This is a genomic window from Pseudovibrio exalbescens DSM 16456 (assembly GCF_000422785.1).
Taxonomy (GTDB): domain Bacteria; phylum Pseudomonadota; class Alphaproteobacteria; order Rhizobiales; family Stappiaceae; genus Pseudovibrio; species Pseudovibrio exalbescens.
Genome location: NZ_AUGS01000014.1, coordinates 57672 through 113486, shown reverse-complemented (window position 1 = coordinate 113486; position 55815 = coordinate 57672). Strand labels below are relative to the sequence as shown.

The window sequence follows — 55815 nt, the reverse complement described above, 5'->3', positions numbered from 1 at the left end:
CTATGGGCAGCCTGCCTAACCGCACGCAGCCCGAACCGAATTGGCAATAGCAGTCGATGATGCGTAACGATCGAGCCAATGGAGAGGCAAACCCGTCTGATTCAATGCGCCATTAAAGCGCGTCATCTTGATCAGGGACCTCACCGGCGGATTTCCATCAGGGCCAGCGGCAAACGCACGCCGCAAAAACAGGCCGGACATATGAAAGCAACCGATCACCGCAACAAGACAAAAACAGCTCTTGCCATAAGGGGCGTCCACATATGAATCACAGTTCAGCTGATTTGGGAACCCACTTTGTCAACAGGCCCTAGCAGGCGCAGCAATTATTCTCTCATCCGCAGTTTTTATGTGGCGCCGGGCATCCACCTAGACGCGTCGTGCGAAGGGACCCAATTTGCTCAAGTTGATTCTCGATTAATCGATTAATTTGCATAAGTGAAATAAAAGGTGCGTTTTTTGACTCTAATACTCTACCTTTAATTGAGTTAGCATGATTAATCATCAAATATATTATTGATATCGATAATCTGAAAAATGTTAAATCTTACTGCGGCTGAGATATTTATCATTTTATATCCAATAGAAAATCAATTGCCTTACGCTGAGTTATTTTAAATAAATTTAGAACAATTGACGATATAATACTATTGTAGAAAGTTGATAAACATTCATATTGCTGATATCCCGACACTCGATCTAGTAGAGGAAGTCCATCTCACACAATCGATGGACTCTTGGCTATCAAGGAGTGTGTTATGTCAAACATTGAAAATAGCACTTCAAATACTACAGAAGAAGTCCGGGAAGACGTATCTAACCCGACCGATGAAGTAAAATCTGTCGATGCGACTGTTCAACATGAAGAAAACCACGATGATCTGGACGACCTAGATGATCTGGATTTCGATCTTGAAGATGTTGAAGACAAGATCGCTCCCCTCGCTCTTTAGCCGGTTTCGAGCAGATTGAAAGCTGGGCAGTTCCTGGCTTCAAAACATAGTGTGGAGCAATCTCATGAAGTTGATGATTATCTCTGGTAGCCCACGCATGGGCTCCCAGTCGGGTAAGCTCGCCCATTTAATTGCAAAACGGCTATCCAAGCGGCGTAAAGAAGTGACTTGCGCTGTGTTAGACCTTGCAGAGCCAATCCTGCCAGAGCTGACGGACGATGTTTTCAAGTCGCCCCCAACGCCGGGGTCACCTTGGTACAGCACTCTGGGCGACCTTTCTGATGCGGACGGCTTTGTGGTCATCACACCCGAATTCCACGGCATGGTACCACCTGGTTTGAAAACACTGTTCATGCTGTCTGGAGAGGGGCCGTTTTGTGACAAACCAGCCTTGCCGGTGGGAGTTTCGGATGGCATGGGCGGCGTCTGGCCCATCGCGGAATTGCGCGTCTCCAGCTTCAGGGGAAATCGGGTCTGCTGGATCCCTGATGACGTGGTGGTGCGGCGCGTGAGCGACGTCAACGCCGCAACGGAACGGGCTTTCACCGAGCCGTCGCAGAAGTTTCCCGCCATCTGGGCGCGTTTGGATGCTTCCTGTGATCTTCTCATTGGTTATACCCGGGCGCTTTCAGAAGCGCGCAAGGGTGGGGCCATTCAGAGAAAACACAAGGAAGCGGCATAGCGCTGCTGTTCCGCTTGTCCATTTGATTTTGAGGTACGCATGAAAACGGCGCCCGACTGGCTGCGACTTGCCCGAAACCACGATTATCGTTTGCTGTGGCTGGGACAAACCATCTCCACCTTTGGCGAATCCATCTACCAGGTCGCGTTTTACTGGCTCGCCTACGAGATGACAGAAAGCGCGTGGCTGGCGGGTCTCGTGGTGTTTTGCGCCAGCGCCCCTTACCTACTCTTCGGATTGATCGGCGGCGTTTACGCGGACAAATGGAACCGCAAGTCATTAATGCTGTTTTGTGATCTGATCCGCGCGGTTGCCGTGGCGGTTGTGCCTGCGTTGGCGCTGGCAGGCATGTTGACGGTCTGGCACTTGGCATTGATTGCATTTGTCTTGACAAGCGCCCGCTGTTTCTTTCATCCGTCGTTGAATGCAGCGGTTGCAGGTGTCTTGGATGATGACACCCGGGCCCTTGGGGTGTCCCTTGTGGAGGGCGGCTTTCGGGCTGCGCGCCTGATTGGTCTGGCACTTGGCGGCATTCTCATCGAGCTTTGGGGCGCAGATCAGCTCTACACCATTGCTATTGTAACCTTTTTTGTTTCCATTGGTTTTGTAGTGCCGCTGCGCAATGTCGGCCATGCCGAAGGTGAGGAGTCCGAGGATAACCTGCTCGGTGCTCTTGGTGGAACGCTGCGCTTTCTGCAGGGTCATAGAGATCTGTTTTGGGGCATCATCTTGTTCGGTGTCGGCCTGATGTTTGTCACTGGCCTGGAGCGTGTCGCGCTGCCGCACGTGGCAGACCAGAACTGGGGCGCAGGAGCCAGTGGCTTTGGTTGGGTTCTAGCCATGATCACCATCGGCTACGTTTTTGCGTCCCTCGTGATCGGCCGTTTGCAAATCAAAAATCCATCGCTCTACATTTTCGGCGGATGGGCCCTGTGGGGCGTCTTTTTTGCCGCGCTTGGACTCTCTGAAAACATCTGGATAGCACTGAGCTTCGCCCTGCTGGTAGGCGCTGTAGAAGCGGTCGTGGATATTCCGCTTGTCGTGCTGATACAAACAAAAACGCCCGGCAACCGAATGGGCAAGGTGTTCAGCATGTGGTCAACTATCGCTTTTATCGGCGAGAGCTTGAGCGCGCTCATGATTGGTGCGTTGATCTCCCAGTCTACCGCCCCAGCTGCATTCATCATGTGCGCTGCCGGGACTGTGGCCATGGCAATCTTCGGCCTGATTGCAAGCCGTTCGCGCGCTTCAGACGAACCGCAGGCCCTTGAAGGGGGCAAGTCATGACGATGACAGCCTCCCTCGCAACACAGGCGCCGGAGCCGTTCAGTTCGGGTGACGAGAGTGCTCGCGAGCAAGTACGGTGGAAAATGACAGATCCCCTGTGGGATCCGGCTTCTGCAGAGTTCGCAGCTGCCCTGAGTAACGTCTGGGCGGGAGTAAAGCGGAGCCGAGAAGAGTTTGCTCGTTTCGCCAAGCAAGTGCCGGCTGGGGCGCTGTCTGCCACCGCGCTGGAGCGACTTGATGCGGACTGGACAGAACAGCGAGAGAGCATTCAGGAACTCTATGTGTTTTTGGAGTGCAAGCGCTCTCTTGGCGAAACTACCAAACACTTGACGAAGAATGCGGAACGTATTCGGCGCATTGCTACTGCGCATAAAAGTGCCCCTACGGAGTTTGTAGGGGTGATGCTCAAAGCAGGTCGAAACGCCTCAGATTTATTCCCGGAAGGCGCGCCTGAAGAGGTTTTGAAGCGCTGGCAGAGTTGGGAAAGGGACGAGGAAAAAAGCAAGCGCAATGAACAGACAGACCGGCTTGGTGGACCCGGCTACAGACAGTGGTGGCAGGCCTACCGTGACACTCGAGCGCAGCTTTATTTCCATCTGCCTGAGGACGGGATAGCCGATAACCAAGTCTCTGTGGTGGAGGCGACCCGCTTGTTGGCGCACCCAGTTCGAAGCACTCGAGAAAGGATCTTCACAAGCGTGGAAACAGCTTGGCAGCCGCATCGAACCATGGCAGCACACGCTTTGACCGGCCGCATTGCATGGCGATGTCGAGCGGCTGAGATCAAGGGCGAAGATCGCTGGCAGGAGGCCCTTGCTGAAACGTCCCTCTCGCGCGGCGCAGTTGAGCGTTGTCTTGAAGCTGCAAACGCCCTTCGAGTTGACGCTCAAGCAGCGCTGACGGCTCAAGCGCACATGGCAGGCTACGAGAGGCTTGCACCTTGGGATCTGGATGCTTCCAGCAACTGGGTTGGTCCGGTTCCACTAAACGAGGCGCTGCGGGATACCGAGCGGGCGTTCAATGCGGTTGATCCGGAAATGGCTGGGTTTTTCCGTCTGATGATGCAAGAGGGCTGGCTCGATGCCAGTCCTCATCAGGCCGGACGCAGAACAGCGGACTTTCAAACCTCGATTGCCCGACGCGGCGTGCCACTCGTGCTCGTGAGCTATGATGGCCATGCTCTGAACGCGATCCGCATCGCCCATGAAACCTCGCACGCACATCATTTCTGGTGCATAAAAGATCTGCCCATGGAGCGGCACTATGTGCCAACGGCCTCCGCAGAAACAGTGGCATCGTTTGCCGAACTTCTGCTGCGAAGCCAATGGCAGCGCAGCGGGGAGAACAGTTCTCAGCACCCATGTGCCCAGTTCCGCCGCTACGCGTGGATGGAAGCGCAGGCCTTTATCGCCTTTGCGCTGATGCTGCCTGCCAACTTTACTTTTGAGAGGCAACTGACCGATGCGCCTTTCCCTCATACACCAGAAGAACTGGATCAGCGTTTCACGAAAGTCTGGTTGCATTGGTTCGGAGAGAACAAAGTTAGCCCAGATGTGAGTGCTTGGTATCGCAAACCGGTATTCATTGCCTCTCAGTTTCATGGCTTGCCCTACATTGCCGGCTTTTTTCTTGCACACTTTCTTGAGGCGCAAAGACAGGCTTTAGGACCTCAGTTTGCTGGCGCCTACACCAGTCTTTTGCGCAGCATGGCTCAAAACGACATCAATACCGCTTTCAAAACAACTTTTGGTGCTGATCTGGAAGAGGAGGCCGTGTGGGAAACGTGCCTGAGCGTGATGCGGGGCCGATTGAACCAACTGATGACACTTGTCCTGAATGTTCCCGGGGAGGCTGCATCATATGCTTGATCAGCAATCCGCTCCTCACCAACAAAAAGCCCATGTCCGAGCTAGATGGCAATTTGGCCCTGAATTTGTTCTACGTTCTCCGGGCTTTCCGATGGAGGTGCTTGAACTTTTTCGCATGCAGGACACCTTGGCAATCCTGCTGGAAATGGGTGCTGAAAACGCGAAGACGCAACAGGTTTATAGCGAAGAAAATCAACGCATTTTGGACAGCATTGGGCGTCTTTTGCAAAGGCAGGATATTCGCCAAGCGCTGTTTGTCTCAAGCCCGGATGTTTATCGCAACGCGGTACCGAAAGTTGAGCGAGCGCTTGCGAAATCCCATTTCAACTCTGATGCGCGGCGGGCGTTACGTACCGTGTTTGCCTACCTCCAGCGCTTCGCAGCAAAGAATGAGACCACAAGCTTTTTTGGTACACTGAACTATGGCCGGGTAGATGACGGTTGGGATGGCTGGGCAAGGCTTGAAACCACCGTAGATCGGAAAGAGGGGCCGGGGCTCGCCATGGGCGAGGATCTTGTTACTGAACGCCGCGTCTTTTTAACGTTTTGGGCCCTGTCGGCGCTTGCCGAAAAAATCGCTGAAGAACCTGAGTTCAGGAGCGCGTTGCCATTGCACCTGAATCCCATGGTCATCCTGAATGCGGATGGGTTGACTATGCCGGATCAATCCCATCGCCCGTTGCCACCTTGGGCGGTTGCAGTAATGGAGGCCATTGAAAACGGCCAGACCCGCAGCCAAATCCAGAAAACGCATGGCCCGCGCTCTCAGATTCTTATCGACAAGTTGGTTGATTCCAGCATTTTGCGGCACGGCCCTATTGTTAGCTCCTCGCGCCTTGACGCCTTGGAAGAGTTGCTTGCCATGGTCAGTGATTTGCCAGAAGGGTCTGCACGCGACAGGTGGGTTGAGCGACTGACAACGTGGCAACAGTGGCGCGCACAGATGAGCGCAGCGTCCTTCGAGGAGCGGCAAAAGCTGCTCGAAGAGGCTGCCTTGCAGTTTGAAACGCAGACTGGCTTGTCAGCATGGCGTGGAACCGGCGCGATGTATGAGGACCGCACCATCTACTATGAAGAAGCACGTGGCAGCATCCGTGAGCTGACCTTTGGCCGCCGTCTTCATGAGGATCTTGTTTACCGGGCGGAGCCCTCTTTGCAACTCTCGGCGGCCATAGGGAAGGCGCAATGGGAAGCCTTGCAACGCTCTGCCCGCGCCGTCTTCATGCGTCTTTCGCCGAATGGCACACCAGTGCCAGCCCCTCGGTTTATCGATGCTATGAAGGGTGAGGTGCCAACAATGCCCGCGGTGGGCACAAACGAGGCGCAACGCCGTCTGGAAGAGCTGGTCTCTAATCAATCTGCAGATGCGGACGGGTGCGTGCGCATTGCCCCTGAACAGTTGATGCTGAAGGAGATTGAAGGGCCGCGCTACTCGCTACTTGATGTCTTCATCGGAGCTAAGGACATGGACGCCTTGGCTTCTGGGAACTATGAACTCTTTGTCGGCAAAATGAACCATCATCTATTGCTGAACTCGTGGCTGACCACCTTTTTGCCAAGCCGGGATGAGTACTCATGCCAGCTCAACAACAGGCTGAATGAAACGGGTCTGAGCGAACTTACCGCCCTTCAAGTACGGCGGCGCAATAAAGGTTTCTATAGTTTCCCCGGTGAGCGCCTTGTTTATTCAGATCCTATTGGCCGTTTCGACAAGGCTTACGGTGTCAGGGCGACATCTCTTGCGCGCGCTGAAGTCGGCCTTGATGATGATGGTGTGGTGCGGTTGATGGTTGGCGGCAAGCCAATACCGCTCTACCTGACGTTGTCAGACCATCAAAAATACCCACCGTTCGCCGCGCTAGCCCTGCCTTGGCTGGCCGCGCCAGAGATCGATCTTGGACAGCACACGCCACGCATTTACTTCGGCGACTGCGTGATACAACGGCAACGTTGGTCCTTTGCTGCGGAAGCTCTCAACGACCTTACTGAGATGTCAGGCGTTGCTTTGCTCAAGGCAGCGCAAACCTTCCGGCAAACATATGCACTGCCCGAACGGGTTTTTGCAAAGGCAGACGCAGAACGCAAACCCATCTACGTGGATTTCGCCGTTGAGCATTGTTTGGTGATGCTCGCCAATCTGCTCAAACGCAGCACCGCAGTACGTTTTGAGGAAATGTACCCTGATGCGGAGAGCCTTTGGTTGACGCAGGGAGGTGGGCGCTACCCGTGTGAGCTGCGAATTCATGCGATTTACCCCGGTCCAGTAGCGAAAGTACCAGAGACGACCAGAGCAATTGCAGGCGCCAAGCTCGCTGCTGGCGCGGAAATCGCTTAGAGGAGGAAGACCGTGAGCGCAGAACTCCAGGAAACAGATTTGCCCGCCACCACAACCATAGGTGGAAAGTGGTTTGAAACTCTCAGTTCTGCGGTTGCAGCGGGGCACCGACAACTGTTCATCAACCCGCACGCACGTGGCGGACCAGAGGCATTTGATGAAGCAATTGAGCAGTTGAAGCGCGAAGGTGAACTGGTCGATGTTTGGAGCTTTGCACCAAATCACACTGCACCCTTTCAAGGACTTGCTGGACTGGTAGCCAGGTTCCTGCCCAGCTTGTCTAAGGAATGCGAAGGGCTTGTATCGGGCAAAGCTGCAGAGCTTACCGCTGTGAACTTGCATGTGACGCCGGAGGACCTGACGTTCATCACAATGGACGCGCTAGCGCTTCCAGCTTCCGAACGCCGCCTTTCCCGTGAGAGTGAATACACGTTTCGCATAACCAACGGCCTTGCGCGACTGGTCGTGGAAGGCTTGGAGAAGACAGCTGCCTTTGTGGGCCAGAGACTTTGGATCTTTGTCCCTGATGTGGCGCAAATCGACAGGGTGAGCCTGCTGTCACTCAATCAGTTGCTCCAGTTCGCCAGTCAGAAGATAATAGTGGTTTATGGCGGTCCCTCCTCATTGAACGAACTGACGCGTTGGGGGACACAAGAGGTCTTGACAACTGAGCCAGCGTCAACCGACGAACGACGCAAGTTCCTCAAGTCATTCCTGTGCCACCATGAGCCAACGCCACTTGGCACCATGGAGCCCGAAGAAAGCCGGCCCAGCCCGCTTGCCCCACTCCTTCTTGATGTTGATAGGTTCAGCGAAGACAGTTTGTTCGAGGCCATCCAAGTTGGTCAGTATGATCTGGCGCTTTCTGTCTTGGAACATCCCGACTTTGAGCTCGAGGCAGAGACAAGGGCGCGGCTCTTGGGTCTGGCGCATGCCTACATTGGCAACTTTCAATTTGCTCAAGAGATCTATCACCGGGCCATGGGCCAGGCCAAAGACCCGGTCATGAAAGCCCGCTTTTGTGTGTACACTTCGTTGCTCTCGGCAAAACGCCTCTCTGAATATGACAGGACGATTGCCCTGATCGATGAAGGTCTTGCGGCCTTAAAGGGTCATGGTGAGGCGGCGGCGTTGCTCGAAACTGGATGGTTGTTGAATGTTCGTGCGCTGGTAATGTTCCGTACCAAGCGGATCGAAGAAGCGGCCGCCATTTGCAGGGAAGCCATTGCAACCATCAAGCCTCTACAGGGCAGTGATGCACTTCACCTCAAAATCAACCTCATTTCCAACATGAGCATCCTGTTTGAGGCAGATGGCAACCTCCGTAAATCTCTGGCGGTGTGGGAACGATTTGAAGCCTTTAACACGGGACCAGCTCGTGCGTTGTTTGCCAAGATCTACCACTTTCGGAAAGCTGGCCTGTTGTTCGGACTTGGGCAAATCGACATGGCAATGGACCAGTACCTGGCATCCTGGCACGAGGCGCAGAGTATTCATGACACCTTCCACTCAGTTGTCATTGCTCAAACCCTCGGCAAGGCGGAGTTCCAGAGGCGGCGGTTCGAAGCTGCTGCAATCTGGTTTGAGCGGGCTGAGACAGAAGCCAAACGATGCGCCGACCATGCAGCAGCGAACAAATCGGCCGCCGCACGCTCCTTAGCGCTCAAAATGGCGGAAAGATCGCGTGACGATCCCTCTGAGGTCGCGATCTCCGACTGCGAGGAATGGCTCCACCGTGCCCCGGAAACCAAGCTGGGGCGCCCTTTCTACCTTTATCATATTGCTGCTTAACGTCATGAAATCACAAGATTCCCATTGGCAGATCATACCCGACATGGTGGTGCGTCACGCAGGTTTCGCTTTCGACCGCCTGACAGCTCTTCGCATGAACAAGACAGCTAATGAGCTGGACGTTCTTGTTGCGCTTGAACTTGAGAGGGAGCAACTGAAAGCCAAATTGCTGGCCACGGGTTTTGTCTCCGCTGTTGATCGGGTGAAAAACGACAAGGCAGAGTTAAAACGGCTCTCGCGCGCCAGAACAAAGGTGGGACGAGGTACATTTGATCGGATGGCATTGGCTGCGTGGGGCGATAGCCAGTCAGATGAAGAATTTGCTGAACAACTATCGGCGTTTGCACAGCTGACGGAACAAATTCGTGATGCTCAAAGGATAGCGCAGGATGCGTTCGAAAGTGAAAGGCCACTGACCACACAAACAATTCGTCAGCTCTATGCAGAAGATCCTTGGTTGGCAGAAGCAATCTACATATCCAACCCGGACCTCTACGAGAAATCGTTCAAGCGGCTTGTTGAAGGGCGGGAACGCCGAAAGGCACAAGAGCGACGCCTTGCTCTTTATCTCCATCGCTTTTGCGCGAAAAACGAAACGGCAAGCTTTTTTGGCCCGATGAACTATGGCGTCTTCAACGCGGACCATAAAGAGCCTGTCCGTATACGGAAAAACGGCAAAAAACTGAGTGAACGCCGCGTTTACTATTCGTTCTGGATGGTGGAGGCGCTGGCTAAAACCATTGCAGCCGATCCAAAGGTATCGGCAGGCTTGCCTGTGCGGCTTCACCCCTTGCTGGTTCTACAGACCGAGGGAGATGCTCCAAGCGCCTCGTTCGCCGGAACACCGTTAAAGTTGCCAGCCAGGGTGCTTGAGGCTTTTCAGCAAGTCGAGACTTGTTCCAGCTTAGAGGAGCTGCGCAAGGCCATTGGCGATGAACGGCTCTTGGACAAGATACTCGGTCGATTTGTGCTGGCTGAGATATCGCTGCCCTCAACTGTGTTCAATCCAATGGCAACGCTCGAACAAATGCTGCGCGAAATGCCATTGGAGAGCGGTGCACGGGAAACATGGCTCCCTGTGCTCAGCCATTTGAACGTTGAGTTGGAACGCCTCGCTGGCGCTGATGTGGACACCCGCGCGCACATCACGCGAGAGATTGAACAATTTTTTACAAAAGTGACCGGTGTGGAGGCACGGCGAAAGGGTGGAGAAACCTATGCCGACCGCACATTGATGTATGAAGAATGCAGCGGTACGCTCGATGAGTTCTCATTCAACACGTCGTTCACAGAACAGATGATGGAACGCTTGCAGCCCGTGCTCAAGCTGCTCACGATCTACGGACATGTAGGACACCGGTCAAATTTGGAGCGCGCGCGGCTGGCGTTCGATCAGATTGCGGAAGGGCGCACTCGCATTCCGTATCTGGAGTTCATTTCAGGCATTGATGCACTGGAGAACAGTGGTGCCTTGCCCGATGCCGGTGCCGATGTGCGGGGTTTCTTGGCCCAACTGAGCGCGCTGGTAAAAGAGCGGCAGCAGGACGGCGTTTCGCGGCTGAGGGCTGAAGACTTTACCCAGTTTGCGCATCTGGATACGGGGTTGGCAGTTCACACTTCTCCGGATCTCATGCTGTGCGCCCCAACGCAACAGGACCTGAGCGATGGCCGCTATCAGATCGTTATGGGTGAAGTGCACCAGTTCCTCGCAATGTGGGGGTCGCAATTCCTGTTTCATCATGATGCCAAAAGCGTGCGCCGCAGGGTCGAAGATCACATTGGTCAACTGGATGGGTATGGCAATCTTGCTACGGTTCTTAACGCGCGTCGGCATAAAGGCCTGATCAACGATGGTTTCCCCGGTACCTTCATTGAACTGACCGGACTAGCAGGAGAGGGCACGGATCGAGTGGCGATCCGCGACCTGGATGTGGTACGCATAGCTGAAACAACGGACCCAGTATTGCACTTGGTCAGCCGTAAAGATGGACGACAGTTCAACCTTTATCACGCTGGCGATGACAAACTTCACCTGTGGGCGTTCTCAGTGCCACCGCTTGCTGCACCGCCCGTTCGTTTTGAAGGGTATACGCCGCGCATCCTGGTTGGAGATGTCGTTTTTCAGCGAGCCCGCTGGGAGGTAACCCGCAAGGAGTTGCTCGACAATCTGCACGAGCCCAACGAGTTGCAGATCATGCTCGCATTGCGGCGCGTTTGCCGACGGAATGGCATCCCTAATCTAAGTTTTGTTCGCGTGCCATCCGAGAAAAAGCCCTTGTTCCTTGATCTTGATAATGTGAACGCATGCGCCAGCGTAATTCAGGCGCTTGGGGAAGATGAACGCCTTACATTTGTTGAAATGCTCCCCAACGACAAGGAGCTGTGGCTTTCAGACGCCGAGGGGAGCTACAGCGTAGAGATCCGCGGCACATGCGTCCGCCCTCGTGTTGAGACGGGGCTTGCCTCATGAGTGTGATCCTTGACACCTCATCAGCCGATGGAGAGACGGCCCATCGACATACCACCTCTGCGCCTGAGCTTGTGCATCTCAGCCCGCACTGTGAGATTTGGCGGCATTTCGTTCTGCGTTCAGCAGGTTTTCCGTTCGATCTCTTGAACCGTATTTCGCTTGATGAAGATACGATAGAGCAAATTGATCTTCTGGATCGCCATGAAATGGAGCTTACTGAGGCGCAGCAGGACCTCAAGGTCCGCTTGTTACCCGAGTTGTTGGATGTTCTGAAGTCCGGATCAGCCGATAGGGCTCGTCCCTTGCGCAAAGACCTCAATCGTCTGAACAAGCAGGCACAACGTGGCGAACCGCTGCAAGGAGTTGAGGGGCTCATCGAAGCATTGGCCGCAGAGTACGGCACGGATGCAGGATTGCGCGACTGGGCCAAAAACTATGGGGCACTGCAAAATGCCCTGCGGCCGCTCCAACGCAGCACGACTTCAGCTTTCGAGAGTGCGTTTGCCGAAAGCCGTCGTGCGCTATGGGATCAGGCTGTTCAATCAGATTTCAAGCAAGCCGTCTTTCTCTCGAATGCAACTCTGGCTGACTTGTTTACTCGGCTGGAATGCCCAGAAGGCAAGGAAAGAAACACCAAAGTGCGTCAGCGTGAGAACACGCTTTGGATGTATCTGCAGCGCTTTGCTTCAAAGAATGAGACCAACAGCTTCTTTGGCCCAATCAACTACGGCCGTATCGACCAAAATGCAGACGACGCGCCTGCACTCGACTTGAGCTATCAGGCCAAATGCCGGGTCGCCTATGCCGCAGAATGGTTGGTCGCAGAGATTCTTGACAAGATCTCGAAGGAGCCGGATCTGAAGGCAATCCTGCCTGTTGTGTTACAGGGCCCAAGGCGACGCCACCGGGAAACCGATTGGATCCACGAAGGCTTGTCGCAGCGAAAACTGGCGCAAGTACTCGGCACGAACGAGGCATTTGTCGAACAGCGCCTTGCGCCGCTTGTTGAGCAAGGCTTCGCCGCGCGAAGATTGACCGTTCCCTCGGCAAGGGTCGACCAGCTGAGCGCGCTTATCGAAGCGCTCTTGGCTTTAGAGCCTGCGACTACGGCTGAAACCAGAGTGAGGGCGGATTGGCTGGCTTTCGCGTACCAGATCAACGATGCCCGTTTGGCCTTTGCTGAGGCGGACGAAGGGCAAAAACGGGATCTGATGGAGCGCGCAGAGCAGCTTTTTTCTCACAAGCTAGGGGGCGCAGCACGGCGCAATGAAGGGCGCATGTTCCGCACCCGCCAACTATTCTATGAAGAGGGATTTGGCGGCGCAAACTTGCACCTTGCGCGAAGCGCCTTGGATCCCATCACCGAAGACCTGGAAGCACTGGCGCTGGCCTGCAGGGTCAACACACACTGGTTGCACAAGATCCACATGGCACGGTCCATGGCACAATATGACCGCTGGTTTCCGGGCCGTGAACAGGTGCGTTTTGATCAGTTTGTCAAGAGGATGATGCGTGTTGATGCCGGGGAGGCAGAGGCCGCGCTGATCAGTGACGAGACACGCGCCCTCGTGAGGGCACATGACGGTTTCAGGGCAAACTGGTTTGAAATTCTGGAACGGGTAAGTGCCACAGAAGAGTGGCCGCAAGATCTGCAGCAACAGCTAGCAAGCGATCTTGAGCTTGATCCTGTGTGGTTCATGTCACCGGACCTTCTTATTGCCGAAAGTCACGCAGGTGGCGAGCGACAACTTCAATGGGTTCTGGGTGAAGTACACCATGGCATCACCATGGATGGTTGGATGTTAGCTCTTCATCAATCCCATGATGAACTGCGTGGCCAGCTTGACGCCATTGTTCAAGAGCGAACGGGGCTAGATGAAAGGCTGGCGGCCAATCTTGTATTGGCGCGGCACATGAAGACTTCGCCGCAAGTCTACCCCGCATTGAATGTTGAGTTGACTGGAACCGCGCCCAATCGAACATCCGCCAAGTCCTTGGGGTTGGCAGATCTTCACGTAAAACGGGAGCGAGAACGTCTGGTATTGCTCGATCCCCAAAGCCAGCGAGAGGTCAGTTTCCTGTCGCCAGCATTCGGTTTCGATCCAATGGCATACAGGCCGTTCGAGCTGTTTTCCTACCCAATTTTGCGTCTGCCTGAGCCACTGCCTTCTGAGAGGGATTTCTCGCCACGACTGGGACGTCACGCTTTTATCTTCAAGCGGGCCGAATGGACGATCGCCGCCCATGATTTGGCGCAGGTCAAGGCACACAAGGCTTTGATGGAGCGCTTTCGTGCCATGCGCCAGTTGGCGTCAGAGCGTTTCATTTCGCAGTTCAGTTTTGTCAAAATTGAAAGCGAACCCAAACCAATTCTGATGGACCTTGAGAACCCATTGTCTGTGGAGGCTGTGCTCGGTGCGGCCCGTGGTGACGGTGCATTGCGCCTGAGCGAAATGCTGCCAGATGGTGACCGCCTTTGGTTCAGCGGCACGGATGGCAGGTTCTACACCAGCGAACTGCGGATGCTGATGGTGGGAGGAGCCAGCTCATGAGAAAATGGAAGCTTGCACCGCATTTCCTGATCCGCTCCGCCGGGTTTCCGCTCGAACTTCTTCAAGGTCTGAACTGCTGCCAGACCGCACAGATGGTCGATCGATTGCTGAAGGAAGAACAGCGCCTGGAGCAGCTTGCACAAGAGATGGCTTCAAGGTGGATGGAGCTTCCCAAATTGCCCGGCCTCAAGCGAAAGAGTTTGTTCAAGTCACTTGCGGGCAAGGCCGCCTTCTCCCAAGAACGACTTGAGCTGGCAGCGGCCGAGCCTACGCTCAATGCAGATATGGATGCTTGGAATGAAGCCCTCTCAGCGCTGCCCCCACTTCAACAGGAAGTAGAGCAGACATTGCGGCGGGAATTGCTGGCCGCACGCCAGCACTTGACGAACGCGTTTGACGATCCCCTGCTTCAGGAGGCTGTGTTCCTCTCAAGTCCCAGCATGTACAAGAACGGGCTTGAAAACCTGTCAGCACCGGCGGCAGAACGCACCAGCGCTGTCCGCCGACAGGAGCGGCAACTTGCATTGTACCTGCAACGGTTTACCGCAAAAAACGAGACGACCAGCTTTTTCGGGCCAATCAACTACGGCAAGGTACTTCATCACGCCAGCCCCGAGGAGGCAGAGACTTGGCCAATCCGCTACTCACTCTCCGCTGAAGGGGTGAAACGCAAGGCCTTTATGGCTTTTTGGGCCGTCAAGGCATTGGCGACAACGATTGCCACCCATCCAAGGGTACGCACTGAGTTGAAGCCTGTGTTGGTGCCGGAATGCAAGGTGCGAGAGGATGGTACGCTCTGGATAGCGGCAGCAAACCGGAGCGTAAAGCTCTCCAGGCAACAACGTGAGATACTGCGTTGTCTCAACAAGGGCCGCTCACTTCGTGACCTCGCACAGGAAACTGGCCTCTGTCCAGAGGCTCTGGAGGACGTGTTTCGGCCCTTTATGGAAAAACGTCTGGTTGAGATCGGCATCCATGTGCCAATGCAGGAAGCGGATGCTCTGCAATGGCTGAAAGACTGGCTAGACGCACTTAACATTGACGATGAACAGATCAGCATCTGGCGAGACTTGTTGGGTTTGCTTTGCCGAAAAAAGGCACTCTATCCCCTTGCCGATGCGCCACAAAAACAGGCTCTCTTGAAAGAAGCAAACGAGCTGTTCACCAAGTTCACGGGGCAGGAGTCGAGCCGAAATCAAGGTTCCATCTACGCAGATAGGTTTCTGCTCTATGAAGAGGGTGTGGGGCCTCTTGAACATGGCGAAATGGCCTCGGCGTTTGCAGAAAAAATGACGGCAAACCTAGCTCCCTTACTCGATATCTGGGCTTTGGCTGGCCAGCAGCGCTCAGCGTTTTTGAAAACGCTTGGCAAACAGATTTATCAATCGCTCTACGGTGAAAGCACGGCCCAGGTTCCTTTTGCCAAATTCATGCGGGATGTGCTGGGCCACGAAAAGCTCAAAGAGTGGGAGAGTGAGGCCGCATCCTTTCAGTCAGCTGTTGCGCAACACCTCACAAATGAGGAGCTCCTTGAGCGCCTTGGGGATCGATACAAAGAAGACGGTATCGAAGTGCTGAAAGTGCCGGGATCCAGTTTGGTGGCGGCAGCTAAGCAGCTCGCTGACCAGCAGCATGATCAAACGCCTCTGATCTGTTCACCGGACATAATGATCGCCAAAACACCAGCGGGTGCTCCGCGCATGGTTTTGGGGGAGGTGCATGATACAGCCATGGTGTGGGGATGGGCCCTCGGCCTGCATCCTCACCACCCCAAACCGCAAGAGGAAATGTGGGCTTTTCTGGCGCCAATAAGCGACCCGAATTGCGCAAACATTGCCGGATCTACACGGCTGAAAATCACACCATTTCGGTATCCCGGAGTGACTATTCCTGTATCTGCCGGAGCCGATACAGATGGCGTTGAAACTATCGACCTTTCCGAGGTTTGGGTGAGGGTACAGCATAACGGCCTTGCATTGATGCACGACGCGAGTGAGGTCCCGCTCGCCCTCTTTAATGGGGAGTTGTCTTCTTTATTGCATCAAATCTTTGCGCTGCCACGCGTGGTACCTTTCACCATTTCGTTCGGCGCGTTTACGCCTCGCATTGAAGTGGATGAGATCGTTCTGCAGCGGGCGCGCTGGATCCTTGATCGCACTGAGTTGGGGCTGGATAGCGGCAGTGGAGGCGATACCAGTGCTTTGATGACAGGTGTGCGCCGCGCGCAGCTGAAAGCCGCGCTGCCAGAACAAGTCTTTGCGAAAATTCCCGGTCAGCCCAAACCGGTCATGGTCGATTTCCGCAGCCCTTTAAGTCTGGAGTATCTGGAGGCGCTAATGCCGTCAGAAGGACACGCGGTGCTCACCGAGATGATGCCGGATGACAACGGACTCTGGCTTGATGTGGGAACAGGCAAGCCCCATACCGCCGAAATTCGCTGCACCTATGCCGCTGTTGCAGAGCACGAAGCCTCTTGACAAAATTGGAGCCAAGCATGTTGCAATCAATCCAGAACTCGCAAGTCTTGACCTCACCTCAGGCTTACTTTGTGCCCGTTGCCCTTGAGCCTGATCGAGCAGAGGCTAGGCTCCTTGAACAGGTTCCGACCGCAAAGCCCTTGGTGCTGCGCGTTCGGCCTGTGGTTGGCGACGCAACACTTGGATTCGGCAGCATTGCCCCCTTGGTCGCCCGGGCTTTGTCCTGGGCGGAAGCAGATCCCGAGAACAAAGAGTTCTTGCAAAGCATTGCGGCCGAACTGACTTGGCTCTTCCCTGAGCTGAGAAGTAAGGAGTTCTTCAAAGCAGCGCCTGAGCTGACCGAGATTGCAATCGCGCCATCCCGGCGACGCTTGCACAAGGAGTCCGAACAAATTTTGCGCGTGACCGTGGCGCTGGGGCGGTTGCTGCGCAAATGGCTATGCTCAGACGAATGCGAGATCGGCATCGTGCATGCAGTGCATGTTGACGGAATAGACGAGCAGTCTGTGAGGGTCATGCGCCGCGTCGCGGACATCATGCCAGAAGGTGGCCCGCTCATCCTCTTTTCCCGTGGTGGGGAGTTCAAAGAACCCGTTGTAGAGGGGCTGACCCCTTGGCTCGGCCAAAAAGAACGACGCGCTGCAATGCTTGAAGGCGTCATGCAAAATCTCAAGCATGTTGTGTTGGATCAAGACGCGAGATCACCAGTTTCAGCTCTTGAGATTGTTGAGATAGACGGCATTGCCAACCTTGGCACACGCGAGAAAGCACTGGTTGAGGCCCTCAACACGTCCATTGAGGAGAATGATCAACCCGAAACGCTTGCCGCTCATGCAATCTCGGCGATTGAAGAGGCAGTGTTCACACTGAACTTCCCCCAGGCAAGGGCCATTCTGGGGCAAATAGGTGGGCGCCTTGTCGAGTTTTCTCCCAAGCAACAGCATGAGCTCGTGCTGCATCTGGCTTTCGCTGAAGCGTTTGCCTGCCGTTTCGAAAGCGCGGCAGAGGCGTTGCAATATGCCATGTCTTTGGCTGATAGGGCTGATGAAAAGGCGATGAGCCATTTCTTCCTTGCACTGTTAAAGATCAAACGCCTAGGTCAGCCACTGCAAGGCCGCGAGCACCTTGATCATGCCATAGCGATGTTAAAGGATCGAACCGATGATGCCGCGCTGAATGACTTGGCCTGGCTCTACAACTTGCGGGCCCTGTCTTTTGTCGAGCTGCGCGACGTAGCGAATGCTCGCAAACAGGTCCTTATGGGCATCAAATACAACAAAGCCTGCAAACGGACGCCCGATTCAATACACCTCAAGATCAATCTGTTGTCTAACATGACGAACTTGGAGGAGTTCACGCGTCAGGTACCAAAAGCAATTGAGCGGTGGTCTGTGTTTGAACCCATGCTGAAGTCTGCCGCCGGAAGCTTTGCGAAGCACTATCACTATCGGATGGGCGGACTGCTCACAAAGGTTGATCGGTTTGATGAAGCCTCAGACCATTTCATGAAAGCATATGCGGAAGCTCGCAAGTCCCATGATCTCTTCTATGCGGTGTTGATTGCACGCGATCTGGGCGGAGTTCTCTATCGGGCGGGGCAGGTTGAAGAAGCCGCAAGATGGTTTGAAGCGTGCGTACGTCTTCAGGATGAGATGGGCGCGGATGATGCAATCAGTGCTGACTGGGTCGCGTTGTGGTACTGCCGATGGTGCGTAACCTCCAAAACCGCCGGCGCCAACGCGGTGAAGCAACCACTCTACAAGTCCATCTCTTCTGGCAGTATGGGGCATGAAGGCGAAGATCAGTCTGGTGCCAATGCTTTTGCGCCAGTCGAGTTCCAATTCTTGCCGCGCCCCGGCACCAAGCTGAACCGTCCGTTTGACATCACAAACTTGTACTGGGAGTCAGCTTCGTAATGGAAGAGCGGTTTCGAAATCCATCCCCTACGCAATCACCAAACACCACTGACGCCCTTATTATTGGCGGGGGCGTGGTTGGCGTTGTAATCGCCCTGCGTTTACTGCAGGCCGGGAAGAAGGTGGTGCTGGTAGAGGCGCGAGACGCCCTCGGACTTGAGGCGAGCGCTGCCCGGGCAGGTCTGTTAACGACTGTGGCTGAGGGGGAGGCAGGAACACCATACTCACGGTTGTCCATTGCCGGTCTGCAGCGGTTTCGCCAACTGGTGGCGGAGGTCGGCGGCGAGCAGCACCACGCACGACATAGTGTGGTCGAAAGCCCGCATTTGCGCGTGGCACAAGACTCCAAAGAGCTTCAGTTGCTCTCAGCATATCTCGCCGATCCCGGCCTTGCTGATCCCCATGAGCGTCAACTGGATGCAGCTGCACTGCGGGCGCGTCACCCCTACATTGCCGAGGGCATTGCAGGTGGCATTGTTGGCGCTCATGCGCATCACACATACCCACCCGCACTGGTGTCTGCCTTGGCACAGTGCGCGCTGGACTTGGGGCTGACACTCCTGACCCAAACCCGCGTTGAAGCATTGGTGCACACAACTTCGCGCGTTATTGGTGGGCGTCTCTCTACGGGCGTTGAGATAGAAGCTGCCGAAACAATTGTCGCGACTGGTTACCAAACCGGGAGCCTGCTGGAAGGCATGGGGCTACAGGTGCCCATAAGCCCGGTTCGTGGGCAAATGATCGTCGTTGGTTTGCCTACCCGTCACCGTTTCGACCCCGTGATTACTACGGGCCGCGGCTATATCGTGCCGAAGGCTGGTGGGCGCGTTGTGATTGGGGCTACTCATGAAGCACGCAAGAGCACTCCAAATCATACCCTTGGAGGGCTCTCCAGTCTTGCCGAGATCGCGCGGGTCGTGCCGATACTCCTGCAAGCGCCTGTGCTTGATCAATTTGTGGGTATTCGCCCCATGACACCCGACGGCTATCCGTTGATTGGACGTTTTGCCGGGCTGGATGGGCTGACCATGGCTACCGGCCATGGCAGCCATGGTGTCTTGCTGAGCGCCATCACCGCAGATGTTGTCTGTGGTCTTGCCTTGGGCGAACCAGCTCACAAAGACTTTGAGGCGTTCAGACCCGACCGTTTTTCGGTTGCCGCATAGTTTAGGAGAAATTGTTCATGTCACTTCGCCTGATTTACCCGCCGCAAACGGATCCCACCGCGCCTGATGTTGAGTTGATAGATCTGGCGGCGCGTGTTTGCGCTATGGGTGGACACCTTCTTGACGCCAACCAATTGGCATTTCGACGCTTTCTCTCAGGTTCCCATGCTGCAGCCCGCTGTGCACTACTGGAAAAAAAGCTGACTGATTCAACGCCGGATGAGGGGCTGTTGAATGGCGATCACGCCTACGGCTATTACCGTCTGCTGCGCAGCAAGCTTTTACAGTCTGACCTCAGCGAAGAAGATGCCGGGCATATGTTGAGTGAGTTGCTTCAACAGGATGCATCGCCGCGCAGGCAAGATGTGTTACGCCAAGACATAGAACGAAGGCTCGAAGTTGGCATTGCACCTTACTACGGGCAGCTTCGTCTCAACGACTTAACCGCTGTGCATAGTACAGAAGTGAGTTCGGATCTCCGTGCCGTTTGCAAGGATCAATCATTTCCCTATCACGATTTTTGGCGAGACCTTATTGGAAGGGTCGGGGTGAAGGCCTCCGAGACTTGGCTTGTCTGGCTTGATGCGGACCAACAACTCCTACCCACTATGAGCTTGCTAAAAGCGCTGTCTGAGTTCAGCACGCATGGCGAAGACCTGCCGAACCTTGTTTTCTGCGGGCCGGTTTCGCCGAGCTTGAATAAAGCAAAGAAATGCGGCGCACTGCCAGACGTTCCCGTTGAAATCCTGCCAGACAAACCTAGCGTCATGGCAAAGCTGGCGGATGCCGACATCGGTGTGTCCCCCCACCATTGGGTCAGTGCAATCGAGTCCTTTACACTTCAGGGGCCAGCGGTGCCTGTCCTGCGGGTAACGGCCTCTCCGGAGTCGAACCATGCGTTTCATTCCATGTTGGCAAGTGGCGCTCTGGATGAAACATCAGTGCGACTGCTGTTCGTGGCACCGAGCACGCCCGATGCCCTGTTGGATCTGGCGGGGCTTCTTGCCGGTAAGGAAGCTGCATGGTCGGCCACCCTTGGTTTCGGCCGGACGCTTTCACGGGAGGTCGCGCAGCGTTTGGCGCATGCGGGCTTGAGCTCATTGATGTTTGAGGTCAAAGGGTTTGTGGGTTGGGCCGATGAGTCGTCAGCACAGGAAGGGTTACTGGCCTCTTGGCGTGCTGCCAAGCAGGCTGGTCTATATGTATCGCTAACGTTGGTCTATGGCTTCCCACGGGATACGGCTTCGAGCTTCGAGAGGTTTATCTCGTTCCTTGAAAAGAATAGGGATGAGATAGACCAAATCTTGCGTCTAAAGTTATACAGGGTGCCAATTGGCTCTCCTGCACACCAAACGCCTGAAGATTTTGGCATCGTCGAGCTGATGGATCCCGGAAATGCAGATCTTCCAAGAACTCTTCACTTTCGGAGTGAAACCGGGCTCAACAGTGAGAATTTTTTCCAAACCGCAGCTGAGTTGGCGCCTCGCCTCAAGCTCCGTGACAACGACTTGCCGCCATCGCCACTTCATGCCGATGAAGGAAAGCCCAACGCTGTTGAGATACCAGAACAGACGAAATCAGGCCTAACGGAAGAGGTCGGGGACAATCTGAAAGTCACAAAAGCGCCCGGCGTCCGGCTGGTCCAAACACAATTTGACTACCGCGCACTGGATGATCTTTATGGCGACTTCCGACCTCGGCCAAACACACCACCTCCGCAACCAACCAATGTGGCAGCGAAGAAAGCATGGCTCGCGTACAATGCGGGCAATGGCCGCATCGTAAACCTGAGTGACGTTTTGGGCGGATTACTAAGCAAAGCGGAAGAACCAAGTTCCTTTAAAGACTTGACGGGATCATTCCCGCCTGCTGCTCGGGAAAAGATTGAACTGGCACTGAAGAAACTCATGGAGCACGGGCTCCTCGTGCCCGAGCCGCAAACTGCTTATATCTCAGCCTAGCAAAACAAAACATCAATGCTCATAGCACTTCGTTTCTGAGTATTTTTATATTCCATAACGCGTATTATCATTCATAAACCTGTAGGCGGGGTGGATTCACAAACGAAGTGCAAATGCTGTACGAATACAGAGAGTTGCATGGAGTGTGAAGAATGGGCGCCCACTACTGTCACCTGAAGCTGGACGATCGACGGAAGCTTGCAAAGTGGCTTGAAGCCAAAATGCCGATATCAGAGATCGCGGACAGATTGGGCCGCGATCCGTCCACGATCTACCGAGACATCAAACGGAACCGATACACGGACGCCGACCTGCCCGAACTGAACGGCTATCATGCGCTTGTGGCTCAGGACAAATACGAGAAGCGCCGCGCGCTCCATCGCAAGATGATCGTGCATCCAGATCTCAAGGCCGCCATTGAAGACCGTCTGAAGGCAGGTTGGTCCCCTGAACAGATCGCGGGCCGGATGCACCTGGAACGCCACCCAATCCGCGTGAGCCACGAGACGATCTATCGGTTCGCCTATTCCAAGGACGGTCGTGACGAGCAGTTCTATCGTCACCTCCCCGAGCATCGCCGCCGCCGCAGGCCGCGTGACTTTCGCAGGCATCCCCGGACCCACATCTTCGACGTTCAAAGCCTGTCACACAGGCCTGAACGCATCTCTGAACGCGATGAGTTTGGCCACTGGGAGTGCGATCTGATGATGTTCCGCAAGGAACATGGAAAGGTCAACGTGACGTCCCTGGTCGAGCGCGTCAGCCGCTTTGCCGTCGTCCTGCGCAATGAGGATCGCCAGTCCAAACCGATCATGGAGGCGCTGATCCAGGGTCTGGCTCTCCTGCCCGCCGATGCACGTCAGTCGATCACTTTTGATCGAGGCACCGAGTTCTCAGCCTGGAAGCATCTCAAAGCCGGGATCGGCGCTAGTGCGTGGTTCTGCGATCCCCAAGCGCCCTACGGTGGATTCACAAACGAAGTGCAACCCGCGCAAGTCAAACTCGCAACATCAACTACGGCTCAGCAATTGGTAGCCTGGTGCTGTTATGGCGGTAACGGTTGTGATGGCTGCGTCATCGACCCAGGTTGTGCGTTCCATCGCCAGAAGTGCGCACCCCGGCGTCACAGCCAAAAGATCGGCTGTCTCTTCATCGGCATTTACCGCATAAAACTTAAGCTCAATCCGAGTATATGGAGCATTCTTCAGCAGCCACTCATTCGCATTTTCTCGTGTCAAATCAACCGCAAGTATATTCGGCACCGTATCGATGGAAACCCAACGATCTTCAAGGGTATAGGGACGCCCATCCGAGAGATGCAAGCAAACGATCTGCAGAAACTCGCTCGGTTCAGTCATGCCAAAGGCCGCTTGAACGGCGCGGGTTGGAGGGCGTTTGGCCTTTTCGATCAGTTGATACCCATACTGCCCGCCGCGCTGCTCGATCTCTAACCGCGTCAGTGGTATATCAAGAGTTGCGCGAACCAGTGGGTTTTTGCGCACATGGGTGCCGCCTTTGCGTCGGCGCTCAACAATTCCGCTGTCTGACAAATCCTGCATGGCACGTTGGATGGTGGAGCGCGCGCAATCCAGATCCAAGGCCAGTTCGGCATCTTTGGGCAGTTTGTCTCCCGGCCCATAACGACCCGAGAGGATCCATTCATGAATGCGATCCCGAACTGTCTTCCAGCTTTGGCGTCCTTGTTGCATCAAATCCCTTGCCTCAGGCCATCCATGACCGCCCGAAAGCGCCTTACGATGTTTTCTCGGTCTTTATGGCAGCCATCTTGAACGACGTGGCGTCCGGCGCTCCAGACATCGCGGATGCATTCACGTCCGCGCCCACCGAAGATGAGAGCATCCAGAGCAAGATCACCGCGGCGGTTGTAAATCCATTCGTTTTCTCTGTCGAGCGCGATCAAATCGGCCCACGCCCCCGGGGCAATTTGACCTGAATTACGTCCCGCTGCTTGCGCCGCGCCCCTTGCGGCACCTTCAAACAGAACGCGACCAGCAGATCGCCCCTGCTCTGCCGTTGCGGCACGAGTGTTATCTCTCAGCCGCTGTGAGTAATCCAACATGCACAGCTCTTCAAACAGGGCGATGTGAACATTCGAGTCTGAACCCACACCAAAGCGTCCTCCTGCAGCCAAGAACTGAGTGCAGTTGAAGATACCGTCTCCAAGGTTGGCCTCGGTAATTGGACAGAGCCCAGCCACAGCCCCCGTCTTGGCCAGCGCAGTCGTCTCCGCATCAGACATTTGCGTACAATGAATGAGGCACCAACTTCTATCGATATCAAGATTGTTCAGCAACCACTCAACAGGACGCCCTCCGAGATGCATTTTCACTTCGTCCACCTCGGCCATTTGCTCGGCCGCATGGATATGTACTGGCCCATCGCCCAGTCGACCCACCTTTTTTAAGGTCTCAGGATCAACAGCACGCAGCGAATGCGGCGCCACCCCCAACACCGCGTCTGCATTCGCTTTCCGCAGATGGGTGGCGCTTGCTTCATGGAGCCTCTCAAACCCCTCAAGATTGTTGCCAAAGCGTTTTTGCCCACCTTCAAGGCTTCGCCGATCACATCCACCATGACTGTAAAGCACTGGTAGAAGTGTCAGGCCGATGCCGGTTGCCTGCGTTGCGGTCACAATTCGTCCCGCCATTTCGGCGGGGTCATTGTAGACTTTCCCACCAACGTCGTGATGTAGATAGTGGAACTCGGCAACGGCAGCATACCCTGCCTCGAGCATCTCCATAAAAACAAGGGATGCGATCGCCTCCACATCTTCAGGCGATAATTGGTCGAGGAACCGATACATTAACCGGCGCCAAGTCCAAAAGGTATCGCGCGGATCTGGACCACGTGTCTCGGTAAGACCCGACATGGCGCGTTGAAAGGCGTGGCTGTGAAGGTTCGTTGGGGCAGGCAAAAGCAAATCAACCTCTCGACCCCTTGAATGGCTGCCCGGTTCGACGGATGCGATTCGTCCCTCAGCAATTTCGACCGTTACGTCATTGGCCCAGCCATTTGCAGTAAGTGCTTGCTTGGCGTGCAGGATTTCCATGAGATCACTTCTGTTGACATATTATGTCGCTACATATTACGAATATGAATGCTCATTAGCAAGAAGGACGCACGATGACCGACGTCAGACTGATCACGAATGTCAGGGCTGCGATGATCTCGAAGGCGAGCTATGGCTTGACGGATGACGCGGCGATTGTGCTTGAAAACGATACCATCGCATGGGCCGGCAAAAGGACCGATATCCCGAGTTATGTGTCCAAAGCGCAGCCTGTAGATATGGGCGGCAGATTGGTCACGCCCGCGCTCATTGATTGCCATACGCACATTGTCCACGGCGGAAACCGCGCCAGCGAGTTTGAGATGCGTCTGGAGGGTGCGAGCTATGAAGAGATCGCCCGTTCCGGTGGCGGTATAATGTCAACCGTAGCTGCAACCAGAGCCACATCAGAGGAGAACTTGCTCTCCGCTGCGTTGGTCCGTGTGGACGCTCTGATTGCAGAGGGGGTTGGGACTGTTGAGGTCAAGTCGGGATACGGGCTTGATATGGATACCGAGCTGAAAATGCTTCGGGTGGCCAGGGCAATTGGCAACAACCGGCCAATACGCGTTACCACCACGTTTCTTGGGGCTCATGCGCCGCCCAAAGGCGCCGATGCAGATTCTTACATCGATGATATTTGCCTACCTACACTTGAGGCCGCCCATGCGGAGGGCCTGATAGATGCTGTTGATGGGTTCTGTGAGGGGGTCGCATTTTCCACCGCGCAAATTGCTCGTGTGTTCGAAAAGGCTCAGGCTCTTGGCGTGCCAGTAAAGATCCATTCAGAGCAGCTCTCACATCTGGGGGGAACGGAACTTGCGGCTCGGTACAACGCACTTTCAGCGGACCACCTAGAATATGCGAACGAGTCTGATGTGCAAGCTCTTGCCGGCGCTGGTAGCGTCGCTGTACTGCTACCGGGCGCTTATTACACGTTGAAGGAAACGCAACAGCCCCCAATTTCGGCATTGCGAAAGCATGGTGTGCCGATGGCCATCGCGACCGATTGGAATCCTGGCACATCACCTTTGGGATCGCCCTTGTTGGCAATGAACATGGCCTGCACACTGTTCGGCTTGACGCCGACAGAGGCGTTGATCGGAACTACTCGTAATGCGGCGCAAGCCCTTGGCCTTGATGATTGCGGCACCATCGCTCCGGGGAAACGTGCTGATTTGGCCGTATGGAATGTGACCCACCCCTCCGAGCTATCCTATGGCATTGGTATCAATCCACTTCACAAACGCATCTTTGGAGGCCGTCTATGACCTTGGTGCTGGAACCGGGCGTGTGTACACTCGCCACGCTTGAACAAATTTGGCAGGGAGAGTGCGCAAGGCTGGATCCTTCAGCACGAGGCGAAGTGGACGTTGCTGCTGACCGGGTTCGCAAGGCCGCACAAGGAGACCTGCCAGTTTACGGCGTGAATACGGGATTTGGGAAGCTCGCCTCGGTTCGGATTGCACCTAAAGACACCAAGGCGCTGCAGCGCAACCTTATCTTGAGCCACTGTTGCGGTGTAGGAACACCGCTTGATGCGGAAGCCACGCGTCTGATGATGGCGCTCAAGCTTCTCTCCTTGGGCCGTGGAGCTTCCGGCGTACGATGGGAAATCTGCGCCTTGATTGAGGCCATGCTGAACAAGCGTGTCATTCCGGTGATCCCATCTCAAGGCTCCGTCGGCGCGTCGGGAGATTTGGCTCCCCTCGCCCATCTTGCGGCGGTCATGATCGGTGAAGGCGAAGCCTTTTTCAACGGAGAGCGGCAACAAGGTGGGACCGCGCTGAAACAAGCCGGGTTATCACCTGTGGTGCTGGGTCCCAAAGAAGGCCTTGCGCTTATCAACGGCACACAGTTCTCTACTGCCTGTAGTCTCAGTGCTCTGTTCGAAGCTTGGCGGATGGTGCGAACGTCGGTTGTAACTTCATGCCTTTCAGCTGACGCAATCATGGGGTCAACCCAACCGTTGCATCCTGAAATCCACCGCCTTCGTGGCCAACCCGGTCAGGTAGATGTGGCTTCAGCCATGGCCCGCCTCATGGAAGGCAGCGAAATACGGGAAAGCCATTTGGAGAACGACAACAGAGTACAAGATCCGTACTGCATCCGTTGTCAGCCACAGGTCGCCGGCGCATCTCTTGACCTTTTGCGTTTTGCGGGACGTACTCTGGAAATCGAAGCCAATGCAGTAACCGACAACCCGCTGGTGACAGAGGATGGCATTTTCTCAGGCGGAAACTTTCACGCCGAACCCGTGGCCTTTGCCGCAGACCAGATCGCGCTGGCCCTAGCAGAAATAGGGGCCATCGCGCAGCGCCGCGTCGCCTTGATGGTGGATCCTGCGCTTAGCCACGACCTACCACCATTCCTGACGCCGGAACCGGGCCTGAATTCGGGTTTCATGATCGCCGAAGTAACAACAGCCGCGCTAATGAGCGAGAACAAGCACCTCGCCAATCCATGCTCCACGGACTCCACCCCAACTTCGGCCAATCAGGAAGATCACGTCAGCATGGCAGCCCATGGTGCCTACCGGCTCAAGCGGATGAATGACAATCTCGCGGTCATACTAGGCATTGAGGCACTTTGCGGAGCCCAGGGCATTGAGGCTCGCGCGCCGCTCAAAACATCCACGCCACTACAAGCCGTGGTAGCCAGATTGCGAACCGATGTGCCGGCCCTCACTGAGGACCGCTTCCTTGCTCCGGACATAGAAGCGGCTGCGGCTCTGGTGCGTGACGAAAAACTCGTGGATGCGGCTGGCATGGAGTTGCACATATGAGCTTTCTTGATGTCCATCAAGGCGAAAGCCCACTCGTGCTGGGGCTTCCTCATACAGGAACTGATCTGCCAGAAGAAATCGCTGCGAACCTGAATGAACGGGGCCGCGCTTTGGCCGATACCGACTGGCATGTTCATGATCTTTATGCCGACCTTGTGCCCGACGTAACAACTGTTCGTACACGGATCCACCGCTATGTCATTGATGTGAACCGCGATCCTACTGGTACCAGTCTCTATCCGGGCCAAAACACCACAGCATTATGTCCTCTGACGGACTTTGATGGCTTCTCAATTTATCAAGAAGGCTGCGAGCCTTCAGAGACGGAAATAGAAGGCCGAAGGCTGGTCTATCATGCACCTTATCACGAAGCTCTACAGACAGAGCTGGACCGGGTCAAAACTCTGCATGGCTTTGCCATTCTCTACGATTGTCATTCCATACGATCAAGAGTGCCATTTCTGTTTGAAGGTACGCTGCCCGACTTCAATGTGGGGACCAATGACGGCACCACATGCGACAACCGAATTGAACAACATGTAACTGAGGCATGTGATCGGGCAGAGAGCTACACCTGCATCCTCAATGGCCGCTTCAAAGGCGGCTGGACCACCCGCCACTACGGAAGACCGGCAGAAGGTTTACACGCAATCCAAATGGAACTCGCTCAGTCCTCCTACATGCTGGAGCGTGCACCATGGACCTATGATCCGGCCAAGGCGGATCAGCTACGAGCCCATCTCAAAATTATTCTCGCCACATTGAGGAACTGGAGGCCAGCATGACCAACCCGCGACACAATCTGCGCGACATCTATCCGCCCACTGGTAGTAAAATTTCCGCTAAGAACTGGCAGGCTGAGGCTGCAATGCGGATGTTGATGAACAATCTCCATCCCGAAGTGGCTGAAAACCCGCACGAATTGGTTGTGTATGGCGGCATTGGGCGCGCTGCGCGGACATGGAATGATTTCGACCGTATCGTGGCAGGTCTCAAGGATCTTGAGTTAGATGAAACCCTTGTAGTCCAGTCAGGCAAGCCAGTTGCTATCATCAAGACCCACACCGACGCACCGCGCGTTTTGATAGCCAACTCGAACATCGTGCCACACTGGGCCAATTGGGATCACTTCAACGACCTCGATCGCAAGGGGTTGATGATGTACGGCCAGATGACCGCAGGGTCTTGGATCTACATCGGCTCACAAGGCATTGTACAAGGCACATACGAGACCTTTGCCGAGGCGGGACGTCAGCACTATGATGGTGATCTGAAAGGCAAATGGATCTTGACAGCCGGACTGGGCGGCATGGGAGGAGCACAGCCTTTGGCAGCTGTTATGGCCGGAGCTTGCTGCCTTGCCGTGGAATGCAATCCGGACAGCATCGATTTCCGATTGCGAACCCGATATCTGGACGAAAAAGCCGAAAGCCTTGATGAAGCACTCGAGATGATCGAGTGCTGGACAAAAGCAGGCGAAGCAAAGTCGGTCGGGCTCTTGGGAAATGCTGCCGACATCTTTCCAGAGATCCACCGTCGAGGCATACGACCAAGCATTGTTACCGACCAAACCTCCGCACATGATCCAATCAACGGTTACCTTCCTCAAGGTTGGACGCTAGCAGAATGGCGTTCAAAACGTGAAACAGAGCCCAAAGCGGTCGAGAGTGCCGCCCGAGCCTCAATGAAAGTCCACGTCAACGCCATGGTCGATTTTTGGAATGATGGCGTACCAACACTGGATTATGGCAACAACATCCGCCAGGTAGCATTGGAAGAAGGTCTGGAGAATGCTTTCGCTTTTCCCGGCTTTGTACCCGCCTACATTCGCCCGCTTTTTTGTAAGGGTATTGGCCCATTCCGATGGTGTGCCTTGTCCGGTGACCCGGAGGACATCTACAAGACCGATCAGGCGATGAAGGAGTTGTTCCCTGATAACACGCATCTTCACTCTTGGCTCGACATGGCACGAGAGCGAATTTCATTTCAAGGATTGCCCGCACGAATTTGCTGGATCGGGTTGGGAGATCGTCATCGGGCTGGCTTGAAATTCAACGAAATGGTTGCCAGCGGCGAATTGAAAGCACCGGTTGTCATTGGTCGTGACCATCTCGACAGTGGATCAGTTGCCAGCCCCAATCGCGAAACCGAAGCGATGAAGGATGGCTCTGATGCCGTTAGCGACTGGCCCTTGCTCAATGCCCTCGTCAACACGGCAAGCGGAGCAACCTGGGTCTCGCTCCATCATGGCGGCGGAGTTGGCATGGGTTTTTCTCAGCATGCCGGCGTAGTAATCGTCGCGGATGGTACGCCTGAAGCGGCGAAACGACTGGAGCGGGTGTTATGGAACGATCCAGCCTCAGGTGTGTGGCGTCATGCCGATGCCGGTTATGACACGGCAATTGAATGTGCAAGAGAACACGGCCTTCGATTGCCGGCAATACTCGGCAATTAGTCCCACTGAGAGGAAATCAAAAAACTCAAACCTGCACCCATGCGGGTATTGTCAAACCGCGGCAAGCTCGTGCCCATCAATGGGCTCTCATGAGCTTGCTCGGACCTTCGCTCCAGGAGACCATGACGTTCCATCTTCTCCAACCTTGTGTTGAGCGCCACAGTGCGAATAAACAAATCGCTCGCTTGCCGAACGCAGGCGTGTTCGCAAAGTGATATCACTTTGCCTATCCTGCCAGTCCCCCAACTGACAAAGTCTGAAAAGATCTGCACTACTCTGAAAGAATTTGAAAGATTTTGCATAAATCTGGCATAAACTGCATTGTTTTGCCAAACTCTGACCAATCACTCCCGAAAACACTCCAGTACAAGGCTGACCACTGACAAGGTTTGCGAAATTTTGACAGGCATTGCAAAACTTTGACAAACTTTGACAAAGTTTGAACAGGTTGCCTATCAGACCGCCCAAACTGCACTCATGCATCACTCCCGCGTCCGAACACGGCGTCCCACTACAAAGCCGCTCAGCAACGGCGTGCCGTGCGGCAGTTTGAAACCTAAATTTTCGATTTCATGCCGGCATCTAATACGCGATTTTTGATGCCATCAGAATGCTCTCTCGTTTTCGGCGGCTGAGGGATCGAAAGCCGTTGTTGCACATGGCTAGGATCAAATCTTTTGCCGTCATGCAGCAGTTATCTTCGTTTCTTATTCCACGTTCGCGTCGATAGGCTCTTCACTCAGTAAGCGATTGTTTGCTGTGGGGTTACTGAGATGAAGCCTGTTTCCAAAGGCCTGCTGTTTCCAGAATGTTCATTTGACGGGATCGTTCACAGCGTGTTCAGGCATGCCGTAAACATCCAGCTCTCGGACTGGGACAAAACGGGCATTCTGATCAGCCTGCTACACCACAAGTTCCAGAATGCTCCGAACGCCTTGCGCGTTGCAGAAGCGGACGGAACCGACTGGCGGGGTCTCTTCACTCCAGCAAGCACCGTTTACGGACGTGGGGGTACACTTCGCTTTTGCGGAGGGGTGCCGATAAAAATCAGCAGTGCCACAGTCCCGATCTGGACGGCACCTTGCCCCGAAGTCTCCATCAGACCAGCCAAACTTCGTGTGCACTGGAAAGAGATCGACCAATGCTTGACCTCCCTTGCTCCGGCTGGAGCCTCTTTCTGGTGCACACCTTTTTTCCCAAAATCCTTGAATGGATTGAGGACACGCGAAATGGCAGAAGCCGCTGTGTTTCCTCTCATTGGTGCAGGATCTGGCCTGACCCCATCTGGAGACGATTATTTGATTGGGCTCCTGCTCATTTTGCAGGTCACAGAGCCCGATTGCCATAAGGTGCTGGCTTCAACAATCACCCGGCACCTTTCTCGCACCACACACGTCAGTGCCAGCTACCTCAAGTTGGCTGCCAAGGGGCATTTCAGCGAGGCCCTGACTGACTTGCGCCAAGCCATCTTCTCTTCCTGTCCCACCTTGGTCCCACTCCAACGGGCCATAAACCGCGTTCTCGCGGTGGGCAGCACCTCGGGCGCAGACACACTCGCCGGAGTTCGGGCGGCTTTGGCCTCAGCCACTCCGGCATTCCATTAACCCTAGGAAGGTCCGTTTTCGAATGGAAACAAGAATAAAAGTATTCAAGAATCTTTATAAGGATTCTGTCTCACTGATGCAGATTTCGGCGGAACTGCTGAAACGACCTGACATCGATGGCGCCTCTGTTGCCATGGCAACAGAAACCAATCTCCACCAATTACAGGAGGCCGGATTTGAGCTGAACTTCGATGCAGGCCCCAACGATCTGTTTGTCGCTATTCGTGGAGCCGATGCAGAAGTACTGGATACAATACTGAACGAGGTCGAGGGCCAACTTACGGCTGCTCCGGTCGATCAAGGGGATAGCGGTACGTACAGCCAACCCAACACGAGTGTTGAAATGGCTTTGGACGCACAGCCCGACGCGAACCTGGCTCTGATCTCTGTCCCTGGCCAGTTTGCCGCAGCAGAAGCCATGAAGTCGTTGCGACTTGGCCTCAATGTTATGCTCTTCAGCGACAACGTCAGCCTTGAACAGGAACTGGAACTCAAGCAGTACGCCGAGGCCAATGATCTTCTGGTCATGGGACCCGACTGCGGCACTGCAATAATCAACGGCACACCGCTCGGTTTTGCCAATGTAGTACGCCCCGGCCCTATCGGCGTCATCGCCGCATCTGGGACCGGGCTGCAAGAAGTCACCTGCCGCATTCATCAACTTGGCTCAGGCATCTCGCAAGCGATCGGGACCGGTGGTCACGACCTCGCCGAACAGATTGGCGGAATCTCCATGCTGCATGGCATGCGCGCTTTGGCAAAAGACCCGGCTACGGAGATTATCGTGCTGATCTCCAAACCACCGGCACCAGCCGTTGCGGAAACCATCCTAAACTTGGCGCGGGAAATCGAGAAGCCAGTGATCATCCACTTCCTCGGTGCTGAACCAGAGAGCCTTGAAGGCAATGGCGTATTTGCGGCCGAAACCCTTGCGCAAACCGCCGAGATGGCAGTAGGTGCGTTGAGTGGCTCGCCGTCTCGAACCACTGAAGGCGCTCTCGACCTTGAAGCCCAGCAACGCCTGAAACAGGTTACGGGCAACCTCGCTTCAACCCGCAAGTTTCTGCGTGGGGCGTTCGCAGGCGGTACGTTCTGCTATGAGGCACAACTGTTGTGCCGCGCTGCCGGACTGAAGGGGTATTCCAACACACCCGTTGCCGGTTACTTGTCCTTGGACAATATCTGGTCGAGCCGCGAGAACACCTTGGTCGACCTCGGTGATGATGACTTTACCAAGGGGCGGGCTCATCCCATGATCGACCCGTCACTGCGAAATGAACGCATCCTCATGGAGGCCACCGACACCGAAACCGCTGTCGTGCTCTTTGACGTTGTTCTTGGATACGGCGCTTCGGAAGAGCCTATCGCAGAACTGGTCACCACCATTCACAAAGCCCAATCAGAGAACCCATCCGCTCCAGCCTTCATCGCGCACGTTTGCGGCACGGATAGCGACCCTCAATCCCGAGAGGCAACCATCGAGACATTGGAAAGCTTGGGCGTGCTGGTAGCGAGCAACAATGCCGAAGCCACTCGCTGGGCAACTCACATCGTGCTCAGCCGCCAATCCTGAAAGTGCTGTCTGCAAGGAACAAAGAAAAATGACACGGCTATTTGATCAAAAGATCAGCGTACTCAACATCGGTCTGCAATCCTTTGCCGACAACATAGCAACTGCGGGTGCCCCGGTGTCCTCCATTATGTGGCAACCCCCTGCCGAAGGTCAGATTGAGGCTGGCCTGGTTCTGGCTCGGCTGCTCAACGACCCAGAGGTCATCAAGGCGAACGAAATCGCTATGGAGCGATATCTTGGTGTGGAACCGGTTCTGGTTGACGTGCAAACGGCTGGGGACGTACTGCCTGATTTTCGTGCAGATAAGCGCCTTTTGCACTCTGGTCCACCTATCGCTTGGCAAGACATGTGCGGCCCAGTCAAAGGCGCGTTGATGGGCGCTGCAGTCTATGAGGGATGGGCAAAGAACGTTGAAGATGCATCCCGAATGCTTGAAAGCGGTGAAATCCAGTTCAGCCCCTGCCACAGCTACAATGCGGTAGGCCCGATGGCAGGCATCATAAGCCCGTCAATGCCGGTTTGGGTTGTGGAAGATGCAAACAGCGAAGCGCGCCACCGTACCTTCAGTAACTTCAATGAAGGTCTGGGCAAAGTTCTCCGGTTTGGAGCCAACAGCACCGAAGTGCTGGACCGCCTACGCTGGATTGAGCAAGAGCTGGCTCCAACACTGCAAAAAACACTCCAGGTTACCGGCCCCATCGAACTCAAACCGATTATGGCTCAGGCGCTGCACATGGGCGATGAGGTGCACAATCGAAATGCTGCCGCAACCGGTATCTTGATCAAGAAGCTGGCCCCAAGCATTTTGAAAACGGACGCTTCTACGGATGTTCAAGAGCGTGTGCTGTCCTTCCTCGCGTCCAACGACCACTTCTTCCTGAACCTGTCCATGGCCGCCTGCAAAAACATGCTGAATGCCGCAGCAGGGGTACCCAACTCCACAATGGTCACGGTGATGGCGCGCAATGGTGTCAACTTCGGCATCCGCATGTCAGGCACAGGGGATCAGTGGTTTCAAGCGCCAGCAAATCCTGTCGACGGCCTGTTCTTCCCAGGATATGGCGTTGAAGATGCAGCTGCCGACCTTGGCGACAGTGCCATCACCGAGACGGCCGGCGTAGGTGGTTTTGCAATGGCAAGTTCACCAGCAATCGTCAAGTTTGTCGGCGGCACGCCACAGGATGCTACCAACAACAGCCGGCGCATGCAGTCCATCACTTTGGGTACCAACCCGGCTTTCACCTTGCCCCCTCTGAACTTTGCACCAACCGCAGCTGGCATTGACGCTATCAAAGTCGTCGACCGCGGCGTGCTGCCAATCATCAATACTGGCATTGCGCACAAGGAAGCGGGTGTCGGTCAAATTGGTGCCGGGATCACAACAGCCCCCCTCCAGTGCTTCGTTGAAGCCCTGCTGACCCTGTGGGCCAAGCGGAAAGGAAACAGCTGATATGAGTAATCAGAAACTGGCAATCGTCGCATTCGGTGGTAATGCGTTGATTGAGGACGATGCCCGATGCTCCATTCTGGACCAAAGCGCCACGGTCGAAAAGAACGTAACCTACATCGTTGATCTGGTCGAGGCAGGTTGGCGCGTTCTTCTCACACATGGCAACGGTCCGCAGGTTGGGTTCATCCTGCGCCGTTCCGATCTAGCTGCCTGTGAGGTTGCACCAGTACCGGTGGACTATGCCGTGGGCGACACTCAAGGTGCAATTGGCTACATGTTCCAACGTGCCCTCACCAATGAGCTACGGCGTCGCGGATTGAACACACCTGTCGTCGCATTGGTAACCCAAACGCTTGTCGACGAAAACGACCCGGCCTTCGACACACCGTGCAAACCCATTGGAGGGTTCATGGATGAAGCCACGGCCAAGGCAAACGAAGACAAATATGGCTGGACAGTTGTCGAGGATTCTGGACGCGGATGGCGTCGTGCTGTTCCCTCTCCCAGACCAAAAGACATTGTAGAGCTGGACGTAATCGAGAAGTTGCTGGATACCGGCGCGCTGGTCATTGCTGGCGGCGGCGGCGGTATTCCCGTTTGCGAGACAACCGAGGGCCAACTGCAAGGGCTGGAAGCCGTGGTCGACAAGGACCTGACAACCGCGCTGTTGGCTTCCAAGTTGAACGCAGATGCCTTCATCATTCCGACAGGAGTGGAGAAGGTGGCAATCAATTTCGGTAGGCCAGACCAGCAATGGCTTGACACCTTGAGTGTCGACGAAGCGGCACGCCTATCTGAAGAAGGACAGTTCGGAGAAGGTAGTATGAAGCCCAAGGTTGAAGCCCTCTTGAGCTACGTTCGAAATCACGACAGCGCTATCGGCATCATCACCAGCCCGCAATCCCTTGCCAAGGCTCTGGCAGGTGATACAGGCACGCGGATAGTGAAATAGGTATCTCAGCACATAAAGAGGGGCGGCAATGAGCAGTCCCTCTTGCTCCAATCAAACACCAAGTTAAGCCGCCTCTCCAGGCGGCTTTTCTGTTACCGGCTTTTCCTGCAGCGCTCTCCTGTTGCGCCGCGTGCCGCTTGAACGATGACGGCCCCACCTTGCCCCGCAACTGGGCACCAACCAACCCTATCTATCAGGTGGTCTAGCAGGCAAAGATCGTACTTGGAGGCCTCCACCGGTCCTTCAGGCACACATGCGCAGCGTCTGAACCATTTGCCCCGTACACAGAAAAACAGCCCCGAGCAAAATGCCCGGGGCCGCAAGAGAGTGTTCTCTGGGAGGAGGTACTTCTATTTCTTGATCTTGCAGAAAATGAAGTACAGCACTGCCGCGATCAGAATGGAGTCGAGTGAGGGAATGCTTGTCAGCGTGAAGTAGTCATTCACCGTTGCAAATCCCACAGCAGAAGCAACAAGCCAAGCGACAAAGGTCAGAGGCTTTACGCCTGCTTCCAGATCCAGAACACTGTCCTCATACCCATTACGCCGGTTTGCAAGAAAGTCAGCAATGTAGATGCCGGCAATTGGCGGCGTAACAATGCCGAGGAAAATCAAGAACGGGATGATCAGGCCGATGATGTCGAACGAAGCAACGATGGTGGACAATACGCCCAGAGCAACGGTGATTTGCCAACGGGGCAAATCAGGCAGCAAGCTGGAGACCACGAGAGTGCCTTGGAACATGTTCCCACCGTTGCCCGTAACGGTCGCACCCAATAGAAGCAAGGATGCTGCCAGGGTCGGACCGATTACTGCCATGGCACCGAGCAACGACCCCTCGCCTGTCAGACTGCTCGGGAACGCGCCAACCCAAAACAGAACGGGATAAGCGACTGCAAAGGCAACGACCGCCGCGATTTTGGCGTGGGCCTTGTTGTGCACGAAGCTACCAAAGTCCGGAGACAGCGTTACAAGCACGATCACAGTGCCCACCACGGAAGATACAGCCGCGCCAAAACTGATCGAACTTTCTGTGACGATGCTGGTAAAGTCCGCCGAAACCACTGTGTAGCAGATGTAACCCAAAGCGAGCGCAATTATGGGAACAGCCCATTGAGCGACCTTACCCAACACTTCAATCCCGAATGCTGTAGATGCGACGAAAATTACAGAGCCTATCGCCACAAGGGCAGGCACTGGAACGTCAACACCGGCACGCAACAAAAGCTCATGCAAGGAGTGGCCAAAGGTGTTGGCAGTTACGGTAATCCATCCAAACAAACTAATTGCCAACAACACATTGATGGCGTTCGCACCTGTTTTGCCAAACGGGTAGCGCACAATTTCATAGGTCGTCTTGCGCGCCACTGCACCGATCGTGAGATTGACGATGCCCAATACGGTTACGATGGCACCCCCAAGCACCACAACCTTGAAAACATCCAATGAGGGCATTGTGCTGCCCAAACCAGCGGATGCCAGAAGTGCAGGTGTAACCGCAATGCCCAACATGATGAGCGCAACTTGAAAGCCCGAAGCGGTGTTTCCGGTATTTTCGTTGTCTTGAGACTCCACGAGATGGTTCCCCCTTATCTCGAGTTGTATGATGATGCAGCGCTAGCGCCGCATCACGCGGCCTCCAAGGTCGCCGTGTATTTACGCCAGCAACCGAATTCAGTGATTTCATTCTGGCCCTCGACAAGCCACGGCTCGCCCAGCACACCCAGAACTTCCGAACCGTCATCCAGCTTGACTTTGCCAATGGACAGGCCTGCTGGTTCGCTTTGCAAAATCCCTGCAAAGGCGGCGGCCGGCACATCCCAGATTTCCAACGCAACCTGGGCGTTGGTTTCCTTCGTTCGGATCATGGCCGGATGCACATCATTGATTGACCAAAGGCGATAATGGGCGTCGGTCAACGCTTCACGAACAAAGCTCGCGCCTGCTTTGACCAGATTGTCATTTAGCTCTAGGCCGCGCATGAGGGTCCCATTTACGGCAAGTGCTACTGTTGATGTCATTGTGCAGATCTCTGTTTTGGGCGCCCTTCACACCTTTTGGCAGAAGGGCGCACTACATCCTTTGCGGAAACCACAATGGCTTCGCACTGGGCTTTTCTTGAAGTCGATGGAGCAATGATCAGCCCGAAGGCGATCGGTTGGCCTGCCTATTTCTTAATCGCAGCAACGAGCGATTCAGAATTTGAAACCCAACCTACGATGGCTCCTTGAGCCTTGATCATATCCAAAGCCGAACGATAGAACTCAGGGAAATAGGAGGCTGTACAATCTGAAGGAATGACCACCTCATAGCCACGGTCATTGGCCTCACGAGCGGTTGTGTTGACGCAAACCTCTGTAGTTACGCCACAAATGATCAATGACTTGATACCGCGCGATTCAAGGATCAGAGACAAATCGGTTTGGTAGAACGCACCCTTGCCTGGCTTGTCGATGATCGGCTCACCATCTACTGGATAAAGCTCAGGGATAATGTCGTGACCTTTTTCACCACGCACCAGAATGCGGCCCTTTGGGCCCTGCTCGCCGATGAAGGTTTTGCCACCCCGTGTCAGTTTGGCCGGTGGGCAGTCCGTCAAGTCTGAACGATGGCCTTCACGTGTATGAATTACGAACAACCCTGCTTCACGTGCCGCTTCCAACATCTTGCGGCATGGCTCAATCGCCGAGCGAACCAAGGAAACATCATTTCCCAGCGCCTCACCGAAGCCACCTGGTTCAACAAAATCGGCCTGCATATCGATCATCACCAAAGCAGTCGTTTCGGTGTCAAATTCGAATGCAAACGGCTCAGCTTCACTGTGCACTTTTGCCATTTTCGTACTCCCTGTTCCCACGCCCAACCGTGGGCAAATGCAATTGTTTGACACCAAAACCCTAAGTTTTTGAAGGAAGCCTCACCAGAAAAATTAACTGATGAGCGTGCGCGAAAAAAAACAAATCACTCAAACAAGATAAGTAGTTAAACTTATAATACTTGCATCTTGTCACCGCGACAGATCTTTGCAACAAAATATTTCATCAAATACGAAGAACTTGATCAAAATATTTGTCTCTTCTTTTTAATCGGTCTCTGCATATGCGATTTATTCCTGACCAAACACCAGCTTCAAGGGTTTGCACTGTTTTGACGAACGTCTTTCCATGACATCATACCTAATCCTCTGTGTTGCCAGAGCACCATCTATCCCCTAACGAAAAAATATACTAGAGACGATCTATTAGTTTCTTTCAGCGGTAGGTCTTCGAGGATGGTTTCATACGATGAAATTCTGACAGTCCATATGGTGGCGCGCTATGGTAGCTTTGCAATGGCGGCAACGCGTCTACACAAAGTGCCCTCCGCGATCAGTTACAAGATCCGAAAAATCGAGGAAATGCTGCAAGTCTCCTTGTTCGAGCGCAATTCCAAGAAGGTGACGCTGACGCCCGCAGGGCGGCATTTCATCAAGAAAAGCAAGTTCATCCTCGACGACATTGACGACCTGTCTCGCGAGACGCGCATCGTCCACTCCGGCATCGATCCCACATTCAAAATCGCCGTCAACAACATCCTGAACCGAAAAGCCATAGTTCCATTCGTCAAAGCGTTTACCGAACAGTTTCCCACGATCGATCTCTTCATTGAGACCGAAGTCTACAACGGCACCTGGGATATCCTGTATCGAAGACAGGCTGATCTGGTCATCGGCGCGCCTCACACGGCTCCTAACATGGAAGGCATCATCTGCGAGGAGATGGGATCCGTCCCTTGGGACTTTGTCGTTGCACAGGATCATCCCCTTGCCCAGTGCACCCACCCCCTTACAACGCCTGAACTGAGGGCACACACTGCAATTTGTGTCCGTGATACGTCCGTCGAAACAGCGCCGCAATCCTCTTGGCTTCTGGAGGGACAGAAAGTGGTCTATGCACCAGATCTAGCCATCATGATCCGAATGATACAGGCTGGGATCGGAATTGCTTACCTACCGCACCACAAAGTTGCCGACCTTCTGGATCAAGGCGCGCTGATTAAAAAGCCCGTGGTGGAACACAAAACACCAACTACCGTTTTCGTAGCTTGGCGCGAAAACCCCAACAGCACCGCACTGAACTGGGTCTGCGAGTTTCTTTCCAAACCAGAAATCAAGGCAAGTTGGCTGTAGGGTCGCATCTTGATGCCGCTTTAGGAATGCCGTGCAAATCATGGAAACGCACCAACGGGTAGCTTTTTACCAATTGGTGCGCTCCAGATTTTGGGTGCGTGCTTATTAACTAGAACAGCAGATTAGGCAGAAACAACACAACTCCCGGCGTCAGTGCCATGAAGGTGATCAATGCGAGAATGGCCAAGATAAATGGAACGGACTCGCGAATGTACTCATCAGTTGGGCATTTCAGAATACCGCAAACAGTGAACATCGCTACCCCGACCGGCGGTGTCATCCCTCCCATCGTCACTGTCGTCATCATCAAAATACCGAAGTGAACCGGATCAATTCCAAGCTTTATGATTACGGGCACAAAAATCGGTGTCAGCAATAGAACAAGCACAGTGCTTTCTAGAAACATTCCACAAACCGCAAGGAATAACAGCACCAGAAAAAGAATAAGTGTTGGTGTTTCGGAGATCCCCAACACAAAGGCTGAGAGGTTTTGAGGTACTTGTTCAAATACAATCGCATAGCCAAGCATAGCTGAGAACATGATAATCAGCATGATCATGCCAATATCACGCGCACTCTGCTCCAGCGTTTCCCAAACGGACTTCCAAGTCAGCTCTTTGTAAACCCAAAAGCCGATGATCAGCGCATAAACCACTGCGAATGCGCCAGCTTCCGACGGCGTGAACACACCGAACCGGATGCCGCCAATAAGAAAAACCGGGAACATAAGCGCCCACTTGGCCTCACCCAGCTCTTTGATGACTTCACCGCGCGATGGGCGCTCGTCCAACTCGGGCTTATAACCACGCCGCTTGGCCACGATGTATGCGGTCGACATCAAAAAGACGGCCATCAAAATGCCGGGCACAATACCAGCAAGAAACAAGCGCCCAATCGATACGTTGCCGACGAAACCATAGAGGATCAGTCCAATGGATGGCGGAATAGTTGCGCAAATCAAGGATGAGAATGCAATGGAGCAGCCGGTGTAACCCTTGGAGAATCCTCGTTCCAGCATTGACGGGCCGAGGATACGTGACTGCATTGCCGAGTCAGCTACCGCGGACCCAGATATCCCGCCCATCAACGCCGACAATGCGATTGTAACCTGTGCTAAACCGCCGGATATCCAACCCGTTGTAACAGTCGCAAATCCAATCAACCTCTTGGTAATCCCAGTAGCATTCATCAGGTTTCCCGCGAGGACAAAAAACGGAACAGCCAACAATGGGAACGATTGAGACGATGATGCAATTCGCTGCACACTGATAGAAACAGGAACGAAATCAGAGGTAAGGAAAAAAAGAAAACTACCGATACCGATAGAAAAGGCAACAGGTACGCCAGCCAGCATCAATGCAGCAAAAACAAAAACTATAAGTAGCATCGCATTCATCCTTCGGCTTTGCCTAAGAGCTTCTGAAGAGCAACGAAGAACTTGCCAACTGAAGTGAGAGCGAGCAAAGCACACCCAACAGGCACAGCTGCTGTGACCCAAGCATAGCTCATATCAGTGTCACTCAGCCGGCGTTCAACATTCATCGTGGTGAGGTCATAGCCGTATCTGATCAAAGCCAACAAGAATGCGATGGTCAGAGCATATCCAACAGCTTCGACAAGATACTGCAGTTTTTTCGGACAACGCCGGATCAGGAAATCAACACCGATATGTTGATCGTGACGCAGAGCCTGATTGGCTCCGAGGAAACAAATCCAGATAAAGAGCAGTTGGGCTATATCCACCGACCATATAATGGGATAGCCAACCCAACGTGCGAGTGAAGCTACAACAACCAACACCACGCAAGCACCAAGAAGCACCTTCAATATCAGATTTTCGAACTTGTAGTAGCCTTCCAACATGGCCATGTATCCATTTTGGGAGATGAGCGCGCGCACTAAACGCGCACCCATCATGAATGTTTGCACGTGGTGGACGTTAGTCCTGAATAACCGCGCGCACCTGATCACGTAGTTCAGTCAACCCCAAATCCTTATAGACGCTCTCGGTGGCTTCCTTGAAAGGCGTCACATCAATATCGACGATGTTCATGCCGCTCTCCTCGTGCATTTTCTTTTCGTACACAAGAAGGCTTTCTTCGGTGAGTTGTGATGCATAGTCTCCCGCCTCAAGGGCGGCATCACGAATGGCAGTTTGATATTCATCAGGCAGCTGCTGGAACCACGCATCTCCGGTTACCAAACCGGTGATCAAGAAAAACTGACCGGTCTTGGTGTAGTAAGACGCAACTTCATGTAGCTTTGCACCATACACCGCCGGTGACTGCCCTTCTGCAGCATCAATGACACCTTGTTGCAGGCCGGGATACACCTCGGTCCAACCCATTGGAGTAGGCGTCGCCCCCATCTGTCTGATGGTCTCCATGAATACTGGAGCGCCAATAGTACGCAGCCGAACGCCTTGAAGGTCTTCTGGCGTTTCAATCGGCTTGTTGGTGATGAGATGGCGCTGCCCTTGATACCAATTGAAGGACAAAATGCGATGACCAGAGCTATTGGCCAGCTTCTCACTCCAAGTCTCAAATAGATCCGAGGTAACTACTTGACGCATCTGACTGAAGTTGTCGACAATGTATGGAGCCGATAAAATTGCCAGTTCAGGAGCAAACTCAGAAAGGCGCCCGCCGTCCACAATTACGGCCACATTTGCGCCAGCACGAGCCTGTTCCAAGACGTCCTCATCCGTACCAAGCTGAGATCCTGGAAAAATTCGAACGTTTACCTCACCATCTGTTTTTTCAGCCACAAGCTCCTGAAACCTCTCCAGACCAATGTAAGTCGGGTCATCGGTTGTCAGTGCAGTGCTCATGTTAAGCTGATAGCTGGCGGACAGGGCCGCGCTACCAGAAACGGCTATAGCAAGTGCGGATCCCAAGGCAACTTTGAGCAGCTTGTTCATACAATCCTCCAAAATGGCAGCATCACGTCGATGCTGGTATACTGTCAGTGACAAAAGGCGGGCTCCGACACCCATGCAGGCCACCCTCCCATTGACGTTCTACTACCATACTAGTTCTATAAATAGACCGTATTATTACTTATCTCTCTACACAAACAGTTAATGGAACGCTGGCGCGCCATTTCCGGGCCTACTGCAAGTCATCCAGAAAATAGCGCAGGATTACCCTCTTCTATTGCAGGCAAGGACTTCAAAATCTCTTGGAGATGGATCTCCATCTGACCTTGCGCAGCCTGTGCGTTACCCGCCTCTATAGCGCGCACGATGGCTTTATGCTGCTCGATTAACTTTGGAATCGGCGTCGCGTCACCAAGGCTCAAGTATCGAACGCGGTCCATTTGCGCTTTCATATCAACTACAATGCGCCATCCCATCTCACAGTTCACGCCCATTGCAATTGCACAATGAAACTTCTCATCCAACTTCAGGAACTCGGCATTATCGTTGTGTTTTTGCGCCAGTTCTTGCAGTTCGATCAAGCGATCAAGCTCCTTCACCAGCGCCAAAGAGGGGAGCTGCGCAGCCTTGCGCACCAAGGCAACTTCAATTGCCTCACGCAAAAAACGCGCGTTCTCCACCTCCCGTCTTGAGATTGGAACGACGAAAGTGCCGCGCTGCGGACGAACTTCCAACAATCCCACATCCGCCAGCTTAATAAAGGCCTCTCTAACCGGCTGCCGCGACACCCCCAAACGCTTGGCAACGTCAGCCTCTGACAACAGATTTCCAGGCTGCAACTGCAACTGAACAACAGCCCTTTTCAACGCCTCATAAACGCGTTTCGAAACACTACCTTCAGATAGCGCAGAAAAAGCCTCTACGAGATTCTCTAGTTTCGTCTCATTTTCCATATTGACAACATACTACCATTCTAGTTTAACAGCAATAGCTAGGGTCTGCTCTGTGACTTGATCGTGCTTGTTAGCCCGCATTGATAGCATAATTGCATTGCCTGGTATTTAGAAACTGGATTGATCACAGGCACAGACCTGACCCGCTAGTTGCACTGTCAGGAAGCAGAGATAACACTATGAGAGCGACGTGGAGATGGTTCGGTCCGAGAGACCTGTGCACGATGGCAAATGTCAGGCAAGTTGGGGCGAAAGCAGTTGTTTCAGCCCTTCACCACATCCCCGATGGTGAGCTATTGACATCGGAAGAAATCGAAAACCGGCAGAACGAAGTACGATTTCTTCCCGACGGCACGGCAAGCGGACTGGAATGGGAAATAATTGAAAGCCTTCCGGTATCCGAAGACATCAAACGTCAATCGGGTGCTTGGCGAGCGCACATTCAGAACTACAAAGCAAGTCTGGCTAATCTAGCGAACGCCGGCATAAAGACAGTTTGCTATAATTTCATGCCAATCTTGGACTGGACGCGAACCAACTTGCGTCATGAGCTCCCAAATGGCGCGACATGCATGCGTTTCGACCTCGATGATTTCGCAGCCTACGATTTGTTTGTGCTGCAGCGGAGCGGGGCGGAAAACGACTATCCCGAGAACGTGAGGGAACGCGCCAAACAACGCTACTTCTCATTTTCCAACGGTGAGATCGAGTTGCTATCATCAAGCATTATGTGCGGGCTTCCGGGCGCCAAGCGACAAAAGGTCGAGGACGTCCTTGACGCACTATCGCTCTATAAAAACATAAACGAAGATCTGCTTCGCAAACATCTGATTGACTTCCTCAGTGAAGTGATACCGACGGCTGAACGCCTTGGGATGAAAATGGCGTGTCATCCAGACGACCCACCATTTCCTTTGCTTGGGCTACCGCGTATTACATCAACCGAAAGCCACTATAAAACCATGCTCGAGGCAGTAAACAGTCCGGCCAACGGCATGGCTCTGTGTACCGGGTCACTCGGCGTGCGATCAGATAACGATTTGCCGGGTATGATTGACCGTTTAGGAGATAAGCTTCACTTTCTTCACATTCGCAACGTCGTTAGTGAAGAAACCATTGCCGCTTCAGAGCCACAACGGCTTCATAATTTTTATGAATCTGAACACCTTACAGGAAATGTAGATTTAGTGGCACTAATCAAGGCTGCACTAGCTGAAGAAAAACGCCGACGTGATCGCGGCGAGGAGCATTGGGAGATACCTTTCCGACCTGACCATGGCTTGGATATTCTTGACGATATCGGGCGAGGAACTCAACCAGGCTACCCAACGATCGGGCGTATGAAGGGCCTTTCAGAAATAAACGGCATAATATACGCAAGCGCGCACTAAGCCCGAACAATCTCGCGAGCGAGACATACTTCAAATACGCGATCTCTTAGGGCCTGCCGGTTTTGCAGGCCCTTATTTTTCCTATCTGTGTAAGCGCCCGCCGCCCTGCCCGGAAATCACTTCGTCAAATTCAGAGATCATGGCGACGGTTGACAGTGCTGTGCGCCCGAACTTGCTTTGTGTTGCAAGCAGCAACTTTCGGTCGGATATGGCCAGCGCCGCTTTCTTGACCGCGATCTTGGAAAGATCGAAATCCATGACGCGTCCCTTGTCGTCAACCCCGGAACAAGCGATCAGCGCATAATCGATGCGCAGACCGCTCAATGCCATCACAATCTCCTCCCCGACTAAAGACCCGTCCTTGCCCGCCATACGCCCGCCGAGCACAGTTACGTTGTGTCGCTTCGGGTCAAAGGCCAAAGCAGCCCGGATACTGTTTGTGAAAACCGTGAGGCCATGACGGCTGTTCAACTGCCGTGCGGTATATTCAACGGTTGTCCCCACATCCAGAAACAGACTCGCTCCATCAGGAACAAGCTCGGCAGCTTCATGCGCAACAAGCTTCTTATCCGCGACATTCATCCGCTCCTTGTGGCTATGGTCCAACCGAAGGGTTTCGGATCGACCGATTGCTCCGGCGCCTCCATGAAAGCGCTGCAAATGCCCGGCTTCAGATAACGCGATGATATCCCGACGCACTGTTTGAGCTGACACACCAAACTCATCGGCCAGGTTTTCAATGGTTACGAAGCCTTGCTTCTCAGTCGCCTCGAGAATTCGCAACTGACGGTCGCTGAGGGATATGGAAGAGGATGATTGGTTCATGAAACTGTTAAATCCAAGGAGTAAAGATGTAAATTATCTTACACGTACTATCGAAAGACGCCAATGCCTATACCGCAGCTTTTTGTCACTAAGAACAATGTGTTCAGCCTGCACGGCCAATTAGACCCATGGACCTGGACATGGCGGCCCGCCGATCTGCCGAAGGAAGCAATTCAGGCCAATGCACAAGAAGCGCTGCGCGTTCTCAAGAATGCCTCCAATCGGCGCAAACTACCAGTTGGTGTCATCGGCCCTCGTGACGCAACCGACGATCAATTGTCCACGGCGCAGGAAATCGGTGCAAGACTGGCTGATTTGGGAATTACGATGATCTGCGGAGGCAAAACGGGTGTCATGACGGCCGCAGCCAAAGGGTGCTTCGAACAAGGCGGGCTAACCGTTGGCCTTATTCCAGATCACGAATGGCAAGCAGCGAACCCGTACATAGCCCTGCCGATCGCCACGGGCTTGAGCGAGGCCCGCAACATGATCATCGCGAAATCCTGCGAGGTTCTCATCGCGATCGGCGGTTCCTACGGCACCCTGACCGAAATCGCCTATGGGCTGCATTTCTCCAAACCTGTGATCGGTCTGTGCGGCGCAACCCCGGTTGCGGGCCTTCAAACAGCTGACAGCGCGAGTGACGCGATCACCCTGATGGCCGATCATCTGTTTGCTCGGGCGCAAGCGTCATAAAACATACACCGACTCAGCGTTAGTTGTAATATAATTTACAAAAGGCAATCGCAAGCATGTGCCCATCCCCCGTCCTCGAACTGCGCGATGTCTGCCGCCGCTTCGGCAAGACAGATGTCTTGAAGTCGATCAACATCACAATTTCCGAAGGCAGCTTTACAGCGCTCTTGGGTTCCTCCGGCTGCGGAAAATCTACTACCTTGCGTATCATGGCCGGGCTTGATCGCCCAACAAGTGGTCAAGTGCTGCTGCAAGGACGGAGCGTTGCGGAAAAGACCGCCCACCAACGCAACATCGCCATGGTGTTTCAGTCATACGCGCTCTATCCGCATCTCACCGTGTTTCAGAATATGGCTCTGCCGTTGACAATGCGACACCTGTCCACATTTGGACGCATGCCACTCCTCGGCGCTTTAGTTCCAGGTGCGCAGAAAAACCGCGCCATGATAGCGGACAAGATTGAACAAGCCGCCGCCGTATTGGGCCTTGATAACCTGTTGGGACGCAAACCCTCTGAACTCTCGGGCGGGCAGAAGCAACGGGTAGCCCTCGGTCGAGCCATGGTCCGCGACCCCGCTCTATTCCTCCTGGATGAACCCCTGTCCAATCTTGATGCGCGCCTTCGCGTGAAGATGCGAGGAGAACTGACCGCGTTACACAAACGCACGGGGCGCCCATTTGTTTACGTCACGCACGATCAGGCAGAAGCAATGGCAATGGCAGACCAGATCATCGTGATGATGGGCGGTCATGTGGCGCAGGTTGGCACGCCACGGGATTTATATGACAGACCCGCCAACCGCGAGGTCGCGGCGTTTATCGGCACGAACAGCATCAATCTGTTCGCACCCGAAGATGGCCCAACCGGGCTGCATTCAGCTAATGAACAGGCGTTGCTCGGAGTGCGCCCGGAACACCTGACCCCAAGCACTGAAGGGTCCATATCTGCAAGTCTTCATAATGCTGAGTTTCTGGGCTCCGAAATCGTTCTCACCTTGCACCTTCCCTCGGGCAAGGAGATCACCGCGCTCGCACCCGGCGACTTCACCGTACCTGCGGAAGGGACAACTGTTCGACTTCAAGCTGAACCTCATCGCATTCATTTGTTCGACCCGTCCTCCGGCAATCGTCTGGAGGCTGCACCATGACCGCCTTGAGCCTGGCTACACGCGAACGCCTCACGGATATCTGGCTCGCAGGACCTGCCACATTGGCAATGGTTGTTTTTATCTTCCTGCCTGTGGCGATCGTCGCAATGTTGTCCCTGACCGATTATCAGTTCGGCGCCACGACGTTTTCCTGGATTGGACTGGAAAACTACCAGAAACTCTTCAGTTCAACACTCGGACGCAAAGCCATAACCAACACACTGATTTATGTTGCGGTTGTCATTCCCGGCTCAGTGGTTCTGGGGTTGTTGGTTGCACTGGGGCTTCATCGCATGAACCACTGGGCACCCCGTCTGTCGAACGTGTTTCGCACCGTCTACTTCCTGCCGGTCGCGGCCACGCTGGTGGCTATGTCTGTTGCGTGGCAAATGGTTTTGCATCCATCACTGGGTGTCGTCAATCAGGGTCTGGTTGCCGTCAACCTGCCACCTCAGAACTGGTTGGGTGATCGCGGCCTTGTTCTCTATACCCTCTCAATCATAGGCATCTGGCAAACCGTGGGCTACAACATGGTGCTATTTCTCGCGGGCCTCCTAGCCATTCCTGATGAGTTGTACGATGCTGCTGAAGTCGACGGTGCGGGCAGTCCCTGGTCCAGCTTCTGGACGGTTACCTGGCCCATGCTCGGACCCACCACCCTGTTCGTCATGGTGATTACGGCAGCGAATGCTTTCAGGGTTTTCGAAACAGTCGCGACGCTCACAAAAGGCGGCCCCGCCTTTGCCTCAGACACGCTGGTCTACGCCTTGTACCGCGAGGGATTCGTCTATTTCAAGGCGGGCTACTCAAGCGCAATCACAATTGTCTTTTTTGCCATTCTGCTGGTTTTGACCCTGCTTCAGTTCAGAGTTGTCGAACGGAAGGTCCATTACAGATGACTTTCAACCGCTTCTTGGGTCGCGCACTTTCGCTGACCCTCCTGACCCTTGGCGCAGTCGCCATTTTGCTACCGTTCATCTGGATGTTGTCTCTGGCATTCAAACCACAAGATGAAATCTTCAGTGCTTCAATCCAGTTGCTGCCCTCTTCAATTGAATGGCGCAATTTTGTGGTGGCGCTCACGGAAACAGATGTACCCCGCTATCTGCTCAATGGTCTCATCGTCGTATTTGGCATCCTGGCCTTCCAGATCCTGTTCAGCGTCCCTTGTGCCTTCGCTCTTACACAACGTCGGTTTGCAGGTCGCACGCTCATCTTCGGCATGGTGCTGGCCGCCTTGCTGGTGCCATTTCATGTGACGGCCATTCCCATTTTTCTGGGGTTTGCCCAACTGGGTCTGCTCAACAGCTATTGGGCGCTTATTCTACCGTTCATACCGACCGCATTCGGCATCTTCCTCTTCCGCCAATTTCTGGCACAGGTGCCAGCAGAATTGTTTGATGCTGCACGCGTCGATGGCCTGAGCGAAACAGCCATTGTCTGGCGCATAGCTTTTCCGCTCGCGCTCCCGGCAGCAACGGCATTTGCCATTTTCTCCATCACCGCACACTGGAACGATCTCTTTTGGCCGCTCATTGCAACCACCGATCCGCATCTGGCCACCCCGCCCAGAGGCATTTTGTTTTTCCGGGATGAGGAATCCGGCAACGACGTCGGCGCGCTCATGGCGGCAACGGTCTTGATCACGGCCCCGCTCGTTCTGGCGTTTCTGTTCGCACAACGCAAGTTCCCCCAAGGCCTCGCTACCGGCGGCCTGAAGGGATGATGTCACAACTCAACAAGTGCGCAGGTTCAACTGTGCCGCCTCTCGACTGAATAAACTGGAGTTCTAAGACCAATGAAACCTGTCCTTTATGCTGCAGCACTCGCCTGCGTCGCCACTGTCGCCCATGCGCAGGAAACTGAAATTCGCGTTCATTATGCAATCCCCACGATCTGGGCAGAAACCCAGCAAAAGCTGGCGGATGCTTTCATGGAACAGCATCCAGACATCAAGGTCGTAATCGACGGCCCTGCAGAAAGCTATGCGGACGGCGTTCAGCGTCTACTGCGTGAATCTGTTGCCGGAACGACCCCGGATGTGGCCTATGTCGGTCTGAACCGTTGGCGGATTCTGGAGGATCGCGGCCTTACTCAGCCACTCGATGATTATCTCGGCGATCAGGCAGAAGCTCTGGGCTACACCCCGGCACTCTTGTCGCTTGGCCAGTATGAAGGCAAGCAACATGCCCTCGGCACCTCCGCCTCCACACTCGTCATGTACGTCAACCCGGATCTGGTCGAAAAGGCCGGGGGATCCATGGACACCTTCCCAACCACTTTCGACGGTGTGATCGAACTGGCTGCGAAGATCAACCAATTGGATGATAAAACAGACGGCGTCTGGATTGGCCGTCACGATTGGCGTTTCCAGTCATTGCTTGGTTCACATGGCGGTCGTCCAATGAACGAAAACGAAAGTGATATCACTTTCGATAATGAGGCAGGTTTTACAGCAGCGGGTCTATACCAGCGGTTCGCAACTGAAGCAGGCATGAAATCCTACGGCCAGAACGAAGCCCGTCAGGCATTCCCAGCCGGTACACTTGGCATCATGTTCGAAAGCTCTTCACTACAGAAGGCCTTTGAGGCAGGTGCTGGCGAGGCATTTGCCCCAGTCGTCAAGCCATTGCCGATCGCAACTGACGACACAAGCCGCGTGTACTTTCCGACAGGCGGCTCCGGCATCGTCATGCTGACAAAGGACGCTGACAAACAGGCGGCCGCATGGGAATACATCAAATACGTCACCGGACCTGAGGGGCAGAAGATCATCGTTGAAAACACCGGATATGCGCCGGCCAATGCCAAGGTGATTGAAGACGAGAGCTATTTGGGTGAATTTTACGCGGCCAACCCGAACTCTCGCGTTGCCCATACGCAAGTCGCAACCTATGCAGGTCCTTGGTATGCCTATCCGGGTGCAGAAGGTGTTGCCGTCACGGACCTGATCGCGGCGTCTCTGGTTGAGATCACCGAAGGAGAAGATGCCAAAGCAACGATCGAAGACCTCGCAGAGACCCTGCGCCTGCAGCTTGGCATGAAGTAAGCCCCGCTTGCCAACAATTCTGAGGGCGGCACTGTTCTGTTGAGCAGCGCCGCCTCTCTCTATGAGCTTGGCAACCAATGATCGAATGGCTTGATCAGCCGACTACCTGTGCCAGAAATCGCCAACCGGCTCTCGGCGTGAGAGCACCGAAACGCTGGTCTGCCGAAAGACTATGTTTTTCCCGTTTCATCACCGTCAGACCCCGTGAACTTAGGTGCGCAACCAGCACACCCGGTCTTGCTCTGCGGACAGGAATCACAGGCCCCCTTTCGCACCCATAACTTGCGATAGAGGTAGTAAAGCGCCCCAAGGATTACGAGCACAACGATGGCATAGTCCGCCAGGCCGGACGATGCTGCATCGAGGATAGCCTTGTCCTCCATCACGAACCTCCTGATACTTCGGTAGTCATCCGTCGCAGTCGCAACGCTGAACGCCTGTCACTCATCAAGCCAACGATGATCAACAGGGCAAGTGCCGAGAAATAGACGATCGTCATCATCTGTATGCCGGAGACACCGGTCGCAACTCCTATGGAATAGACCAGGCTGGACACTGTCAGCCCCAACACGGTCGGGAACAGGATGGAAAACAGCATCCACATGTAAGAGCCTGTTTGCACCTTCACCATGACCGTCGTCGCCAGACATGGGGGATACAACGCGAAAAACAGGATCATTGATACCGCAAGCAAGGCAGTGGCGCCGCCGCTACGGGTTTCTGAACCCATGCGATCCTCAAGTGAACTGTTCTGATCATCGTCCTGCTGAAACAGCACCCCTAAAGTGGCTACGCTGCTTTCCCGAGCCGCAAAAGACGACAGCAAGGCCACATTGATCTTCCAATCGAAACCAGCAAATTGTGTTACTGGCTCCATGGAGCGGCCGACCACACCGAGGAAGGAGTTCGTGATCCGTTCTTCCTTCATGTCCCGTCGTAACGTCATGCGTGTGCGGATCAGACTTCGCAGCGCGCGCCGTCCCTTTTTGGCATCCTTGTCACCGCGCGGCGGCTTTACCAACGCGTAGAACGCCGGATTTTCAGCTTGGAACGTTTCGGCCACGCGCTTGGAGCCGGCTGCGCCACCTGCATTCAATTTCGCTCGCTTGTAGTTGCTATAAAAATTGACCAGCGGCACGATGTTTTCATCCTCGGCAACAGCCGCATAAGACGTGCCGTTCATGGCCTTTTGGAATTTCTCGACCGCAGTTATCGCTTGGCTTTCGTAGTAAGCCATCCGTTCCTCTGGCAAGCCGGGGAATTGCAACAACGTAAAGACCACGACCGCCACAGCAATCACTATGGTGCCAACCTTCTTGATATAAATCCATGTGCGCTCAAAGGACCGACGCAATACACCAGACACGGTCGGCAAATGATAGGTCGGCATTTCCATGACAAAGGGGGAGGTTTCCTGACCGCGCAGCACCGTCTTGGTCAACAGCTTGGAGACCAGCAACGCAAAAATGATGGTCATCGTTGAAATGTAGAACATCATCAACGACTTGTCCTCGACGAAGAATATACCCAACAGCAAGGTGTAGAGGGGTACCTTTGCTAGGCAATTCATGAAAGGCACGGCGAAAATTGTTGCCATCCGAGCCCGGTTGTCTGGAATACCCTTGGTTGCCATGATGCCGGGCACTGCACAACCACCTGCAAACACGCCGCCAAGAATGAGCGGCAGGGTGCTTTGCCCATGCAAACCAAACCGATGCAGTATCTTGTCTAGAATGAACGCGATCCGCGCCATGTATCCCGAATCTTCAAGTATGGCGATCAACGCAAACAGGATCAGGAAAATCGGGACATAGTTCAAAAGCGTGTTCGCGGAATCCACTAGCCACAGCCCCATGGAGCGTGTGTACGGATCCTCCAGAAAGCCTGCATTCGGCAACAGCCCGGCAATCAACTCACGCGTTTTGGCCAGATACGGCCACGTGTAATTGGTTAGTTCATAGCCCCAAACGATTGAAACCTGATAGATCAGATAGACGGTAAGCACGAGAAAAAAGGGGGCGGCCAACCGGTTCAGAAGAACACGATCAACCCTGCTTGTGAGAGTTTCCCCTTTCGTCGCTGACGCTTTAACACACCCATCGACAATGGCCCTGATTTGGGCATCTCGCGCCGTGATAATATGATCACAGACATCGCATTCATTAGCCGCCTCGAAGGTTGCGGCCATCTCGCGTGCAGCTTCGAGTACAGTTTGCGCCTTGTCTGCAGACATATGCTCACGCACGAGCAACTCAGCTTGTTGGTCACCCTCCAGTATCTTGAGCGCCAGCCAACGAGATGGCAGAGACGTGGCGAGCGCCACCTCACCCAAAGACAGAGCAACGTCGGCAACAATCGGCTCCAACTCACCATAGTTTACCGGCTTCAAGGCCTGTTGAGGCCGGCGGGACCGATCGTGAATGAGTTGCTTCAGTTCCTCGCGCCCGACACCCCGACTGCCCACAGTAGCAATTACCGGGACAGACAGGCGGGCCGACAATGTGGCAATGTCGATGTCGAGGCCACGCCCCTTCGCCACATCCATCATGTTCAGCGCGACGACCGTTTTAAGCCCCATCTCCAGCAATTGAAGGGTCAAATGCAAGGAACGACGTAGATTAGCGGCATCCACAACATTGACTGCGACATCTGGACGCTCCCGCACAAGAAAGTCACGCGCCACTCTTTCTTCCAGTGAAAACGAAGTGAGCGAATACGTCCCCGGCAGGTCCACCGCGACCACCGCGGTGCCATTGAAACTGTAGTGACCGTACTTCTTGTCGACGGTGACGCCCGGATAGTTGGCAACGTGCTGGCGCGCACCGGTCAGAGCATTGAAAAGCGTTGACTTCCCTGCATTTTGCTGGCCTGCCAATGCCACCTGAATTGAACCAGCCATTTATGCCTCATCCACTTCTACGGTGGCTGCTTCTTGCCGTCGCAAGGTGATCGCAGAAGCATCGACACGAAGCTCGATCGGATCGTTCAGCGGGGCTGCTCGGACCACAGTCACAGGCACGTTTGGCATCAGCCCCAAATCCAGTAGTCGTTGGCGAACGGCGCCAGTTGCGTGAAGCTTTCGGATGGAGACGGGGGTGCCAGGCGAAACATCATTTAAGGAACGCAAACTAATTGAAATCACTTCAGAATTTCTCATGATCATGCTCGGCTCCGTTTTCTGGTTTTACATTTTTTGAAAACAAGGTGGCGCGGGAACCGCCGCCAGCGCCGTCACTTGCAATTGCAACTGACTACTATTTACAACAACAAAATCTATCAATAAAGTAATTTTTAGCCAAAGTACTTTGGAATTCATACAAACAGCAAGAACGCAGATAGTTTAGACTCGTTCTATTTTTGGATGATTCTAAACTAATTGGTGCAAATGCTTACTCACGATGGAAATAGGATAGTAGAAATGAGAAAACTGATCGCTCTCTCAACTTTGGGTCTGATGGCGCTATCCAGTGCAGCGCTTGCTCATACACCTCTTTGCTCTTGCTATGACAATGGTGATGGCACCGTGCTGTGCGAAGGCGGGTTTTCAGACGGCTCTTCCGCGGCAGGCGTCGGCATGAAAGTTCTCGATTCCGACGGAAATGTCATTCTTGAAGGAGAAATGGGCGACTTCAGTGAGTTCGAATTCGAAAAGCCAGAAGTCGATTATACAGTCGTATTTGATGCTGGCCCCGGCCATGAAGTCGAAATCAAAGGTAGCGATATCGTCGAATAAGCAAAACCGGCCTTGGGTACGGGCATAGGCCCGAGACCGTTTGCATCCTTCAAGACATTGCGAACTTTCATCGTCAGACCGGCAACCGGTTCTGATCAAGGGGAAGCTGTATCCAAAGCCACCCTAACCCTAAAACCCTAGGAAAAGTCTAGATCCATGAAAACACTGCTGATGGGCGTTGCTGTCGCCACTCTTGCCTTTGCTGGTACCGCGCAGGCACATTTCCAGTTGCTCTACACTCCCAATGTGACCCTCGATGCCCCTGAGGAGCTTGATCTCAAACTGGTCTTCGGCCACCCCATGGAAAATGGTCATGTCATGGACATGGGCGAGCCGGAAGCATTCAACGTTCACTTCAAAGGCAAAACCGAAGATCTTCTTCCAACGCTCAAGCCGGTCACCTGGCAGGGCGCTCACAACGAAGCAAAAGCTTATGAGGCTGCCTACAAGGTGCGCCGCAACGGCGACTACATCTTCACTCTTACACCAGCCCCCTACTATGAGAAGGGTGAGGATATCTACATTCAGCAAATCACCAAGAGCTTTGTTAACAAGGCAGGCCTCCCAACCGGGTGGAATGAACCAGTAGGCTTGCCAACCGAAATCGTTCCGTTGACCAAACCTTATCAGGCTTACGTTGGTGGCACATTTACAGGCCAGGTATTGTCCGAAGGCAAACCAGCAGCCGGGATCGAGTGTGAGATCGAGTACATCAATCCCGCCATCGACTTGGAAGCAAATGCATTCTCGAAGGATGCAAGTGGCCCAACACCTGGCAGCGCCATGGTCGCCATTACAGACGATAATGGCATGTTCACCTTCGGCATCCCACGCGCCGGAACATGGGGCTTTGCATGTTTGGGTTCGGGACCGGACACCGAACATGAAGGTAAGGAGCTGTCTCAGGACGCTGTCTTGTGGATCAACGCAACCGAATTCAAATAGGTTTTTGGGAGGCGGCAGGATGGCCCTGCCGCCTCTTCGTGAAAGGCCGACTGACCATTAACACGCCCCATTGAGGTCCTTTCCGACCATGCCCGAAGCCGATGCAGCTTGCCGCTCTGCCCATGTGTGCTACAACCAAATAAACCGCTGAACATGCATGAGTATGTGAAGCGTCCTGAGCGTGTAGCTTCAAATGGCAGCTGACAATCGGAATGACCAAAGTCTTGATCGTTGACGACGATGCCGACATTCGGGAACTCGTCATTTTTGAACTACAACAAATGGGATGGCAGGCGTTTGAAGCCAGCAATGCAGAAGAGATGTTCTCTGCTCTCGATAAAGAGCTGCCGGACATCATCCTGCTGGACATCAAGATGCCCGGTCTTAGCGGACTGGAGATCACCCAAAGGCTGCGGGCTACGTCGAACATTCCCATCATCATGATGACCGGTCTGGGATCCAATGTAGACAGGATCATTGGTCTGGAACTGGGTGCCGACGATTACGTCGTCAAACCCGTTTGCACACGAGAGTTGGCTGCACGCATCAAAGCAGTATTGCGGCGAACGAAGCCGGATGCCGGCGAAAGCCAAGAGCTTTCCACGTCGCTGACCCATGACTGCCGTCGTTTTGAGGGTTTCTTTGTTGACTTGTCGGCGCACATTCTCAAAAGCCCTAGTGGC

42 protein-coding genes and 2 pseudogenes (1 of these 44 cut by a window edge) are annotated in these 55815 nt (G+C 54.1%); 31 read left to right on the top strand and 13 right to left on the bottom strand.

The features are described from left to right. Window positions 1-758: 758 nt before the first annotated feature. From G512_RS0110885 to G512_RS23140, 13 genes and pseudogenes are all read left to right on the top strand, one after another. Window positions 759-953 carry an ammosamide/lymphostin RiPP family protein gene (locus tag G512_RS0110885; protein ID WP_028481745.1) on the top strand — a complete coding sequence of 65 codons (195 nt, stop codon included), beginning with the start codon at window positions 759-761 and terminating at the stop codon, window positions 951-953. 64 nt (window positions 954-1017) lie between these two features. After that, the gene (locus G512_RS20800; RefSeq protein ID WP_051269220.1) at window positions 1018-1635 is read left to right on the top strand and encodes an NAD(P)H-dependent oxidoreductase; all 618 of its coding nucleotides are present in this window, start codon (window positions 1018-1020) and stop codon (window positions 1633-1635) included. Between the two features lie 39 nt (window positions 1636-1674). After that, window positions 1675-2922: an MFS transporter gene (locus G512_RS0110875; protein ID WP_028481744.1), complete on the top strand. Its 1248-nt coding sequence runs from the start codon at window positions 1675-1677 to the stop codon at window positions 2920-2922. Further along, complete coding sequence (locus G512_RS0110870; protein ID WP_028481743.1) at window positions 2919-4790, top strand: gluzincin family metallopeptidase; 1872 nt, start codon at window positions 2919-2921, stop codon at window positions 4788-4790. Before G512_RS0110875 ends, G512_RS0110870 begins: the two co-directional genes overlap by 4 nt. 91 nt (window positions 4791-4881) lie before the next feature. After that, entirely contained in the window at window positions 4882-7125 is a 2244-nt protein-coding gene (locus G512_RS0110865; RefSeq protein ID WP_028481742.1) for a lantibiotic dehydratase, read from the top strand. 12 nt (window positions 7126-7137) lie between these two features. After that, a complete protein-coding gene (locus G512_RS0110860) occupies window positions 7138-8916 on the top strand; it encodes a tetratricopeptide repeat protein (protein WP_028481741.1) in 1779 nt (592 codons plus the stop codon). 4 nt (window positions 8917-8920) lie between these two features. Further along, on the top strand, window positions 8921-11386 hold the full coding sequence (locus tag G512_RS0110855; protein ID WP_143181417.1) for a lantibiotic dehydratase: 2466 nt from the start codon (window positions 8921-8923) through the stop codon (window positions 11384-11386). Further along, on the top strand, window positions 11383-13938 hold the full coding sequence (locus tag G512_RS0110850; protein ID WP_028481739.1) for a lantibiotic dehydratase: 2556 nt from the start codon (window positions 11383-11385) through the stop codon (window positions 13936-13938). Before G512_RS0110855 ends, G512_RS0110850 begins: the two co-directional genes overlap by 4 nt. After that, the gene (locus G512_RS0110845; protein ID WP_028481738.1) at window positions 13935-16415 is read left to right on the top strand and encodes a lantibiotic dehydratase; all 2481 of its coding nucleotides are present in this window, start codon (window positions 13935-13937) and stop codon (window positions 16413-16415) included. Before G512_RS0110850 ends, G512_RS0110845 begins: the two co-directional genes overlap by 4 nt. 17 nt (window positions 16416-16432) lie before the next feature. Next, window positions 16433-18331 (top strand): tetratricopeptide repeat protein, encoded by a 1899-nt coding sequence (locus G512_RS0110840; protein ID WP_028481737.1) that lies wholly within the window; start codon window positions 16433-16435, stop codon window positions 18329-18331. Beyond that, window positions 18331-19497, top strand: a complete 1167-nt coding sequence (locus G512_RS0110835; RefSeq protein ID WP_028481736.1) for an NAD(P)/FAD-dependent oxidoreductase — start codon at window positions 18331-18333, stop codon at window positions 19495-19497. The genes G512_RS0110840 and G512_RS0110835 overlap by 1 nt, the downstream gene beginning before the upstream one ends. Window positions 19498-19514: 17 nt before the next feature. Further along, a complete protein-coding gene (locus G512_RS0110830; protein WP_028481735.1) occupies window positions 19515-21458 on the top strand; it encodes a hypothetical protein in 1944 nt (647 codons plus the stop codon). A gap of 152 nt (window positions 21459-21610) precedes the next feature. Beyond that, window positions 21611-22591: pseudogene (locus G512_RS23140) on the top strand (IS30 family transposase); the annotation flags it as partial. Here the strand turns inward: G512_RS23140 and G512_RS23135 are convergent. Together G512_RS23135 and G512_RS0110815 are read right to left on the bottom strand one after the other, a co-directional pair. Further along, window positions 22568-23167, bottom strand: a pseudogene (locus G512_RS23135) (GntR family transcriptional regulator); the annotation flags it as partial. The pseudogenes G512_RS23140 and G512_RS23135 sit on opposite strands and share 24 nt — an antisense overlap. Next, window positions 23167-24528, bottom strand: a complete 1362-nt coding sequence (locus G512_RS0110815) for a formimidoylglutamate deiminase (RefSeq protein ID WP_028481732.1) — start codon at window positions 24526-24528, stop codon at window positions 23167-23169. The pseudogene G512_RS23135 and the gene G512_RS0110815, both read right to left, overlap by 1 nt. A gap of 74 nt (window positions 24529-24602) precedes the next feature. On the opposite strand from G512_RS0110815, the gene hutI reads away from it, so the two are divergent. The 8 genes from hutI (at window position 24603) to G512_RS0110770 (ending at window position 35347) form a co-directional block, all read left to right on the top strand. Then, window positions 24603-25799, top strand: a complete 1197-nt coding sequence (hutI, locus tag G512_RS0110810; protein ID WP_028481731.1) for an imidazolonepropionase — start codon at window positions 24603-24605, stop codon at window positions 25797-25799. Next, window positions 25796-27313, top strand: a complete 1518-nt coding sequence (gene hutH, locus G512_RS0110805) for a histidine ammonia-lyase (RefSeq protein ID WP_028481730.1) — start codon at window positions 25796-25798, stop codon at window positions 27311-27313. Before hutI ends, hutH begins: the two co-directional genes overlap by 4 nt. Then, window positions 27310-28098, top strand: a complete 789-nt coding sequence (hutG, locus tag G512_RS0110800) for an N-formylglutamate deformylase (RefSeq protein ID WP_028481729.1) — start codon at window positions 27310-27312, stop codon at window positions 28096-28098. The genes hutH and hutG overlap by 4 nt, the downstream gene beginning before the upstream one ends. Beyond that, window positions 28095-29768 (top strand): urocanate hydratase, encoded by a 1674-nt coding sequence (gene hutU / locus G512_RS0110795; RefSeq protein ID WP_028481728.1) that lies wholly within the window; start codon window positions 28095-28097, stop codon window positions 29766-29768. Before hutG ends, hutU begins: the two co-directional genes overlap by 4 nt. 773 nt (window positions 29769-30541) lie before the next feature. Then, window positions 30542-31372: a DUF2877 domain-containing protein gene (locus tag G512_RS22145; RefSeq protein WP_028481726.1), complete on the top strand. Its 831-nt coding sequence runs from the start codon at window positions 30542-30544 to the stop codon at window positions 31370-31372. Between the two features lie 22 nt (window positions 31373-31394). Beyond that, window positions 31395-32945 (top strand): acyl-CoA synthetase FdrA, encoded by a 1551-nt coding sequence (gene fdrA / locus G512_RS0110780; RefSeq protein WP_028481725.1) that lies wholly within the window; start codon window positions 31395-31397, stop codon window positions 32943-32945. Window positions 32946-32973: 28 nt separating this feature from the next. Further along, a complete protein-coding gene (locus G512_RS0110775; protein ID WP_028481724.1) occupies window positions 32974-34395 on the top strand; it encodes a YlbE family protein in 1422 nt (473 codons plus the stop codon). A 1-nt stretch (window position 34396) separates the two neighbouring features. Further along, complete coding sequence (locus tag G512_RS0110770; protein ID WP_028481723.1) at window positions 34397-35347, top strand: carbamate kinase; 951 nt, start codon at window positions 34397-34399, stop codon at window positions 35345-35347. 350 nt (window positions 35348-35697) lie between these two features. On the opposite strand, the gene G512_RS0110765 is transcribed toward G512_RS0110770, so the two are convergent. The 3 genes from G512_RS0110765 to G512_RS0110755 form a co-directional block, all read right to left on the bottom strand. Next, window positions 35698-36921: a cytosine permease gene (locus G512_RS0110765; RefSeq protein WP_028481722.1), complete on the bottom strand. Its 1224-nt coding sequence runs from the start codon at window positions 36919-36921 to the stop codon at window positions 35698-35700. A 53-nt stretch (window positions 36922-36974) separates the two neighbouring features. Then, window positions 36975-37367, bottom strand: a complete 393-nt coding sequence (locus G512_RS0110760) for an allophanate hydrolase-related protein (RefSeq protein WP_028481721.1) — start codon at window positions 37365-37367, stop codon at window positions 36975-36977. A gap of 146 nt (window positions 37368-37513) precedes the next feature. Beyond that, complete coding sequence (locus tag G512_RS0110755; RefSeq protein WP_028481720.1) at window positions 37514-38182, bottom strand: cysteine hydrolase family protein; 669 nt, start codon at window positions 38180-38182, stop codon at window positions 37514-37516. Between the two features lie 435 nt (window positions 38183-38617). On the opposite strand from G512_RS0110755, the gene G512_RS0110750 reads away from it, so the two are divergent. Then, window positions 38618-39514 carry a LysR substrate-binding domain-containing protein gene (locus tag G512_RS0110750; protein ID WP_028481719.1) on the top strand — a complete coding sequence of 299 codons (897 nt, stop codon included), beginning with the start codon at window positions 38618-38620 and terminating at the stop codon, window positions 39512-39514. Between the two features lie 109 nt (window positions 39515-39623). On the opposite strand, the gene G512_RS0110745 is transcribed toward G512_RS0110750, so the two are convergent. The 4 genes from G512_RS0110745 to G512_RS0110730 all read right to left on the bottom strand — a co-directional run bounded on the left by G512_RS0110745 (window position 39624) and on the right by G512_RS0110730 (window position 43345). Beyond that, window positions 39624-40910, bottom strand: coding sequence for a TRAP transporter large permease (locus G512_RS0110745; protein WP_228130500.1), 1287 nt, complete (start codon window positions 40908-40910; stop codon window positions 39624-39626). Then, complete coding sequence (locus G512_RS20790) at window positions 40907-41443, bottom strand: TRAP transporter small permease (RefSeq protein WP_155943656.1); 537 nt, start codon at window positions 41441-41443, stop codon at window positions 40907-40909. Before G512_RS20790 ends, G512_RS0110745 begins: the two co-directional genes overlap by 4 nt. A 10-nt stretch (window positions 41444-41453) precedes the next feature. Next, the gene (locus G512_RS0110735; RefSeq protein ID WP_028481717.1) at window positions 41454-42434 is read right to left on the bottom strand and encodes a C4-dicarboxylate TRAP transporter substrate-binding protein; all 981 of its coding nucleotides are present in this window, start codon (window positions 42432-42434) and stop codon (window positions 41454-41456) included. 200 nt (window positions 42435-42634) lie between these two features. Beyond that, a complete protein-coding gene (locus G512_RS0110730) occupies window positions 42635-43345 on the bottom strand; it encodes a GntR family transcriptional regulator (RefSeq protein WP_028481716.1) in 711 nt (236 codons plus the stop codon). Window positions 43346-43524: 179 nt separating this feature from the next. Between G512_RS0110730 and uxuA the strand changes: the two genes are divergently transcribed. Next, window positions 43525-44736, top strand: a complete 1212-nt coding sequence (gene uxuA / locus G512_RS0110725) for a mannonate dehydratase (protein ID WP_028481715.1) — start codon at window positions 43525-43527, stop codon at window positions 44734-44736. Window positions 44737-44817: 81 nt separating this feature from the next. On the opposite strand, the gene G512_RS20785 is transcribed toward uxuA, so the two are convergent. Then, window positions 44818-45561, bottom strand: a complete 744-nt coding sequence (locus G512_RS20785) for a DeoR/GlpR family DNA-binding transcription regulator (RefSeq protein WP_051269217.1) — start codon at window positions 45559-45561, stop codon at window positions 44818-44820. 63 nt (window positions 45562-45624) lie between these two features. Between G512_RS20785 and G512_RS0110715 the strand changes: the two genes are divergently transcribed. From G512_RS0110715 to G512_RS20775, 5 genes are all read left to right on the top strand, one after another. After that, window positions 45625-46257 carry a TIGR00725 family protein gene (locus G512_RS0110715; protein ID WP_051269216.1) on the top strand — a complete coding sequence of 211 codons (633 nt, stop codon included), beginning with the start codon at window positions 45625-45627 and terminating at the stop codon, window positions 46255-46257. A 56-nt stretch (window positions 46258-46313) separates the two neighbouring features. Next, window positions 46314-47405 (top strand): ABC transporter ATP-binding protein, encoded by a 1092-nt coding sequence (locus G512_RS20780; RefSeq protein WP_051269215.1) that lies wholly within the window; start codon window positions 46314-46316, stop codon window positions 47403-47405. Continuing rightward, window positions 47402-48304: a carbohydrate ABC transporter permease gene (locus G512_RS0110705; RefSeq protein ID WP_028481713.1), complete on the top strand. Its 903-nt coding sequence runs from the start codon at window positions 47402-47404 to the stop codon at window positions 48302-48304. Before G512_RS20780 ends, G512_RS0110705 begins: the two co-directional genes overlap by 4 nt. Then, complete coding sequence (locus G512_RS0110700; protein ID WP_028481712.1) at window positions 48301-49131, top strand: carbohydrate ABC transporter permease; 831 nt, start codon at window positions 48301-48303, stop codon at window positions 49129-49131. The genes G512_RS0110705 and G512_RS0110700 overlap by 4 nt, the downstream gene beginning before the upstream one ends. 72 nt (window positions 49132-49203) lie before the next feature. Beyond that, on the top strand, window positions 49204-50454 hold the full coding sequence (locus tag G512_RS20775) for an ABC transporter substrate-binding protein (RefSeq protein ID WP_051269214.1): 1251 nt from the start codon (window positions 49204-49206) through the stop codon (window positions 50452-50454). A 170-nt stretch (window positions 50455-50624) separates the two neighbouring features. Here G512_RS20775 and G512_RS20770 read toward each other — a convergent pair whose 3' ends face one another. The 3 genes from G512_RS20770 to G512_RS0110680 are packed head-to-tail and all read right to left on the bottom strand — an operon-like array spanning window position 50625 to window position 53617. Continuing rightward, window positions 50625-50837, bottom strand: a complete 213-nt coding sequence (locus tag G512_RS20770; RefSeq protein ID WP_036489521.1) for a hypothetical protein — start codon at window positions 50835-50837, stop codon at window positions 50625-50627. Continuing rightward, window positions 50837-53353, bottom strand: coding sequence for a ferrous iron transport protein B (gene feoB, locus G512_RS0110685; RefSeq protein WP_028481711.1), 2517 nt, complete (start codon window positions 53351-53353; stop codon window positions 50837-50839). The genes G512_RS20770 and feoB overlap by 1 nt, the downstream gene beginning before the upstream one ends. Next, window positions 53354-53617, bottom strand: coding sequence for a FeoA family protein (locus G512_RS0110680; protein WP_208974997.1), 264 nt, complete (start codon window positions 53615-53617; stop codon window positions 53354-53356). Window positions 53618-53872: 255 nt separating this feature from the next. Between G512_RS0110680 and G512_RS0110675 the strand changes: the two genes are divergently transcribed. From G512_RS0110675 to G512_RS0110665, 3 genes are all read left to right on the top strand, one after another. After that, the gene (locus G512_RS0110675) at window positions 53873-54187 is read left to right on the top strand and encodes a hypothetical protein (protein WP_028481709.1); all 315 of its coding nucleotides are present in this window, start codon (window positions 53873-53875) and stop codon (window positions 54185-54187) included. Between the two features lie 156 nt (window positions 54188-54343). Then, window positions 54344-55132, top strand: a complete 789-nt coding sequence (locus G512_RS0110670; RefSeq protein WP_028481708.1) for a DUF4198 domain-containing protein — start codon at window positions 54344-54346, stop codon at window positions 55130-55132. A gap of 212 nt (window positions 55133-55344) precedes the next feature. Further along, window positions 55345-55815 carry the 5' portion of a response regulator gene (locus G512_RS0110665; RefSeq protein WP_028481707.1) on the top strand. It continues 252 nt past the right edge of the window, so the window shows 471 of its 723 coding nt (coding positions 1-471); its start codon is at window positions 55345-55347; its stop codon lies beyond the right edge, outside the window.

Bases quoted from the DNA above. Each gene is read 5' to 3' on its own strand.
- hutH (WP_028481730.1), top strand. From the start codon at position 25,796: ATGACCTTGGTGCTGGAACCGGGCGTGTGTACACTCGCCACGCTTGAA.
- G512_RS20770 (WP_036489521.1), bottom strand. From the start codon at position 50,837: ATGGAGGACAAGGCTATCCTCGATGCAGCATCGTCCGGCCTGGCGGAC.
- G512_RS0110885 (WP_028481745.1), top strand. From the start codon at position 759: ATGTCAAACATTGAAAATAGCACTTCAAATACTACAGAAGAAGTCCGG.
- G512_RS0110705 (WP_028481713.1), top strand. From the start codon at position 47,402: ATGACCGCCTTGAGCCTGGCTACACGCGAACGCCTCACGGATATCTGG.
- hutI (WP_028481731.1), top strand. From the start codon at position 24,603: ATGACCGACGTCAGACTGATCACGAATGTCAGGGCTGCGATGATCTCG.
- uxuA (WP_028481715.1), top strand. From the start codon at position 43,525: ATGAGAGCGACGTGGAGATGGTTCGGTCCGAGAGACCTGTGCACGATG.
- hutG (WP_028481729.1), top strand. From the start codon at position 27,310: ATGAGCTTTCTTGATGTCCATCAAGGCGAAAGCCCACTCGTGCTGGGG.
- G512_RS20775 (WP_051269214.1), top strand. From the start codon at position 49,204: ATGAAACCTGTCCTTTATGCTGCAGCACTCGCCTGCGTCGCCACTGTC.
- G512_RS22145 (WP_028481726.1), top strand. From the start codon at position 30,542: ATGAAGCCTGTTTCCAAAGGCCTGCTGTTTCCAGAATGTTCATTTGAC.
- G512_RS0110875 (WP_028481744.1), top strand. From the start codon at position 1,675: ATGAAAACGGCGCCCGACTGGCTGCGACTTGCCCGAAACCACGATTAT.
- G512_RS0110770 (WP_028481723.1), top strand. From the start codon at position 34,397: ATGAGTAATCAGAAACTGGCAATCGTCGCATTCGGTGGTAATGCGTTG.
- G512_RS0110735 (WP_028481717.1), bottom strand. From the start codon at position 42,434: ATGAACAAGCTGCTCAAAGTTGCCTTGGGATCCGCACTTGCTATAGCC.
- G512_RS0110870 (WP_028481743.1), top strand. From the start codon at position 2,919: ATGACGATGACAGCCTCCCTCGCAACACAGGCGCCGGAGCCGTTCAGT.
- G512_RS20800 (WP_051269220.1), top strand. From the start codon at position 1,018: ATGAAGTTGATGATTATCTCTGGTAGCCCACGCATGGGCTCCCAGTCG.
- G512_RS0110715 (WP_051269216.1), top strand. From the start codon at position 45,625: ATGCCTATACCGCAGCTTTTTGTCACTAAGAACAATGTGTTCAGCCTG.
- G512_RS0110840 (WP_028481737.1), top strand. From the start codon at position 16,433: ATGTTGCAATCAATCCAGAACTCGCAAGTCTTGACCTCACCTCAGGCT.
- G512_RS0110865 (WP_028481742.1), top strand. From the start codon at position 4,882: ATGGAGGTGCTTGAACTTTTTCGCATGCAGGACACCTTGGCAATCCTG.
- fdrA (WP_028481725.1), top strand. From the start codon at position 31,395: ATGGAAACAAGAATAAAAGTATTCAAGAATCTTTATAAGGATTCTGTC.
- G512_RS0110730 (WP_028481716.1), bottom strand. From the start codon at position 43,345: ATGGAAAATGAGACGAAACTAGAGAATCTCGTAGAGGCTTTTTCTGCG.
- G512_RS0110760 (WP_028481721.1), bottom strand. From the start codon at position 37,367: ATGACATCAACAGTAGCACTTGCCGTAAATGGGACCCTCATGCGCGGC.
- G512_RS0110700 (WP_028481712.1), top strand. From the start codon at position 48,301: ATGACTTTCAACCGCTTCTTGGGTCGCGCACTTTCGCTGACCCTCCTG.
- G512_RS0110830 (WP_028481735.1), top strand. From the start codon at position 19,515: ATGTCACTTCGCCTGATTTACCCGCCGCAAACGGATCCCACCGCGCCT.
- G512_RS0110850 (WP_028481739.1), top strand. From the start codon at position 11,383: ATGAGTGTGATCCTTGACACCTCATCAGCCGATGGAGAGACGGCCCAT.
- G512_RS0110670 (WP_028481708.1), top strand. From the start codon at position 54,344: ATGAAAACACTGCTGATGGGCGTTGCTGTCGCCACTCTTGCCTTTGCT.
- G512_RS0110835 (WP_028481736.1), top strand. From the start codon at position 18,331: ATGGAAGAGCGGTTTCGAAATCCATCCCCTACGCAATCACCAAACACC.
- G512_RS0110750 (WP_028481719.1), top strand. From the start codon at position 38,618: ATGGTTTCATACGATGAAATTCTGACAGTCCATATGGTGGCGCGCTAT.
- G512_RS0110845 (WP_028481738.1), top strand. From the start codon at position 13,935: ATGAGAAAATGGAAGCTTGCACCGCATTTCCTGATCCGCTCCGCCGGG.
- hutU (WP_028481728.1), top strand. From the start codon at position 28,095: ATGACCAACCCGCGACACAATCTGCGCGACATCTATCCGCCCACTGGT.
- G512_RS0110675 (WP_028481709.1), top strand. From the start codon at position 53,873: ATGAGAAAACTGATCGCTCTCTCAACTTTGGGTCTGATGGCGCTATCC.
- feoB (WP_028481711.1), bottom strand. From the start codon at position 53,353: ATGGCTGGTTCAATTCAGGTGGCATTGGCAGGCCAGCAAAATGCAGGG.
- G512_RS0110680 (WP_208974997.1), bottom strand. From the start codon at position 53,617: ATGATCATGAGAAATTCTGAAGTGATTTCAATTAGTTTGCGTTCCTTA.
- G512_RS20785 (WP_051269217.1), bottom strand. From the start codon at position 45,561: ATGAACCAATCATCCTCTTCCATATCCCTCAGCGACCGTCAGTTGCGA.
- G512_RS0110855 (WP_143181417.1), top strand. From the start codon at position 8,921: ATGAAATCACAAGATTCCCATTGGCAGATCATACCCGACATGGTGGTG.
- G512_RS0110775 (WP_028481724.1), top strand. From the start codon at position 32,974: ATGACACGGCTATTTGATCAAAAGATCAGCGTACTCAACATCGGTCTG.
- G512_RS20780 (WP_051269215.1), top strand. From the start codon at position 46,314: ATGTGCCCATCCCCCGTCCTCGAACTGCGCGATGTCTGCCGCCGCTTC.
- G512_RS0110745 (WP_228130500.1), bottom strand. From the start codon at position 40,910: ATGAATGCGATGCTACTTATAGTTTTTGTTTTTGCTGCATTGATGCTG.
- G512_RS0110755 (WP_028481720.1), bottom strand. From the start codon at position 38,182: ATGGCAAAAGTGCACAGTGAAGCTGAGCCGTTTGCATTCGAATTTGAC.
- G512_RS0110815 (WP_028481732.1), bottom strand. From the start codon at position 24,528: ATGGAAATCCTGCACGCCAAGCAAGCACTTACTGCAAATGGCTGGGCC.